Genomic DNA, 57,671 nt, shown 5'->3' with positions numbered 1-57,671 from the left:
GGGCGTTTTTTGGAGAAAGTTACCGTTTTGGTGAAGGGAACTTCAACGGGTACAGTAACAGATAGCTACGGTCGCTTTAGTTTAAAATTGCAGCAAAGTACTGCTAAGGTTACTTTAAGTTTTACCCATACGGGATACTCGTCCAAAGAACTTGAAGTAGAAGTGGGTAAGGAAATAGAGATCACCCTTTCTGAATCTACTGAGAATCTAGATGAAGTCGTCGTTATTGGGTACGGAACTGCCAAACGTAAGGATGTGACAGGCGCAATTGTTTCGGTGCAGACCGAAAAGCTTGAAAAGGAGGCGCCCAGGTCTGTTCAGGATCTATTAAGGGGGAATGCCGCCGGATTGGTGATTGGACAGGGTAATTCGGCTAAGGGTGATGCCGATTTGCTTGTAAGGGGAAAGGGAACATTGAAAGCTGGCAGCAGTCCGCTAAATGTCGTGGATGGTGTTATTTTTGACGGAACATTTGCAGATATTAATCCCAATGATATTCAGTCAATCGATATTTTGAAAGATGCGAGTGCTACTGCTGTGTACGGTGCAAAAGCGGCCAATGGCGTTATCTTAATTACGACAAAAAAAGGTAAAAAAGGAAAGCCAACGATTACATTCAATGGTAATTTTGGAATGGTAGAAAATGGAGGGATGCCTGCAGTGATGAATGCTGATGAGTTTTTGAAATATCGCTATGACTTTGAAGTAGGTCGTAGGACAGCCGACTATCTTAAAGCACACCCCGAAATGTTTGTGGACCCAAGACTGCTCAATGGAACCAATCAGTTGGACTGGTATAATTACGATCAAAAGACCCCCGTTACAAATGTAACAGAGGATCAGTTGATCAGGTCTTGGCTTTCTCGATTGGAGCTAAAGACCCCGGAAATTGAAAATTACATGAACAATAAGATTACAGATTGGCAGGATTTGGTTTTTCAAAAGGGGATCCAGCAGGATTATGCTGTTGCTGTATCGAATAGTAATGAAGTGTCAAATTATTATTTGTCCTTGAATCATGTTGATAGAGAGGGGATTATATCGGGGAATAGATTTAGGAATTTTCGTACTAGATTAAATTTAGAAACAAAGATTACACCCTATTTAAAAGTTGGTGCTAATACTAATTTTGCGGTTCGAAATGAAGGTTTTTTACAGGCGGATTGGAAGCAGTCTGCGGTGATATCTCCTTATGGATCAAATAATATCGATGATCCTACAAGTATTTATCAAAGACTTCCTACTGGAGATGTTACACCGGTAAATCCTTTTTTTGATAATCAATTTAGAGATCGAAAAGATCATTACAATACATTGAATTCCAGTTTGTACGGTGTGATTACTTTGCCTTTTGGTATCGAATTACAATCCAATTTTACGCCTTCGTTTATCTGGCACGAGTATTATAACCACGATTCTTCTAAAAATCCCGAGTGGAAGGCAAAGGGTGGAAGTAGTGAACGCTCATTTGAAAAAACATATAATTGGCAGTTAGATAATGTATTGCGTTGGAAGCGGCGTTTTGATGTACATAATTTTGAAGTCACATTGCTTCAAAATGCAGAGAAAGGGCAGTATTGGCGAACCAAGGCCACAGCTTCTCAGTTTGTTCCTTCTGATGTTCTGGGCTGGCATCGTCTGCAGGCTGGGACAATTCCTTTGAACGATAGTGAGGATACTTATCGTACAGGCGACGCACTGATGGGGCGTCTGTTTTATTCCTTCAAAGATCGCTATATGTTGACAGCTTCTGTACGACGTGATGGCTATTCAGCCTTTGGCGCTCAAAATCCAAGAGCAACCTTTCCCGCCCTGGCTTTTGCCTGGGATTTTACAGCGGAGGATTTTATGAAAAATACCAAATCCTGGTTGGATTATGGTAAGCTACGGCTTTCTTGGGGAAGAAATGGAAACCGCGATATTGGAATGTATGAAGCTCTTTCCGACATGACCTCGGGGTTACATCCGTATATTGATGCGAGTGGAAACCTCTATCTTTCATCTCAGCTATACGTGAATAGAATGGCCAATTTGGGCTTGAAATGGGAGAATAAAAGTTCTTACAACGCTGGTTTGGACTTTTCGATCTTCCATGGTCGTCTGAGTGGCGCACTGGATTTTTATACAGCAACAACTCAGGATTTATTGGTAGATCGTGCATTGCCAGAAATTATCGGATTTAACAGTGTTGCCGCCAATCTTGGTGAGCTCTCAAATAAAGGTTTTGATATTACCTTAAATAGTAATATCATGAATAGGGGGGATTTTAGTTGGAATGCGACGGCAATCTTTATGTTGAATCGGAGAAAAATTGTGAAGTTGTATGGTGATATGGTGGATGTAAAAGATAGTGAGGGAAATATCGTCGGCCAAAAGGAAGCGGACGATGTTAAAAATAGATGGTTTATTGGACAGGATCCCGACAGGATATGGGCCTACAAACGAAATGGAATCTGGCAATTAGGGGAAGAAGAAACGGCTGCAAAATACGGCAACCAACCTGGAGATTTTAAATATGTAGATCAAAATGGAGACGGGGTACTAACGGATGCTGACCGCGTGTTTCAGGGGTATACAACACCGCGTTTTAGGTGGTCATTTCGAAATGAATTACGTTATAAAGAGCTGAGCTTTTCTTTCTTTATGTACTCCAATTGGGGACATTTCGCAGAATTCAATCGGGCCGCAAACAATAGTAATTTTGCAGATCGGAGTACGGATTATGCGCTACCGCGATGGACACCAGATAATCCGATCAATGATTATGCCCGAATTGGTTCCAAAAATAACGGGACTAACTACATTAACAAATCTTATATTAGACTGGAAAATATTGTATTATCATATTCCGTTCCTAAAACACTTTTACAGGCATTAAAAATCCAGCAGTTACGTGTGTCGGCATCTGTGAGAAATGTAGCCTATTTGACAAAAGATTGGAGATTCGGTGATCCTGAAGCTTCAGGTGACCCAACTCCTCGTACGTATAATCTTAGTTTAAACCTTACCCTTTAATTTTTAGATCATGAAATTGAAAAAAAATATAATATTTAGTTTATGTATTGGTTCAATGGCTGTTTTTACATTTTCTTGTAGTAAGGATTGGCTTAAACCGAAACCCCTATCTTTCTATGAACCTGATGTTGCACTAGCCGATGCGCAAGGTATGTACTCCGCTTTAACGGCCTGTGAAAGAAATATGCGGCATGAGTTTTTTGGCGATGCTGCACCAATTTTGACCGAGATTATTCAATCTGAAGTAGCCGTAGAGGGTACGACAGATAAAGCTGGTCCACAAATGGATATGGATATTGCACTGCTCCCCGATGCAGATCTCAATAACAACGATAGAACTAAAGTCGGTTGGTATTGGTACGAGGGATTTAAGGGGATAAAATACGCTAATCTTATTATTTCAAGAATAGATGCAGGAACTTTTAAAGATGAAAATGAAAAAAACGCGATTTTAGGAGCTGCTTATTTTCAACGTGCCTATCGTTATTTTAAATTGGTGCACCAGTTCGGTGATGTGCCCTTCATTGACAAAGAGATAAATGAACCGAAATATGATTTCTATAGTTACGATCGTTGGAGCATTCTCGAAAAATTACGGAAAGATATGGAGTTTGCCTACCAATGGGTACCCGAAAAAGTAGATCGTGGGCGTACCTCCAAATCTGCTTGTGGTATATTGTTGATGAAGGTATGCATGGCTTTGGCAGATTTTGATCGGGCAATCGCTATTGGAAAAGAAATTGTCGCTATTCATCCACTTATGAAAAGCAGATTTACGGTGAATAAAAGTAAACCAAATACCAATCTGATGTTTGATCTTCATAGTGTTGAGGCAAAATTAGATGGGGCCAATACCGAAGGTTTAATGTATGTGGTTTCTTATCCTGGAGTTGATGGTTCTGATCGTATCAGAACAATGCGTAATGGCGTTCCTTTCTGGAACAACGGCGGTATAAAAACACCGGACGGAAAAACGGGGACAGGCCTATCATTAGCAGCGGATGAAACTGATCTTTCATTGGATTTAAATAAGAACTATGGTCGTGGTATAGGACGATTGCGTCCAACTTGGTATTTTACAAATCAGATTTGGAGATCAGGGAAAGAAGATAATGATTTGCGGGGGATCTTTAATCGGGATAGTTGGAGAAAGATGGAAGATTTGAAATATAATGAGCCCAACTTAAAAAAGACCGGCAATCCCTGGTATGGAAAAAATCTGGTTAAACCGGCAGGGATGAGTGTTGAGGATTCAATTCGTCTATGGTTTTCTTGGCCGCATTATAAATTATTTGTACCGGATCCATTGCAAACCCAATGGGAGGGCGGGGAAACCCCGTGGTATATTTATCGTTCTGCGGAAGTCTATTTATTGTTGGCAGAAAGTTACTATTGGAAAAATGATCTTGGTCAGGCTGCCATTGCCATTAACGAAGTCCGTCAACGCGCCGGTGCATCCCAGCTGACGGCAGACGAAATCAATATCGGTGAGCTATTAGATGAGCGTGCGCGTGAGTTGTATTATGAAGAAAACAGACATATTGAGCTCGTAAGGATTGCCTATATCTACGCAAGAACCCGAAAACCATGTGAAATTTTTGGTGGTCGTGTTTATGATTTAAAACAGATTAGTGGTCCAGGAGGAACGAATGCGAATATTAAACAAGCTGGAGTTAATTTCTGGTACGATAGAGTTGTTGCTAAAAGTAATTTCTATAACAAAGGGGTCAAACATAAATGGGCCGAATATAAAATTAGTGTGCACCATATCTTATGGCCTGTGCCTGCCAATGCAATTAATACAAATATCAAAGGTGTTATCAATCAAAATATAGGTTATCCGGGAGCCGAGAAAAATAAAACGCCGTTATTGGTTGAAGATAAGTAACAAGTGTTTTCAAACGTTTTCGTAAATAAATCACATCATTTGATTCATTTCACTTATATTAATTAATATCTTGTTTTATTAAGTCAATTGAATCAATAGCCAATAAGTAAATGGGGGCCTATTTGGCTTGAAAGTGAAGTGTAGTATCGTCTCCTGGCTTTCGCTAGTATGGTCTCTAACTTATTATGATTGACGAACCAATGATGAATAAATAAACCGGGTCGATAGACTCAAGATCAAATTTTACAATGAAAAGAAATACACTATTTAAATCTGTTGTGATGGCAGCGATCGTTAGCAATGCTGTATTATCGTATGCCCAGACAGATAAAAGTAATGAGAAAGGTTGGACAAACCTTTTTGATGGAAAAACGCTGAATGGCTGGAAATCCGTCGGAGGAAAAGCTCCCTATTCTATTGAAGGTGATGCTATTGTCGGCAGAATGACAAAAGGTACGCCCAATTCTTTTTTGATCACTGAAAAAGAATATGGTGATTTCATATTGGAACTGGATGTTAAACTTGAAGGTAACGAAACAAACTCAGGTATTCAGACACGGAGCCATCTTGATCCAAAGGCTAACGATGGGCGCGGACGTGTATATGGAAGGCAAGTAGAAATAGACCCCTCTGCCCGTGCATGGACAGGTGGAATCTATGATGAGGCGCGTCGTGGATGGATTTATCCACTCGATTTAAATGAAAATGCTAAAAAAGCCTATAAAGTAGAGGAATTCAATCATATTCGAATTGAAGCCATTGGTGATGAGCTGCGCACTTGGATCAATGATATTCCTGTAGCTTATGTCGTTGACACGATCGATAGAACAGGTTTTATCGGATTACAGGTACATGGTATTCCACCGCAATTAGATGGAAAGAAAGTTTATTTTAAGAATATTAAAATAAAAACAACCGACCTCAAATCAAAAGGTTTTCCGAAAGACCTTTATATCGTTAATCTGAAGCCCAATGATTTGGCAGATGCCGAAAGGAAAAAAGGAGTTAAGCTCTTATTTGACGGTAAAACCAATAAGGGCTGGCGGAGCATACACGGCGATAAATTTCCAGAACGTGGTTGGGAAGTTAAAGATGGGCAAATGACTGTCCTAAAATCCGACGGAGGGGAGTCAACCAATGGCGGTGACATCGTCACAAAAGATAAATACGCCGTGTTTGATCTCTCATTTGAATTTAAGCTTAGTCCGGGAGCGAATAGCGGCGTTAAGTATTTTGTCACTTTAAAAGAAAAATCAAAAGGATCAGCTATTGGTTTGGAATATCAAGTACTGGACGATGCTTTACACCCTGATGCGAAGTTGGGACGAGACGGAAATCGTACATTGGCATCGCTTTACGATCTCATCACATCCAATCGTGACGAGCGTGCACGCAGACCCATCGGTGAGTGGAATAGAGGTAGAGTTGTGGTCACAGCAGATAACAAAGTGGAACATTATTTAAATGGAATTAAGATGTTGTCTTATGAGCGGGGCTCCAAAGCGTTTAAAGATTTGGTTCAGATCAGCAAATATAAAGATTGGGAAAATTTTGGTGAAGCGAAGGAAGGTTCTATTCTTCTCCAAGACCATGGCGATCGGGTTTCATTTCGCAGCATAAAAATCAATACACCCAATTAAGCTTATCTCTTATGAATCATTATTTATCGCGCAGAAGCTTTGTTAAACAGTCTGTTATCGCTGCAGGAGCGGTTATGCTGTCCAATAGTGTATTGGGAAATGTCAATTTGGCCAAACCAAATGAGCGTGTCAACTTAGCTTGTGTAGGCTTAGGAAATAGGGCCGCAGAAATCATTAAAGAGCTGTATAAAACAGGACTCTGTAATATTGTCGCGCTATGTGATGTAGATCTTGGCGCGAAACATACACAGGAAATTTTGGGCTTGTTTCCTGATGCACCTAAGTTTAAGGATTTTAGAGTGATGTTTGACAAAATGGGAAATCAGATCGATGCTGTAAGTGTCGGAACTCCCGATTTCTCGCACTTTGCCATAACAATGCTTGCACTGGACTTGGGTAAACATGTTTACGTGGAAAAACCCATGGCGAGAACATTCCTTGAAGTTGAACTGATGGCAAATAAAGCCCGGAAAAACCCTAAACTTGCTACCCAAATGGGAAATCAGGGGCACTCCGAGGCCAATTACTTTCAATTTAAAGCCTGGAAAGATGCCGGTATTATTAAGGATGTGACGCGCATCGATGCGCACATGAATATGCCGCGTAGATGGCATGGCTGGGATGTGAATATGAAGGGTTTTCCTGCCGCTGAAATGGTGCCCGAAACATTAGATTGGGATCTTTGGCAAATGCAGACCATAGGCCATAATTATAATAAGGATTTTGTGAACGGTCAATGGCGCTGTTGGTATGATTTTGGAATGGGCGCATTGGGTGATTGGGGTGCACATATATTGGATACAGCGCATGAATTTTTAGATTTGGGGCTGCCTACAGAAGTGTCCGCTGTGAAGCTCGATGGGTATAATTCCTATTTTTTCCCCATGTCTTCGACCTTGAAATTTCATTTCCCAAAAAGGAAAAAGATGCCAGCACTAGATATCAATTGGTATGATGGACTGGATAATTTGCCACCTATACCGGAAGGCTACGGTGTATCCGGACTGGATCCTAATATTCCTGCACCAAGTACAGGGAAATTGGAACCCGCCAAATTAAATCCTGGGAAAATTATCTATAGCAAGGATTTGATATTTAAAGGTGGCTCTCATGCTAGTACCTTACAGATTATTCCAGCAGCGAAAGCTAAGGAAATGGAGTCTCGGTTACCGGAAGTGCCAAAATCACCGTCAAACCACTTTGCTAATTTCTTAAAAGGTTGTAAAGGCGAAGAAAAGACCCGCTCGGCTTTTGAAATTGCAGGTCCTCTGAGCCAAGTATTTTGTTTGGGTGTAATTGCACAACGCTTAAACAGCAAGTTGATCTTGAATACACAGACAAAAGAAGTGACGAATGATATGTTTGCCAATGCACTCTTAGCTGGACCTCCACCTGCGAGAGGCTGGGAGCAGTATTATAAGATGTAATGGACCAGTAACTGGGCATAGAAAGTAAAGGGCAATGTGAACATTGCCCTTTTTTTTGAAATGAAAAGTCTTTCCTGAAATGTACGATTTGCTTGCTCTTTATATAAAAGAGCTGGAAAGTCGAAAAAAGCTGATAATCCCAAGCAAATTGAGACAAATCAGCGCTATTTTGATCAGTCCTAGTAGAAAGTAATTCTCCTCCCTTAGGTATATTTGTGATGCAGCAATTCAATTTTTAAACCTTAACGTCATGTATAAAGTATCCCTGCTCTTTATAGGCATTGTAGCATTTATCCTTAATGCCAATGGTCAAAATTTATCAACCCAATCTTTTCAGGCAACCCATCGGTATCTTAAAATTCCAATTAAAAATGGTGCTCCCAAACGTCATGTGGAGGTATGGCTGGGAAACGATAAAGTAAGGTGGTTTGATGTCGAACTGGCAGATAGTACCTATGATTGGATAGCCTATCTTGATATAGGGAAGTGGAAGGGACAGCAGCTTAAGGTGGTGGCAAATACATCAGACAAAGAAGTTCCTTTGTTTAATCCTATTGCACAGAGTGATACCGATGATAACGATAAGGTCTATGCTGAAGATCGAAGGGGACAATTTCATTTTTCGGCCAAGAGAGGTTGGTTGAACGATCCGAATGGTCTGGTCTTTTTTAATGGACAATATCACCTGTTTTTTCAACATAATCCCTATGGAACCAATTGGGGCAATATGCATTGGGGGCATGCCGTGTCCTCCGATCTGTTGCATTGGAAGGAATTGGGAGAGGCTTTATATCCAGACGAATCTGGCGTCATGTTTAGCGGTGGAGCTGTCGTGGATAGTAACAATACCGCTGGTTTTGGAAAAAATGGGGCAACAAGCCCTATGATCCTGTTTTATACCGCTGCGGAGAAATCATGGGGACAGGGATTGGCATACAGCTTGGATGGTCAGAAATTTGAGAAAATGCCAAACCATATTTTGGATAAAATAACAACAGGAAACCGAGATCCAAAAGTAATTTGGCATGCCCCCTCAAAGCAATGGGTTCTTGTACTTTATGTTGAAGAGGAACAGGAACAACACACGATGCAGATTTTTACCTCAAAGGATTTAAAAATATGGACATTTGCGAGCAAAATAAAAGGCGGGCGGGGTAATGACCGTTATTTATTTGAGTGTCCCGAATTCTTTGAATTGGCGGTAGACGGTAACCCGAACAATAAAAAATGGGTTTTGACGGGGGCTAATAGCCAATATGCGATCGGAGAGTTTGATGGAAAATCTTTTCATCCTGAGATCGAGCGCCTGTTTAGTCAATATGGCCGTGATTATTATGCCGCGCAAACTTTTAGCAATGAACCGAAGAAGCGACGCATTGAAATCGGCTGGTGGCGCACACATACAAATCAAGGGAACTCCGCTTTTAATCAATCGATGAGTATTCCAATGGAACTCAAATTGAAAAGTACGGAAAAGGGTATTCGCCTTTTTCGGGTGCCGGTGACAGAATTGCAAAAATTAAGAAAAGAAAAACTCAGCATCAGCCGAAAGAAAATTAGTTCGAACGATTCAAGTTTGTTTCAACATTTTAAGGCTGAGCTTGCTGAATTGGATTTGGTCATCGATCCACAACAAGCCAAAAATATTCAGATCAATGTGAGGGGCTTGGCAATTAATTATAACGTTTCGACGGAAGAGCTCCTTGTTGATAATGTAAGGGCTCAAGTACCGCTGCGAAATAAAAAACTCGCATTGAAGTTGCTTGTAGATCGGACAGGACTCGAGCTTTTTGCGCAAAATGGAGAAGTTTACATGCCCATAAATTATAATTTTGATCGGAATAATTTAACTTATGAACTCGTCACTTTTAATGGTGAAGCCGTATTGGAATCTGCTGACCTCTATGCGCTTGACAGTATATGGTTTAAATAAGACTTTTATGATATAGTGATAATGGAGAGACTGTTTTTGTCAATTCGTTAGGATGATAAAAATAGTGCTGGAAGACTATATTTTTTTGTTCATTTATAAAAAAAAAGGTTTTCAAACGGGGAGAATGAAAACCTTAAATAACCAATTATAAACCTAAATTATGATGATACAAAGGTAAGTGTATTTCCTACACTATGCAAATTTATTTTAAAAAATAATTTAATCTTCTTTAAACAAGCTATTGGAAGTACCTATTTTTATAGGAGTAAACTGTATTTTTTACCGAAAACGGACTGCCCGCTGTATTCTTTTTGCACGCTTTGGCTTGGTGGACTTTAAAAAGCATCAGTTGTAGACAATTAGCTATTTTAGAAACATGGAAAATTTAGAAGTATGGATGCGTGGACCTATTGAAGGGGTTCCTGCTCTTCTCCAACCTGTTGCTCATGCACTCTTGCAGGTTGAAGAAGATGTTTTAAAGTATACTGCACAACTATCTTCAGCACAACTTTGGACAAAACCGGGGGGTAATGCCAGTATAGGTTTTCACCTTCAGCATATTCGTGGGGTAATCGATCGCATGTTTACTTATGCCGAAAACAAATCCTTGTCGGATGAGCAATTTGACGACCTCCATAAGGAAGGTATAGAAAATAGCGATGTGAGCGTAACAGCGCTTGTAGAAAACTTACACCGACAGATTCAGCAATCTGTGCAAAAACTAGCGTTAATTGATCCGGAAACCTTGACGGAAGTGCGTTTTTTGGGTAGAAAACGGATCCCTACGACCTTGATTGGTTTGTTGTTCCACGCTGCCGAGCATGCACAGCGCCATGTTGGCCAATTACTGGTAACGGCACGATGTATCAATTAAAAACAAACTATATTTTTGTCCGCTAGAGGCTATTATTTTTGAACTTGTTGTAACTTTTCTCCCCATTTCCCAAGTTCTTGAATAATTGGTTTGAGTTCATAACCCAGCGCAGTTAGCTCATAGAGTACGCGTGCCGGTACCTCTGCATATACAGTACGTTTTATAATGTTATCCTCTTCCAGCTTTCGCAATTGTAGGGTGAGCATACGTTCAGTGATACCTGGTAAACATCTTTTGATTTCAGAATAACGTAGCGCGCCATTGATGAGATAACAACAAATGGCTAGCGCCCATTGACCGCCAATCACATTAGCGGCAAAGACTTCGGGGCAATTATGCTCAAGTTGCTTTTTATTTGAAAAGTTAGTGGAACTCGTCTTGATTTTAGTCATACGCACATTTTTTATAGTACCTAAATTGGGTTACAGATAGGCCAAAATAGGAATTATGTCGCTATTTTTAAATCACAGTCATGTCGTTTATTAAAATTGCCGCAATGAATTGGCTAGACCTGGTGACTTGTGCATAGATACATAAATAAAAATATGAAAACATTAATAGTCGTTATTCACCCTAATTTTGGGACCTCTCTCGTAAGTAAAAGTTGGGTCAGGGCCTTGGAAAACCACCCAGATTTGTATGAGATCCATCAGTTGCATCAAGTCTATGCTGACGGTAAAATTGATGTCGTGGCAGAACAGCAGATGATGGAGAAATATGATAAAATTGTATTTCAATTCCCCTTTTATTGGTTTAACTGCCCGCCTTTTTTTAAGCAGTGGTTGGATGAGGTGCTTACCTACGGGTGGGCTTACGGTAAAAAAAGTGGGTATAAACTGGAAGGAAAGAAAATCGCATTAGCGATTTCGGCTGGGATTGACGAGAAGGAGTATGGGGTTACGGGTAAGTATAAATATAGCATGGAGCAATTAACAAGTCCTTTTGAAATTACTTTTGACTATGTTAAAGCGAATTATAAAAAGCCTTTCGTCTTTTACGGAATAGAAAAAGAGTCATCCAAAGAATGGATAGCGCAAAGTGTTTCGCAGTATCTGAGTTTTCTGGAGCAGTTATAGTCAGTGAATTCATATGTCAACAAGGCTGCTCTCATGACTTCTTTTCCTGTTGGAGCGCAATACTGTGTTCATATTGATTCCTTGCCGAATTGTTAAGCTAAATATAAACAAATTATAGGATGTGCAATATTTTACACCTGAATTGGGTTGGCATTGGTCGTGATTTCGTAACCAAGCCGCTATGGGACACTGAGTGATTAAATTGTAAATTCGTATACTTGTAGAATTCCGGGAGGAATTCGCAATTTTTATAATCCCGCATAAAAATAAACAGCGTATAATATGCAGATACTTTTAGTAGAGGACGATCGCCGGATTAGCAGCTTTGTGGTGAAAGGTCTGGAAGAAATGGGGCACCAGGTCATTTTAGTTGAATCTGCGGAAGCTGCACGTGAATGGATCAATACAGATTCTTTGGATATTATTGTACTTGATATCATGCTGCCCGGAATTGATGGTATCCAGTTTACGAAGATGGTCAGGTATCGAAAAAATCATATTCCGATATTGATTTTGAGCGCCTTAGGGGAGATTGAAGATAAGGTCGAGGCCTTGGAAAGTGGTGCTGATGACTATCTCGTCAAGCCCTTTTCCTTTAAGGAATTGGTGAGCCGTATCAAAGCCCTTGTACGCCGGGACAATTATAAAAACGCGCCAAAGGACAGTAGCGTAGAAATTCGTGATTTAAAAGTGGATCTTGAACGTTATGAAGTTCATAAGAATGGTAAAAATGTCGATCTCTCTCCCAAAGAATTTAAACTATTTAAGTATCTGATCGAAAATCGGAATAAAACGGTTTCACGTACTGCAATCTTGCAGGCCGTTTGGGGAATCGATTTTGATAACAGCACCAATGTCGTCGATGTGTACGTTTCTTATCTAAGAGGCAAGGTTGATGAGGGGAGCGATACCTCCATTATCAAAACGGTGAAAGGAGTCGGTTATATGCTTACAACGGACTGACAATGAATTTAAAAATTCGGCTTACACTCTTTTCTACGCTGGTATTCACCATTATTTTTGGGCTTGCAACGCTAGTCATCTACTGGATATTTTATAATTCCTCGGAACGACATCTGATCAGTTCCCTCGAAAAAAATGCAAAAATAGCTGGTATTTATTACCTCGAGGCGGATGAGCAGAGCCCACTAAAGCATTTGGAATCTAAAAATCAATATGAAAGCCTGGTCAAACGTGCCATGGTAGCAGTTTATAACGCCGAAGGAAAAGTAAGTTATGGCGGTATGCGTTTTGATAGTCAAATTAATAAGGATTTGCTGAGCCAGCTGAAATCAGACAAAACGATTTATTTTAAAACAGAAGATAGCTTTTATTTTGGTTTGTATTATCCAGATAATCAGGGCGATTTTTTTGTGTTTGTCAAAGAGTCGAGCGCAGATTTTGATCATCAGTTGAATCGTTTGCTCATTACGCTTGTCTTTGTTTTTCTCGTTGCATTGATCAGTATTGCCTTGTTGTCGGTTTGGCTGAGTAAATATGCTTATCTCCCCATTCGTAAAGTGATCCAAGAAATTCAGCATAAGGATTTAAGCACGATTCAGGAGCCCCTGACGACTATAAAAACGAAGGATGAACTACAAGATCTTATTGAGAGTTATAATGCGCTCCTACGTCGGATCAGCGAAAATATGATTATTAGAAAGAATTTTGTCAGTTATGTTTCACACGAGTTTCGAACGCCTTTGGCGGGAATCCTGGGCTCAATGGAGGTCTTCGGTACAAAGGTCAGAAGTGAAGAAGAATATCATGAATTGGCCGAAACCATTACTGAGCATGTGAATTTTCTAAATCAGCTTATTGGTAATTTTCTATTGCTGACCGACGATCAGGCGCTGAAACGTTCACTGGAAACCTTTCGCATAGACGAGATCGTATGGGATCTTGTTCCTAAGTTTTCGAGATCATTTGCCGTGCCCTTGAAAGTCGATATACAGGTCGATGAACCGCGATACTTTAATTTTCGGGGCAATAAGATGCTCGTCAGTCTGTCTATTTCCAATTTAATCGAAAATGCACTGAAATATGCAAATGGGCAGGAAGTTCTTGTCCGAATGACAGGTGTAAATGGCAGGCTGTCTTTGCAAATCATGGACCATGGTATTGGTATCCCACAAGCCGAACTGGAGTCTGTGAAACAGACTTTTTATCGAGGATCAAATGTTGGTAAAGTTAAGGGCAGCGGCATCGGTCTCTCTTTTGCGCAGATTGTATTTAAGGATCAAGGGGTAGACTTTGATATTCGTTCAAATGATCTAGGTACAACGGTATCCCTATTATTTCCTCAATTCTAATCATTTTCTAATCCCTTCTAATCAAACTTTAATTTAACCTAAAGTTGCCTGTAATCCCTGTCATTTAGTTTTGTGGAAATTCAAAATTAAGTGAGAAAACTACGTATTACATTATTTTTACTTCTTGGCCTGAATAGCAAACTATTTTCGCAGGAGGCGGTTGAAAACCGTTTGCGAAAGGCGGAAATCGAGCAGGTATTCCTTGCCCATAACCTGACCTTAATGGCGCAGCGTTTTCATATGCAGCAAGCCGAAGCTGCCGTGCTTCAGGCAAAGTTGTGGCCCAATCCAACGATTTCCATCTCCGAAGTCAATCTTTGGAAAAACCCTTCCAGCGAATCCTTTCCGGCTCTGATCGGAAATTACGGTAAGTACCAGCAGGTGGCGATCGAACTGGAACAGACCATCGAAATGGCTGACAAACGAAAAAAAAGGGTGCAATTGCAGCTTCTCGAAAAAGAAAATGCCCAGCTCCAATTTGAGGAATTGCTGCGGAACCTAAAATATGATCTCCGGAGCCAATGTCTCGAATTGCAGATCCTGCAGGAAAAGGAGAAGTTATACAATAGTCAGGTGGATATCTTTCAGACGTTGGCAAAATCATACCAAAATCAGTGGAAAGAAGGCAATGTAAGTGAGATGGACTATCTCAGGATTCAAAGCGAGTCTATCGCATTTGGTAACAAACTGAATGAAATCCAACAGGAAAAAATCACAAAAATGAATGAGGTTGCGCGCTATCTCGGAGAGAAAGGGACCGCACTCACTATATCAGATACGATCGGCATGCCGCATTTTCTCCAGGGAAAAAAACAAGAATGGAAAATGATGGCGCTCGACAATCGCAGCGACTATAAGATCATCCATAACGAATTGAAGAAAAGTGATGCTCAGCTGAAAATAGAAAAGGCCGAACGTATACCAGATTTGCAGGTCTCCATGAATTACGACCGTGGCGGAAATATCATGCGCGATTTTATAGGGCTGGGGGTTGCTATGGATCTTCCTCTATTTAACCGGAACCAGGGGAATATCAAAATCGCTAAGCTGGAACTTGAGAAAAATAAAGTGGAAATCGAGCAATTTCGTATCGACATCGAACGGGAGATCGACTTCCTTTCGGAGCGGCTCAGCAACCTTGAAACGAGTTTGAAGACAACGGATATCGGCTTTGATGGTAAATTGGACGTAGCGCTAGAACGCTATGTGCGCAATTTCCAACAACGGAGACTGACCATCGTTGAATTTATAGATTTTATCAATAATTATATGGAAAACAAAGAATCAATATTGGAACGCAGGGCGAAATATCTTCAGTATAAGGAGGAACTGATGTACTTGATCGGAAAGGATATTGTCTCATGAAAAGTAATTTTTTATCGCCATTGACACTGCTGTCTATTTGTTTATTGTGGAGCTGTCAGCCGGCGAAAAATGATGAGCAGCCTATTCCAGCTACTAAAGGCTTTTGTCTTAGCGCCGACTTTAAAAACCAAATTAAAATTGATTCGATACAGAAGCGAACGGTATTTGAACAGATCGCTTTAAATGGGGTTATCCAATACGATCAGGATGAACTTGCTGCGTTAAAGAGCCCTATACCCGGTATCGTGCAGTCTGTTTCGGTCAAGATGGGCGATTATGTAGAAAAAGGACAGATTCTGGTATCGCTTAAAGGGACCTCGGTCAATGACTTAGGAAAGGAGCTGCGGGAGCTGGAAAATAGCAAGCGGCTGACGGAGAGTAAATTGCTTAGCCTGCGTAGCCTGCTGAAAGATGGTATGGCTTCCCAGCGGGAGCTGGAAGAGATGGAAAGTGAATTGAAAGCCGTGCAGATTGGAATCCGCCATGTGAAAGCGAACATGAGTTTGCTGAATGGTTCCTCGGAAAATGGTGTGTTTTACATCCGTGCACCCAAAGCTGGCTATATCGTAGATAAAAAGGTGAGTCCTGGTATGACTGTTGGCGATGACGCCGATTTGCTGTCGGTCAGTAAACTGAATGAGGTGTGGGTTTCGGTCAATATCTATGCAAATAATTTACCTTTTGTCAAAAACGGGGCTCCTGTCAAGATTACTACACTGGCTTATAAAGGTGAAACTTTTGACGGTTATATTGATCAGGTCGCCAACTTCTTTGATCCGGAAGAACGTGTGGTCAAAGCGCGCGTAAAGTTGTTGAACAAAGACCTGAGATTGAAGCCGGGCATGAGCGTGGATGTGCTGGTCGAAAAGGCTGTTTCGGGACAGGGAGAGCGTATGCTGGCAATTCCGAAAGATGCTATTATCCTCCATAACAATCAGAATTTCGTTGTACGCTACAAAAATGACTGCGACCTGTCGGTTAAAGCTGTTGATATTGTCGCTGAGAATGAAACATACGCTTTTGTCAAATCTGGTGTAGCCGAGGGAGATCAGGTGCTGACGGAGAATGAGCTGATCGTATTCGATGAACTGATAAATAGATAGGATGAAGAAAGTTGTACAAAATATTGTTTCATTCTCATTGAAACATTCCTTGGTCGTCCTGTTTTTTACGCTGGCATTATTGTTCGGCGGAATATATGCCTACCTCCATACACCGATCGAGGCTTTCCCCGACGTGACCAACACACGGGTCAGGATTATCACACAGTGGCCCGGGCGCAGTGCTGAAGAAATAGAAAAGTTCGTTACACTGCCTGTTACCAAAGAAATGAATACCATTCCAAAGAAAACGGATGTTCGTTCCATCTCCTTGTTTGGGTTATCTGTTGTAACGATTCAATTTGAGGATGGGGTAGCGGATTTTTATGCCCAACAGTATGCGGGTAATAAGATGCGTTCCATTGATTTACCAGAAGGGGCCGAGAGTTCCATCGAACCACCATCTGGTGCTACCGGAGAAATTTTTCGCTATGTAGTGAAAAGTAATCTTCCGATCAAGGAAGTCTCCGCCATTCAGGATTGGGTGATTGAAAGGGAGCTTGTCGGTGTGCCCGGTGTGGCGGATGTCGTCAGCTTTGGGGGAGAGGAAAAGATCTATGAAATAAAGATCAATCCAACAGAGTTGGCCAATTATAACCTGTCGCCACTGGATGTTTATGAAGCCGTATCGCGTTCGAATATCAATGTTGGCGGCGATGTGATCCAAAAAGGAAATCAGGCTTATGTTGTGCGTGGTGTAGGCCTATTGGATAAAATCGATGATATTGGTAATATTTTGATCAAGGTGGTCGGCAATACACCGATTTTAGTCAAGCATGTAGCCGAAATCGAACTGGGGGCAAAGCCACGGCTTGGACAGGTGGGACTCAACCAGGAAGATGATCTTGTCCAGGGAATTGTCATTATGCTCAGGGGAGAAAATCCATCTGCAGTTGTGACAAAGTTAAAAGAAAAAATAGCGGAGCTGAATCAACGTATTTTACCTGCAAATGTCAAGATTGAACCAGTTATTGATCGCACAAAACTGGTAAATAATACCGTGCATACGGTTTCCAAAAACCTGATAGAAGGTGTTCTTCTGGTTTCGATTATTGTCTTTATCTTTTTAAACAATTGGAAGACAACCTTTATCGTTGCATCGGTTATCCCATTGGCCTTCCTATTTGCGATTATTTGTTTGAAAATACAGGGGCTCCCTGCAAATTTGATTTCCATGGGGGCATTGGACTTTGGATTGTTGCTCGAAGGAACGCTCGTCATCGTGGAGACTGTTTTTGTCTCCTTGGAAAAAGAGGCTCATCGGCTCGGGACGGAACGCTTTAATAAAATCTCCAAACTAGGGATCATTAAGAAAAGTGCCGGCTCTGTAGCAGGCTATATCTTTTTTGCCCTACTGATCTTGATTGTCGCATTGACGCCGATTTTCTCTTTTCAAAAGGTGGAAGGAAAGATGTTCTCACCATTGGCCTTTACGCTCGGTTATGCCTTGTTGGGTTCCTTGATCCTGAGTTTGACCTATGTGCCCGCGATGTGTAAATACTTGTTGAAAAAGAATATCAAAGAAGATGAGAATAAGATCACCAAGGTCAGCCGCAATGCCATTTTTAAAGGTTTTAGGAAAGCTTTCGACCATCCAAAATGGACATTGTCGATTTTTATTGCTGCTTTGCTCGTCTGTATTTTCCGGTTTAGCCATTATGGCTCAGAGTTTCTTCCGAAACTGAATGAAGGTGCAATTTATGTCCGCGCAACCTTACCCAATAGTGTCAACCTAGAAGAATCTGTGAAGCTGACCAAAACCATGAAAGCAAAATTGATGAAGCAGTTTGACGAGATTGATTTTATCATGACGCAAACAGGCCGCCCCAATGATGGTACAGATCCAACCGGTTTTTTCAATATTGAATTCAATATTGAATTGAAACCCGAAGGCGAGTGGAAAAGAAAGCTGTCAAAAGAGAAATTGATTGGTCAGATGCGGGATAGTCTACAGACTTTCCCGGGAATAAATTTTGGTTTTAGCCAGCCGATCCAGGATAATGTAGAGGAGTATGTAGCCGGAGTAAAAAGTCCGCTGGTCATCAAAATTTTTGGTGAGAATTTACAAGATTTAGAAAATAAAGCCAATAAGTTTGCCGAATCACTTAAAAAGGTGAACGGTATTACGGACATCAATGTTTTCAAAAATATCGGTTTGCCTGAACTAAGGATTCAGCTCCATGATTCGAAAATGGCCAAATATGGTGTTTCGACCAAGGATGTGCAATCTGTGATCGAGATGACTATTGGCGGGCAATCTGTGACACATTTCTATGAAAACGAGCGCATCTTTGATGTACGTCTCCGCTTCCAAAAATCGTATCGTGACAATCCTGAGAAGATCGGAAATATCATCATTCCCACGATGAATGATCAGAAAGTACCGCTTCGGGAGATCGCAACAATAGATTACCATACCGGTCCGGCATTTATTTACAGAGAGGGCAATTCCCGTTATATCGGTGTTGGCTTCAACATTGAAGGGCGGGATTTGGGAAGTACAATTACAGATGCAAAAAAACAAATAGAAAAAGATGTTAAATTGCCCAAATCTTATAAGGTCGTGTGGGCCGGAGAATTCGAAAGCAAAGAACGGGCTACAAAACAGCTGATGAATGTTGTGCCAATTTCTCTTATTTTGATTTTACTCTTGTTGTATGCCAATTTTGGCAACGTCAAAGATACGTTGATCTCTTCGCTGACACTGGCATTTGCTTTTATAGGCGGTTTTGTATCGCTGTGGGTTACTGGGACGACATTTGGAATTTCGGCGGGTATCGGATTTATTATTCTCTTTGGTGTAGCCACGATTGACGGCATTGTTTTAATAGGGATAATGAAAGAAAATCTGTTGAATAAAATGAGCTTGAAACCCGCTATTTATGAAGCTGTAAAAAGCCGGATCAGACCCATCCTAATGATTGCGTTAATGGGGGCAATGGGGTTATTGCCGGCTGCACTTTCAAACGGAATGGGATCTGAAATCCAAAAACCCTTGGCTATTATGATTGTCGGCGGATTGATTATTTGTATGATTCTATCGTTTTCCGTACTGCCAATCGTTTTTTACTTCTCTTATAAAAAGGAGAGCCGCGATTAGTTACCCATTTTTAATTATTATATACGATACAAAGGTTGCCTGTCAGACAGTGCAACCTTTGTTATTTCTAATCTGCAGCTATACATTCCATAATAGCTGTCAAAATTTTACGCCGATAAACATGTATATATCTTTTACATGCTATTTTTTGTAAATCTTGTTATAAATGTTGAACTTACATTTAAGTTGTTGAAATCAAATTTCAAATTACAAAGCACTAATCTGAAGTTTTGCTGAAATAAGTTATAAATCTGTATTTAAAATTAGAAAGCCATTCTTCCGCTTTTTCATGAGTTGTATTTACTAGAAAAGGTCAATATTAGGTCAGTGTTGATTAATTCATAAGAAGATTGACCTCGCTATTCCAAATAGATTTGTGATAAAGAAATATTAAAATAATACGCTATGGCACAATTTAAATGGGAAGGAATTTATCCTGCAATGTTATCACCATTTGATGAAAATGGAAATTTGGATTTTGATATGTTTGGTAAAAACATTGAAGCACAATTGGATGGAGGCGTTCACGGTTTGATTATCGCTGGATCATTGGGTGAAGCAAGTGTTTTGAGTACGGAAGAAAAGTATGATTTATTGACATATGCGTTGAAGGTTGTTGCTGGGCGTGTACCGGTGTTGTTGAATATTGCAGAAAATACAACTGCTGCAGCGATCAAAGTAGCTCAGACCAGTGAAGAATTAGGCGCAGATGGTTTGATGTTATTGCCACCGATGCGCTATAGAGCTGATGATAGAGAAGCGGTCGCTTATTTTCGTGCTGTTGCACAAAGCACCAAATTGCCAATCTTAATCTATAACAACCCTGTTGACTATAGTACTTATGTATCGCTTGATATGTTTGAGGAACTCTTATTGGAACCAAATATTCAGGCAGTGAAAGAGTCTACACGAGATTTAACAAATATCACGCGTTTGAAAAATCGTTTTGGTGATCGATTAAAGATTATGGCTGGCGTAGATACGTTGGGGCTTGAGTCTTTGATGTTAGGGGCTGATGGTTTAGTTGCTGGACTGGTCGACGCATTTCCAAGAGAAACTGTGGCCATGTACGATCTTGTAAAGGCTGGCGAGTACAGCAAGGCTGTAGAAATATACCGTTGGTTTATGCCTTTATTGGAATTGGATATTCATCCTAAATTGGTCCAATATATTAAATTGGCGGCGACAGCAGAAGGAATTTCAACACCTTATACACGCGCTCCCAGATTGCCATTGATCGGCGAGGAAGAACAACGTGTTAAAAAAATTATTGCAGATTCAATCGCAACTAGACCACAATTATAGGAATGCTTCTGAACTTTCTGGACGAAGGTTCAGAAAATTTCCTTTTTAGGACCGGGTAAAAATAGGCGAAAAGGACCTTCTTATTATATTTAAGGCCGCAAGGAATAAAGATATCAGGAAGGTTTTTATTGATTTTTGAAGATAGATACTTACAATAAAAACAAAAGGAATGGATAGAAACGAAAATGAGATTGATTACGTCGTAAAACAGGCGGAGGCTGGATTTCAGTTTCTTCAAAAAACTGATGTAATTGAACGGGCGGAATTGATGTATGCCATTGCCGCTGAAATTGAGGCATTGGGAGACATCCTGATTGAAACGGCCCATCTGGAAACGGCCCTTCCTTTGGGTAGACTGCAAGGTGAAAAAGCGAGAACGGTCAATCAATGGCGTCGATATGCCGATGCTGTGCGAACTGGTTTATACAGTGAAGCACGGATAGATCGTGACCCAAATGGTCAATTTGATTTACGGAAGTATAATAAAGGGCTTGGTCCTGTTGTGGTTTTTGGCGCAAGCAACTTTCCTTTTGCTTTTTCAACGGCAGGTGGGGATACAGCCAGTGCCATTGGTGCCGGCTGTTCGGTTATCGTAAAAGCACATCCCGCTCATCTTAAAACTTCGCAATTAATGGCTGACGCTATTGATCGGGCGATCTCAAAACAAGGAGCCCCAAGTGGCGTTTTTAATCATGTGCTGTCGGATTCATTTGCTGCTGGACAAGAATTGGTCCGCCACAGATTCGTAAAAGCAGTTGCATTTACAGGTTCTTTCCGTGGTGGGAAAGCTTTATTTGACCTGGGCCAGTCAAGACCTGATCCTATTCCTGTATTTGCCGAAATGGGGAGCGTAAATCCGGTTTTTCTTTTACCGGACTACTTAGGGAACAATCTGGAACCTTTTGCTAAGCAGTATATTGCCTCACTGCTTTTAGGTGTTGGCCAATTTTGTACCAATCCAGGTGTTTTAGTAAGTGTCGGCGGCGAACAACTAGATCGATTTAAAGCGGAGTTGAAGAAGGAACTTCAAGCTGCCGCTACCGGCAAAATGCTGCACGCAGGAATATTGGATAGTTACAACCGTTTAAAAGGGGAAATGGTTCAATACGATGGTGTCAGTATATTGGAAGAAGGGCAGGATAATACAGCGCAAGATTTTGCTCAGGCCCTGCTTGCTGAGGCGGAAGCAAGCCAAGTTTTGGCTAATCCTAAGTTATTGGAAGAGGTTTTTGGACCTTTTGGACTAATTATATCCTGTGCGGACCTCAATGAAATGAAAAATGTAATGGAGCAGCTCGAAGGACAGATAACCATCACTTTTGCGGCATCGGCGCAGGACATCCACGAATGCCAGGCACTCTTTTCAATTGCACAGGACAAATGCGGAAGGCTTTTGTTTCAGGGTATGCCAACTGGGGTTGAAGTACAGTATGCTATGCATCATGGCGGACCCTATCCGGCAACCACAGATGCGCGTTTTACTTCTGTAGGGCCCGATGCGGTAAAGCGCTTTCTTCGCCCCATTAGTTTTCAAAATTGGCCAAATGAATTTTTGCCTAAAGAACTACAAGACGGAAACCCATTACAAATTGACCGCTTGGTCAATCAGCAATGGACTAAAGCATAATAGAAACAAATGACCATATAAACAAGTGATCAGAAATGAAGAAGACTTTTTTTTGTATTGATTCGCATACCTGTGGTTGTCCCGTGCGATTGGTGGCAGGAGGAGCCCCATTATTACAGGGGAATTCCATGATGGAGCGCAGGTTGCATTTTATACGTGAGTACGATTGGATCCGTATGGGATTGATGTTTGAACCAAGAGGGCACGACATGATGAGCGGCAGTATGCTTTATCCGCCCTTTGATCCGCAAAATGATATTGGTGTCCTTTACATTGAAACCAGCGGCTGTCTGCCGATGTGTGGACATGGAACGATCGGTACGGTGACGATTGCCATTGAGGAGGGGCTCGTTCAACCTAAAGTTCCCGGAAAATTAAGGCTGGAAACTCCGGCTGGACTTGTACATATCGATTATGTTCAAGAGGGACCTAAGGTGAAAAGTGTAAAGCTTACGAACGTCAAGTCCTTTTTATATGCTGAAGCCTTAACGGTCGATTGCCCGGATCTAGGCAACATCAGCGTCGATGTTGCTTACGGTGGAAACTTCTACGGCATTATTGATCCGCAGACTAATTTTCAAGATATCAGTTCCTATTCAGCCAGCCAGCTCATTCATTACGGAAAAATAATCCGTCAGCTGCTGAACGAAAAATATTCTTTTGTTCATCCCGAAGATGCTAATATACATGGATTGACTCACATCCAATGGACAGGAGATCCTAAACTCCCCAACTCGTCGGGACGCAATGCGGTACTGGTTGGCGACAATGCATTGGACCGTTCACCATGTGGTACAGGTACATCAGCCCGTATGGCGCAATGGTATGCTAAAGGGAAACTTAAGAAAGGGATGGAGTTTATACATGAAAGTTATATCGGTTCACAATTTACTGGTAAAATTGAGGCTGAAACAACCGTGGATGGCAAACCGGCCATTGTCCCATCCATCGAAGGCTGGGCACGGATAACAGGCTATAATACCATTTTTTTGGATGATGAGGATCCTTATTTTGGCGGTTTTCAGGTGATTTAATAGTTCAGGTGATTTAAAAAATTAATAAGACAAGAGCAACGTGAAAGAAAATAATAGAGGTACGGTTGTCGTCGTTGGTGCAGGAATTGCAGGACTTGCTTCCGCCTATTACCTTGTAAGAGACGGATGGGATGTGAAAATCCTCGAAAAAAATACCTTGGACAATAACTGTTCTTATGGCAATGCAGGCATGATTGTCCCCAGTCATTTTACGCCCTTGGCTGCCCCCGGTATTGTAGCGCAGGGGATAAAGTGGATGTTCAATAGTAAAAGCCCTTTTTATGTACGGCCTTCGCTAAATCCACGAATGATCAATTGGGGATTGAAGTTTTTAAAACATGCTAATCGCTCACACGTAGAACAGCATGCGACTGCAATACGTGATTTGAATCTCTACAGCAGCAGATTATATGATGAATTGGCGCAGGAGGAGGGGTTTGATTTTGAACTGAAGCAGAACGGGATCCTGATGATGTATAAATCCAAGGAAATGCAGCATGAAGAAATTGAATTGGCTCATCGTGCCCAGGATCTTGGACTTGATGTCGATATTCTGGAGGGGAATGCCGTTCAAGAACTGGAGCCTAATCTGAAGCTAGATGTTTTAGGTGCTATACTTTATCGCTGTGACGGAAAATTATATCCACCAAAGTTAATGCGGCAATTGATTCAATATTTGAAAGCCGCAGGCGTAGCTTTTTTCGAAGAAACTGAAGTCAATAAATTTATAACGGTCGGAAGTAAGGTGAAAGAGGCGATCAGCAACAAAGGAAGTTTTCAGGCGGATGCTTTTGTCTTGACTGGTGGCGCTTATTTGCCGCAGCTGACATCAAAGTTGCACGTAAATACACCGCTTATGCCAGGAAAAGGGTATTCTTTTATGTATCAGCCCGAGAAAGAGAATACATTGAATCATGCGGCATTATTATTGGAGGCTCGTGTTGCTGTAACACCCATGAATGGCCAGATCCGATTCAGCGGTACGATGGAATTGGGACCAGCAAATGACAAAATTTATGAAAATCGTGTCCGCGGAATTGTGGAATCCATTCCTAAATATTATCCGGAATTGAAGGTTGATTACCCAAGCGAAAAAATATGGTATGGTTACAGACCCTGCTCGCCTGACGGATTGCCCTATCTGGGAAGATTGAAAAAATTTGATAATGTCCTAGTTGCCGGCGGGGGTGGTATGATGGGCTTGAGCTTGGGCCCTGCCTATGGGAAAGTTGTTGCAGATTTATTGGCAGGACAGAAAATAGAGTCTGAAATCGCTGGTTTTAGGCCTGATCGTTTCGACTGATAAAATTATGATATAAACCAACACCCGAATTATGAATCGTTCTTTTTCTTTTAAAGCTCCCAAAACATTGTTTTATGGACTGCTCTTTCTATTCCCGGTCTCCATGCATGCACAAAAGATGAAATTATACGACCATACAACACCTATAGAGCCTTATATTGTACAATATGGGCATGATGTTGAGGCGATCAACTATTTTTATGGCCCTATGCCCAAAGGCTGGGGCAACCAGCAGGCTGCCGCTTCGCCCGAACAGTTAGCACGTCTTCAACGTTTGGATAACGAATATTTGAACAAGCTGGACAAGTTCCCCTATGAAGAACTCGAAACATCGGGGCAGGTAGATTTTATCTTACTGAAGCGCAAACTAAAAAGTGATCTCCTTTCATTGAAAGAAGATGAGTCGAATTACAACCGGTTATCCGTGTATTTACCTTTCGCACAGCGAATTTTTGCACTTGAAAAGGAACGCCGTAGGGGGAAGCGTCTGGCAGGAGAAGATGTCGCAAAAGAGCTGACGCTGGTTGCCGGTGAAATCGATCGGTCAATAGCTGCGCTGCAGGAAAAGACCAATATTCCTTATTCAGATGTTAACTTTCTGGTTGCCTTATTAAATTCGCTCGACTTAAGGCTTACCAGCACCTTCGATTTCTATAATGGATATGACCCTGAATTTACCTGGTGGGTACCCTCCATATTTCAGCAAGTGAAAAGCAAGCTGTCGGATTATAAGGAGAAATTGGCTGCAAAAAGTGATTGGAAAGTGTTTGATGACGGTAGTCAGATTGCTGGTTGGCCTATCGGGGAAAAAGAGATAAACCGAAGACTCAAAGCAGAAATGATCAGCTATACCGCTGCCGATCTTTTAAAATTGGCTGATCAAGAGTTTAAATGGTGTGAGGCGGAGTTATTGAAAGCGAGCCGTGAAATGGGGTTCGGCGATGACTGGCGGGCTGCACAGGAAAAGGTTAAAAACTCCTACGTACCCATTGGAGAACAGCCGGAGCTCATCATGAGATTGTATAACGATGCACAGCAATTTATTGAACAAAATAAACTCATGACTATTCCTGAGCTGGCAGATGAGACTTGGGGCATGATTATGATGACACCTGAACGGCAGCGGGTCAACCCCTTTTTTACAGGCGGACGGGAAATTAGCATATCCTATCCGACAAACACGATGGATCAGCAGGCGAAACTGATGAGTATGCGTGGCAATAATCCTTATTTCTCCCGTGGCACAGTCCAACATGAATTGATTCCTGGTCATCATCTGCAATATTTTATGAATAGGCGTTACAAGCCTTACCGCGAAGAGGCATTTAACACGCCATTTTGGACGGAAGGATGGACATTGTACTGGGAATTGCTGCTGTATAGCAAGGGATTTGCAAAAACTCCGGAGGAGCGAATCGGGATGTTATTTTGGCGCATGCATCGCTGTGCAAGAATAACCTTTAGTATTAAATTTCATTTAGGTGAGTGGACGCCGCAGCAATGCATCGATTATCTGGTAAACCGCGTGGGATTTGAGTCGGCTAATGCGCACGGTGAAGTAAAGAGATCGTTTGAAGGTTCCTATGATCCTTTATATCAACTGGCCTATCTCGTAGGCGGCTTGCAATTGATGCGCATCAAAGAGGAGGTCGTAGATCAAGGGAAAATGTCATTTGCTGCATTCCACGACCGTGTGATCAAAGAAAATTATCTACCGATGGAAATGTTGAGAGCGATTATCAAGGGCGAAAGGTTAAAGCCCGATTACGAGACAAACTGGAAGTTTTATCATTTTAATAACTAGGTGTTTATGAGTGAGTCGAAACAAACTTTTCAAAAGTCTCTCGGGTTATTGGATGCCACTATGCTGGTGGTTGGAAGTATGATCGGTTCTGGGATTTTTATTGTATCTGCGGATATTGCGCGCAACACGGGGTCTGCAGGCTGGATGATGGTGGTATGGCTGATCTGTGGTTTTATGACATTGACTGCAGCGTTGAGCTATGGTGAATTGAGTGCGATGTTTCCAAAGGCAGGAGGACAATACATCTACCTTCGGGAGGCTTATGGGCCGGTATTGAGTTTTGTATTTGGCTGGACATTTTTTGCCGTTATACAAACTGCGACAATAGCTGCTGTGGGGGTAGCTTTTGCGAAATTTACAGCCTATCTTTTCCCTTTCATGGATGAAGATGTTTACCTGCTAGAATGGTCAGATTATCGGGTATCTGCAGCGCAACTGCTGGCAATTGCCGTCATTATTGTATTAACCTATATTAATTCAAGAGGCGTAAATAGCGGAAAGCGCGTACAGACATCCATCACATTGATCAAGATCGGGAGCCTGCTGCTCTTGTTACTCTTTGGCTTCCTTGCTTTGAAACATGAAGTTTGGACTTGGAACTGGGACAATATATCTCTTTGGTCAATGCGCCGTTTAAATACGGATGGAACGTATGCATCTTATGATGGATTTTCAGCAATGGGCGCTTTTTCTGCGGCTATGGTCGGTGCGCTCTTCAGCAGCGATTCCTGGCACTCATCTTCCGCAGTAGCCGGCGAAATTAAAAATCCACAACGTAATATCGGGTTGAGTCTTGCATTAGGGACTTTACTGGTTACCGTAATCTATCTCCTGACTAATTTGATGTACACCGGCATATTGCCTTTAGAAGCTATGGTCAATGCACCAAAAGATCGTGTAGCCATGAGTGTCGCACAAGAGGTTTTTGGTCCTTTTGGGATTACTATTATAGCTATTATGATCATGATAAGCACCTTTGGTTGTAATAATGGGATTATCCTGGCGGGAGCGAGGGTGTATTATTCTATGGCCAAAGATGGTTTGTTTTTTAAAAGGGCGGGTAAGCTCAATGCGCATGCGGTACCTGCCTGGGCACTCTGGATACAATGTGTCGCTGCGTCAATATGGTGTTTAAGCGGAAAATATGGTGATTTATTGGACATGATTACCTGTGTGGTCGTCATATTTTATGTACTCGCGATTGCGGGTATTATTCGTCTCCGTATCACACGTCCAGATTTGAACAGACCCTATAAGGCATTTGGGTATCCTTTTCTTCCCATTCTTTATATTCTGATGGGACTTGCCTTTATTGGGTTGATGGTTATTTTTAAACCCAACTATACCTGGCCAGGCATTATCATTGCACTATTGGGTATCCCGATCTATTATTTAATCAATCCTAAGCGAAGAAAGTATGAAGTTTCTTAGTACAGCGGTTTTGTTGTTGTCGGCACAGTTTCTGTTTGGTCAAGGAACTTTGGCAGATTATACACGTGCACAAAACCTAAAAAAACAATTGACCAACAAAATTGAAAATCAGCCCGGCCAATTTTATTGGAATGATAAGGGGGATCTCTTTTGGTATGATCGAAATACGTTGCAGGGAAAAGAGTATATTTTGGTCAATCCCCAGGCAAAAACAAAAGAACAGCTGTTTGATCTGACGAAAGTATTTTCGTTAGTGGATGAAAAATTGGGAAAGAAAATCGAAAATCGTGTTATTTCCAATGATCAGATAAAATTGCTGGACGAGGATCAAGTGTCGCTCGATATCGCGGGCTACCTGTGGATCTGGAACCGCCGTTCCTCGCAATTGAGCCAGGGCGCTGCAAGTGGAAAAAAAGATCGAAATACGCGATATTGGGGGCAGCGTGAACAGGGAAATGCCTATGGGGAAGTTGAGTCTCCAGATAAAAAATATGTGGCATTTATCCGCAATAATAATGTATTCCTGGCAAAAAAGGGAAACACAAACGAGGCGCGACAAATTACCTTTGATGGCAACACGGCAAATTATTATAGCAATGATATTCAATGGGCACCAGATAGCCGTAAGCTGGCTACAGTAAAAACTCAAAAAATAGAGACCAGGCAACTGACGCTTATTGAATCTTCTCCGAAAGATCAGCTGCAGCCTAAAATTCAGACACGCGATTACGTGAAGCCCGGAGATGAGCTGGCGCAAAAACTACCCATCTTATATGATCTTGAAAAAGACCGACTGTCGGTGTTTGATGCCGCGCTCATACCAAATCAATTTTACCTTTCGGATCTTTCCTGGCGTGATGACAGCAGAGCATTTACCTTCGAGTATAACAAACGGGGGCATCAAGTCTATGGCGTCATGCAAATGGATGCAAATAGTGGTACCTCGAGTTTTCTGATTCAGGAGCAGAATAAGACCTTTATTGATTATAGCGGCAAGAAATACCGGGAGGATCTGGCCGATGGAAAGGAGATTGTATGGACCTCTGAACGTGATGGTTGGAACCACCTGTATCTCTATGATGGAATTACTGGGAAAATAAAGAACCAGATAACGAAAGGCAACTGGGTTGTTCGGAAAGTTGTGCATGTTGATACTGAAAAACGAACGGTTATTTTCGAAGGCAGCGGAATGAATGCCGCAGAAGATCCCTATTTGGTCCACTATTACGCTATCGGTTTAGACGGAAAGGGCTTAAAACTGCTGACCGAAGAAAATGCAAATCATCAAGCTTTTTTCAATAAAGACTATTCGCAGTTTGTGGATACGTATTCCCGGGTCGATCAGCCGCCAATTTCAGTATTGCGCGACAAAAATGGCCGTCTTATCATGGAGTTGGAGAAAACAAACAGTAGTCTGCTCGAAACTACAGGGTGGCGTGCACCGGAAGTTTTTAAAGCCAGGGGACGTGATGGCGCAACGGATATCTGGGGGATTATTATTCGGCCGACGAATTTTGATCCTGCTAAAAGCTACCCTGTCATCGAATACATTTATGCGGGACCGCATAGTTCTTTCGTACCCAAATCATTTTATAGCAACCCGAGCGGGATGTACGAACTCGCCGAATTGGGCTTTATTGTGGTACAGATCGACGGCATGGGGACCTCAAATCGTTCAAAGGCTTTTCATGATGTCTGTTGGAAAAATCTGAAAGATGCGGGCTTTCCGGATCGAATTGCCTGGATGCAGGCTGCGTCAAAACAATATAAATACATGGATACCGGCAGGGTAGGGATCTATGGCACATCTGCCGGGGGCCAAAGTTCAACCGGCGCGCTGTTATTCCATCCCGAGTTTTACAAAGTTGGCGTTTCCTCCTGTGGCTGTCACGATAACCGAATGGATAAAATATGGTGGAACGAGCAATGGATGGGCTGGCCTGTAGGTCCTGAATATGCGGCTAGCTCCAATATTGAAAATGCTGCTAAGCTGGAAGGAAATCTTTTGCTGATTGTTGGAGAACTTGATGATAATGTGGATCCTTCATCCACTTTCCAATTGGTTGATGCTTTGATCAAAGCGCGTAAGAATCATGATTTTATTATGGTTCCTGGAATGGGGCATTCTTCCGGGGGAGATTATGGTGAACGAAAAAGAAGGGACTATTTTGTAAAACATCTTCTTGGCGTAGATCCGCCTGCCTGGAATCAGTATTGATCTTTCATCAGGACAATAATCCGCTAATGCAGGCCTATTTCCTGTTTTTTCTGAAAGTGTCTGGATCTTATTGGCCAGAAAGGACCTTCGGTATGCTTTTTATTGCTGTTGGTGTCTGCGAAGTCATGAAGGTTTTATTTCAATTGGGAATAGGTATGAAGCGATAAGAGTGGCTCAGAAATACAGCGCCCCGGAAAGTAGCTAACTTTCTGGGGCGCTGTGTTTATTTCATGTTGGTAACATTGAAGCTGTTTTTATTCGACCAATACGCCGACATAATAGTTAAACGTATCAATATCGATATTCTCTTTCGTTAAACCGGTCACTTTAATCGGTCTGAAACGTTGGTCCAACTGGATAAGTTCTCTTTTTTGACCTTTTACGCCAATATGTATGGGCATATGGAAGCCTTTGACTTCGCTGATCCAGCGGCCTAATATTCTGCCTGAAGGATCTTGTTTGATTTCTAGTGTAGGAATGGCAGCATGTTTTACATACTGTTCAAATACTTTTAAAAGGTCTAGACCGGACTGCTGGCTTACGCAGTTGACAACATCATTATAATCGACTTGTTGGTGATAAAACTTGCTGTTTAATCCCCGGAGAATATTCCGCCACTTTTCATCATTGTCGATCATCGTACGGATCATGTTAAGCATAACACCGCCTTTGGGATACATATCCCCAGATCCTTCTTTATTTACGTGGTAGGGGCCCTGGATGGGGCTATCATTTTGGATCCCGCTCCGGATACCATGGGCGTAAGCCTGGCTGGCTTCCTTACCATAGAAATAGTCGATAAATAAGCCTTCGGAATAATTAGTGAAGCTTTCGTGAATCCACATATCGGCCAGATCAGCTGAAGTAATATTGTTGCCAAACCATTCATGACCAGATTCGTGGACCACAATAAAATCCCATTTATGTCCCCAGCCGGTTCCCGACGCATCCCCGCCGCGATAGCCATTCTGGTAATGGTTACCATAGGCGATGGCACTCTGGTGTTCCATGCCGGTATGGTAGGTTTCAACAAGTTTATAGCCATCTTCATAGAAGGGATATGGACCAAACCAATGTTCAAAGGCTTCTAAGGTCTGGTTGGCGTTTTTTTGAAGATGGGCTTTTTTTTCTGCCGTATCGTTTTCGCGCAAAATATAATAGTCTATATCCAATGGTCCTTTTTCACCTTTGTATTTTTCCTTAAAATGAACGTAGTCGCCGATGTTGATGGCGACATTGTAGTTGTTGATTGGATTGGCAACTTTCCAGTGGTATTTGGTGTAACCATCCTTCATCTTTTCTACCTTGACCAAACGTCCATTGGATACATTCATCACCTCTTTTGGGACAGCGATGGAAATCAGCATACTATCCACTTCATCGGATTGATGGTCTTTGTTTGGCCACCAGACACTCGCGCCCATACCCTGGCATGCCGTGGCCACCCATGGCTTTCCATTGCTATCTTTTTTCCAGTCAAAGCCGCCGTCCCAGGGAGCTTTGAGGGCTTCTGTAGGATGGCCTTCGTAATATACCGTAAACTCTTCCTGTATTCCTTTCTTGATAGTCGCAGGAAATTCGACAAAGACAGCATTGTGTTCTCTGGTAAAGGAAAGTTCTTTCCCCTTATATACGACTTTGTCTACTTTGAGATTTGCAAAAAGATCAAATTGCAGGCGATTAAAATCAGTTGTGGCCTTGAAACGGAAAAGGTTTGAACCCGAAATAAACTTATTGTCTATATCTACCTTAACATCCAAATGATAGTATTGGATATCGTAGCAGGTTCGCAGCGGTGACAGGTATCCGCGCAGTGAATCCGCTCTTGTGAATTCATTTTTTTCTTTCATCAGCTGCGCTGCTGATTGCTGTATGCCTGCGGTCAGCAGACAGCAGGTTCCCAATGCATATAATAGTATTCTTTTCATCTGTAAATGATAACTATTCGGTTTATCTTCCACCCGGAGGGCAATGTAATTTTAGATAGTTTGTAAATAATGTTTTTAAATGCTCATGTGTACCTTGTCCCTCGCTGATCGAATGGCTGCGGTTGGGGTAAGACATCAACTGGAACTGCACGTTATTTTTGATCAGTTCATTGATCAGGACTTCTGCATTTTGATAATGCACATTGTCGTCTCCGGTTCCATGGATATAGAGTAAATTACCTTTGATGTTTTTTGCATATTTCAGGGGAGAGCCGTTTTCAAAGTCTGCAAGATTTTCTTGGGGGAGGCCCATGTAGCGTTCTTGGTATACGTTGTCGTAAAGTAACTGATTTGCTACAGCTGCAATAGCAATACCCGTTTTATAGATTTGAGGATATTGTCCCAGTAGGTTAAGCGTGCTTGATCCGCCACCGCTCCAGCCCCAGACGGCCACACGTGAATTGTCGACAAAAGGCCATTTCAGGATTTCTTGTGTTGCTGAAGCCTGGTCGCGAATATTGAGCTGTCCGATATTGCGGTAGATGCTTTTTCGCCACAAGCTGCCTTTAGGAGCAGGGGTTCCGCGATTATCCAAAGAAATATAAATGTAGCCATCCTGCGCCATATTTCCTTTATATAAACTGTTATAACCTGCACCAAAATTGTCTAATACAGTTTGTGATGCTGGTTCGCCGTAGACCATAAAGACGACAGGATACTTTTTATTGGGATCGAAATCAAGTGGTTTTACCATCCAGCCGTCTAACTCAATACCGTCGGTTGTTTTAACTTTAAAAAACTCGGCAATACCATCGCTGACTTTCTTTTCACGCTTAAAATCAAAGTCTACGAGTACTTTGTGTGTCGGTAACTCAATAACGGCATTGTGCTTTAATGTTGCCCGGTTGCTAAAGCTGAAGATGGCAATTTTACCGTCTTTTGAAATATCATAATCGCAGGTGCCTTCGTATGAGGCCGGGGTCAGTCTTTTTGGAATTCCGCCTTTTGTCGATACACTATACAGATACTTCTGCGTTGCATTGCTTGGAGAGGCGGTAAAATAAATCGTTTCATTTTTCGGATCGAAAAAATCAAGATTGATCATATCGTAGTCCGCTTTCATAACCAGCTTCTCGTTGCCCGATAAATCAATCTGATAGATTTTGCGCCAGCCGTCCTTTTCCGAGACCCAGATGAAGGCCTTGCCACCTTGAACCCAGTCCCATCCCGAAGGATCGTTATTGTTCCATCGTGCTTTGATATCAATCCACGAGTCGCTTTGCTCCTGATGTATATTTTGCGCTTTATTATCGGAGAGAGCGACGGTATAGATTTTGCTCTCATTTTGTTTTCTGTTGAGCTGCTCTAGGATAACCTGCTTGCTATCAAGACACCATTCCATGCGGGGAATATAGTGCTGGTTGGGATCTCCCGGGATATTCAGCATGGTATTTTTTCCAGTGGCGATTTCATAGGTCCATATCGAACAGACACTCGGCGATTGTCCAACTTTAGGATACTCCACGGGAATGGTATAGGAGTAGAGGCTATCCGTATTGTTGATCATCAGAAAATTACGGATGTTGCGGGCATCAAGCTTCCAATAAGCAATGGAAGCACCGTCCGGCGACCAGCGGAAACCATCTTTACAGCCAAATTCTTCCTCGTATACCCAGTCGAAAGTACCATTGATTAAACGGTCTGTTCCATCTTTGGTAACGGAAACGATGCTGCCATTAGCGAGATCTTCCACGTAAACATTATGGTCGGCTTTATTAACGTAGGCGACTTTATCTGCTTGTGGGTTAAATTTCGCAAACATCAGTTGTGAGGCCGGGAATTTTTGGCCTAGTTGTTGCAACTGATTGGTCTTCTTGTTGTAAACCCAATAATCGCCTCTTGTATTCTCGCGCCATACTCTTTTACTATTGGTATAGATCAATATAAGCACCTTGTTTTTGGAAATGGAAAAATTTTCGACTTTCAAGGCTGCTGTTGCGCCTTTCGGAATAAGCGATTGCTGTGAAAGGAAGATGGAGCGCACCCCATTTTTGGGGTTGACCATTTCTATTCCTTTGTCGGAAAATTCATAATATTGATCACCATGATCTGTCCAGAGTCGCTGCGCAAAAAGGGAAGCTGGAACCTGAAAAATCAGTATTAGAATAATAAAGATCGACTGTTTAATGCTGTTCATTTGTTTATCTGTTTGAGTTGACCCCAAAAGAATTTAAGTTTACTTTTTGGGTTTATCATTATGTTAGTTGTTCGTTAATTAATCAATCAATTGGATTGTCTTTTAGCTGATAGATCTCCTGGATTTCACGTTCAAGGTATTTTCCTAAACGACGGTATCCATCTGTTTCAATAAGATAATTATCTTCAATACGGACCCCGCCGAAATCGAGATGTTTTTTTAAGAAATCATAATTGATAAAGTCCTTGTGTAAATTTTGCTGTTCCCAAAGCTGCGTTAATTCCGGGATAATATAGATGCCGGGTTCAACGGTAAGCACATTGCCAGCCTCCAATTTCTTACCTAGCCGCAGCGATTTGATTCCAAAAGTCTTGGTATCTTTTGGCTCAGCTTCGGTATAGCCTACATATTGTTCCCCAAGATCTTCCATATCATGCACATCAAGACCGAGCATATGGCCTAGTCCACATTGAAAGAAAAGCGCATGCGCGTGATTCATGACCGCATCTTGTGCGTTGCCTTTCATGAAGCCGGTTTGTATAAGTCCATCTACAAGCGCTTCACAGGCTTTTAAATGTATTTCTTTAAAACGTATTCCGGATGTCAGCAGCTGCTCTGCAGATTTAAACGCATGTAAGACAATCTGGTAAATTTCCTCTTGTAAAGCCGTAAAACGTTTTCCTACGGGAAAGGTTCTGGTCAGATCCGAAGCATAGCCCATGGCCGTTTCTACGCCCGAATCATTGAGCAGGAGATCACCTTCATAAAGTTGGTGAAATTGCATATGATTGTGCAGAATTTCACCTCGTTTTGTGACTATCGGAGGATAGGAGAAGGACGTTCCCTGATCTTGCGCAAAATGTTGCATGGCATTGCTGATCTGATATTCGTAAAGATCAGGTTTTGTCATTCGCATAGCAATGCGGTGCATATCAACAGCAATATCGACGGCTTTCTCTAATTCGATAATTTCTTCGGCCGATTTGATGTTCCGTTGCGCAACGACAGCTTTAATCAAAGCCGCAGAGGGCTGAAGCTGATTTGCGGGACGGCCGGTTAGCTGCTCAAGTAATAATTTATTATGCGACTGATAAGGAGGAAGGTAGTGAATATCTTCCTGTTTTCCTTTGCTAAGGTAGTCGAAGAGTTGATTGAAAGGAAGGACCTTGCTGATACCAGAAAGATCTGCTTTTTCAGCTAAAGTCTGTTGTTGGCCCATCCACACAATATCGTCAATGGTCATTTCATCGCCGAATAGGATGGTCTCGTTTTTCTCAGTGTCAAGTACAGCCGCCAAACGTGGACTTTTGACACCGATATAATATAAAAAGCTACTGTCTTGACGGAAGGGATAGGTATTGTGCTCAAAATTGATTGGATTTTCAATGTTGCCTAACAAAAGAATTTTGCCAGTTGTAAACTTTGATAACAGATTATTTCGGCGATTAAGATATATTTCTTTTTTGAACATAAGTTTGGAAATTAAAGGAAGTACTGTTTTTGTTGTGCTAGAATCATGAATTGTTTGTAATCTGCTTCGGCTTGAAGTAGAATTGTCTACCTAGCGGGTTATTGTCTAATACGAATATCGTAAAATTTATGCATGTCAAAATCATTTATTTAAAGGTCTATCTTTGATAGTGTGGTGTTTGCTGTTGTTACAAATGAATATGCTCGCCATTTTGTCTCTAAAAAGGTCAAACAACGAAATTAAATAAAGTTCAGCCTTTCTGTTGAATAATAATTTGCACAATTTATCAAAGTCTAATTGTATTTTAACCCATTTTTTTACTGCTGGTGAATTTTTATTGTAAATTCTTTGTTTTGGTTTGCATATTTCTTAGGGATTATTAAATATTGTCGAATTCTAAACATATTTTGGTATAGTATTTTTATGTTTTGTTTGCAAGAAGTAATCTTCCATTGTAGTTGTTATATTTATATTACTAAACAGTAAACATAAAACTAAATAAACTATGAAAACGCTTCAATTTAACGTGCCGACAACCCGAGGGCAAAGTTTAACTGTGCAAGAAGATGTTTTGGAAACTTTCTATCCTTATTTTCACCGTCATCAGGAAGCTCAGTTAATGTGGATAAAAAAAGGTAGTGGAATTTTGATTGTTGAAGATACGCTACATCCCTTTAAGGAAAATGATATATTCTTTTTAGGTGCGAATCAACCTCACGTTTTTAAGTCAGCGTCCCAAGACGGTCTTTCCAATGAATCACGTTCTGTTTCTATCTTTTTTGATCCCAATGGTAAGCTGAAATCACTATTTTCTTTGGATGAATTTGAATCGCTGAATCAATTTATCTATAATAACTCCAGAGGATTTAAGGTACCGGAGAGGTATTTTGAGCAGATATCGGAACGGGTTTGTCAATTGAATTCCGCTGATCAGATGGAGAAGTTAATGCACTTTTTCTATTTACTAAGAGCATTGGCAAATATTTCACGGGAGGCAGATGCGCTATGTAACGAGCGGGTAGAAGTGGCCTTTGATACAATGCATGGATCAAACCGCATTAATTTCATTTGTAATTATATTAAGGAGCACTATAAAGACGAAATTACGCTGGAAGATGTTGCTGATCATGCAAATCTTACTCCGCAGGCATTTTGTCGATATTTTAAAAAGCATTGCGGTGTTACTTTTGTGACCTATCTTAACCGGATAAGAGTCAAAGAAGTTTGTAATCAACTAAACGAAGAACACCTAGATAGTGTTTCGTTTATTGCATACAATAGTGGCTTCAATAGCATTACTAATTTTAATCGAGTTTTTAAGCAAATTGTGGGCTGCAATCCAAAGGAATATGTGCAGCAATATAAACAAACACTCTATTCTGTTATTTAGTTCAAGAAATTCCAATGGAGAATTAGATTGTACCGGAATAAGGAATACGAGTAAATAAGTCTAGATTTCTTAATTAATCTCGCTAGCGGCTCGGTTGGCTAGACTTTTAAACTATATGAATTCGGAAGTAAAATTCTGCTAAGAATGGAACGCATATGGCTATTCTTGGCAGAATTTTGCTCTTTTTTTATTTATATATTTTTTTCTTTCTCATCTACCTAAACTTCTTTAAAAGAGATTTATCTTAAGTTTTTTTTGAAGTATCTTGTGAAAAATGCAGATAATTCGCTTTTTTTTTGTCTTTATTTTTGATTCTTTTAAGTTATTGCCAATAAAATTCCAAAAAAATGTAGTAAAATAAATTAGATTAATATGTTTCTGTGGTTTTACTTGTAAATCGGTGTGTGGGGAGTGGATAGGTAGGTTATTGTTGTAAAGATGGGTTTATGTAAAATTTCTTTTTGTTGAGATTTGGATGTTGATTTCAATTATTTAACACTTAGGGTTAATAATTGGGCAATACTGGTCAAAATTCGGTTAACAATGAAAGCGTTGTGCTTATAACTTAGTTATTACAAAAAGCACTATAAACTAATACATCTGAAACTAAACTTATGAACAGAAAAAGTATTGCTATGCTAGCTGCTACCTTCTTGGTAAGCTCGGCAGTATACGCACAGACAGTTTTGAAGGGGAAGGTGGTCGACCAAGACGGGAAACCTATCCCTGGAGTTACAATCACGTTAAGAGATGGAACAGCAACCCAGAGTGGACAAAATGGTGAATTTACGATTAATTATAAGCAGGCAGGGACTTTAAGTGTGTCGGCAGTGGGTTATGACCGTAAAGTAGTAAATTTGACCAATCAGACTTCACTTCAGGTCACACTTTTATCGGATGAGACAAATTTGGACGAAGTTGTTGTAACGGCAATGGGAATCACGAGAGACAAAAAATCCCTAGGGTCAGCGGTTCAAGAGGTAAAAGCTAAGGAACTAACGGATGCTGGTCAATTGAGCTTAACAGGTGCACTTTCTGGAAAAGTTGCAGGGGTACAGGTTAATCAATTTGGTGGTGCTGTGGGGGCCTCCGCTAGGATATCGATTCGTGGTAATTCCTCACTTCTTTCAGATCAACAGCCCTTAATTGTTGTTGATGGTGTACCGATTTCCAATAATGCCGTTCGTTCAGGTGACAATACATATTCTGGTGTAGATTATGGATCCGGTTTAAATGATATTAATCCAGAAGATATCGAAAGTGTTGTTACCTTGAAAGGAGGTTCAGCAGCCCTGTATGGTATGCGAGCTGGTAAAGGTGTTATTTTAATTACGACAAAATCTGGGAAAAGAGCCAAGGATGGTGTTCTTTTGTCGTATGATGGGAATTTTTCAATAGATCGAGCGTCCACTATTCCAAAATACCAGAATCTCTATGGGCAAGGAACCAGGGGTGACGAGTATCATTATAATTCTTTAGGTAGTGGTTTAACCTATCAACAATATGCACAGCAAAACTCTTTCAGTTATAAGGATGGAGCTGGCGGAGGTGTTAATGATGGGTTTGATGAATCATGGGGACCTCGCTTAGACATAGGATTGCAATTACCTCAATTTAATAGCCCTGTGGTTAATGGCGTTCGACAAGCAACACCATGGATATCACATCCCAATAATGTGAGAGAGTTTTTCCAAACAGGTTACTCTCAAAATCATAATCTTTCTTTAATGGCTAAGACGGACAGATCTTCGACTCGTGCGTCTCTGTCTTTTCGTGATCAAAAAGGAACCGTGCCAAACACGGATCAAAAAAAGTATTCTGCTCAATTGAACAATGAGTACAAGATCAACGATAAGTTTTCATATGATATCATGTCCAATTTTACCAGAACAGAAAGTGGTAATTTGATTACACAAGGATATGATGGCGCAAACCCGATGAATGGTTTGATTTGGTTTGGTCGTCAGGTGGATATGCAAGATCTGAAGAAAAATTGGAATGAAAGGGATGCTCAAGGAAATTATACCTATTATAATTGGAATTCTAATTATCATATGAATCCTTTTTATACTATGCATAATTCTTTGAATTCATTGAAGACCAATCGGATTTTTGGAAAATCATCTTTGTATTATCAACCGTATGAATTTTTGAAATTTGAAGGTAGAGTAGGTTTGGATTATTATCATACAGATATCTTTGAAAGCAACTATTATAACTTTGATCATCCATTAGGAAGTTTCAATGAAATTAAAAGCAGTAATTCCGAGTTCAATGCGGACTTCTTGGCCAATTTTAATAAACAATTTGGTGATTTCAATATATTAGCGATAGTAGGTGCCAATTACCGAGATAATCAGTATGAATCAAATAGTTTAGGAGCCAGTGGATTAAATGTTTTAGGTGTTTATACGATTACCAACAAAATAGGAGATGCGGTAACAAATATGGACCATGCACATAATCGTTCCAATTCTATTTATAGTCAGGCTTCGATTGGATGGAAAGACCAGCTTTATCTTGATGCGACGGCACGTAATGATTGGTCTTCAACAATTACAAAATCGTTTTTCTATCCTTCAGCAAGTTTAAGTTGGATTCCAACAACGTCCTTTTCTAATTTAAAGGGAAGCGCGTTATCTTTCTGGAAACTTAGATTGAATGTCGCTAAAGTTGGAAATGCAACAACTCCGTATAGAAATGGGAATTACTACTATGCGCAAGCAAATGCTTTTAACGGTATTGCGCAGATGTATAAAAGTATGACCTATGCAATTAATAATTTGGAGCCTGAGGCAATTTATTCTTGGGAAACTGGTACTGAGATCGGATTTTTAAATGACCGTATTCATGCTGATTTCACTTATTACCATAAGAATGCGAAGAAGCAAATACTTCCTGTAACAACGTCCAATGTGGTCGGGTTTAGTAGTATGGTATTAAATGCTGGTAACATCGAAAGTAAGGGGGTCGAACTGCAATTGAGAGGGGATATCTTAAAAAATGAAAATGGCCTGAATTGGACAACAACCATAAACTATTCAAGAGATCGCAATAAAATTTTGGAATTATATCCGCAATTAAATTTAACAACCTATCAGTTAGGTTGGACTTGGGGTATAGCAAATACTGCAACTGTTGGAGAGGCTTGGGGAGCATTAAGAAGCACTGGATATGACCGTGTGGAAGATGGGGCTATGAAAGGTGCCATTAAGGTTAATGAAAGTGGGTTAGTGATGTCTAAACCGAATCAAATTATTGGTAATGTAACACCAGATTATCTGGCAAGTATGCGTAATGATTTCAGATATAAAGACTTTAGTTTTGGTTTTATGCTAGATTTCCGTAAAGGAGGTGATATCTGGTCACAAACGATGAGCCATGCATATACAACCGGGGTTGCTGAAATCACGGCCGCCAACGGAATACGTGAACGGGCTATTGTCGCTGGAAAAGACGTCATGAGTAATGAGCGGTTTGCAATGTCCGATGGTAAAGGTGGGTGGATTGCCAATACCATTGAAACCAATGCCCAAGATTGGTTCGAATCTGGAGGTATTGCAGAAAGCTACGTGTTTGATGGGTCTTTCCTCAAATTGCGCGAAGCCTATTTGACCTATACGATTCCTTCACATCTTTACAGCAAAATTAAAGGAATTAAACGGGCAAATGTCTCCTTGATTGGATCGAATTTGGCATTGTTATGGGTTCACAAATCAAATACAATGCGTTTAGATCCTGAAACCAGTGGTGTGTCAAGCGATAGCCGCGGTGTTGGTTTCGAACAGGCTACAGTGCCTTCTTCAAGAAGTATTGGATTTAAATTAGGATTTTCATTTTAGTGTAATTAAAAAGTAACTCGTATAGAATTACTCTGGATAAGATAGAAACTATGAAAAGTTTATTTATAAAATTAAGTATACCTGCCTTGGCATCAATGATGTTTTTTTCGGGGTGTACCAAGAGTTTTGATGAGATCAATGTTGATCCAGACGCATTGCCAAATGTACCCCCAGGAAATATGTTGACCAATGTATTAAGAAATACTGCGGAATCCTTTGGAGGGGATGTGGACGGTTATGGAACGTTTGCGGGCTATATTGTGAAAATTCAATATATGGATTATATGTCCGGCTTGATTCCAACGAATAACACCTACGGGAATCGTTGGTATAATTGTTATTATAACAATACCCAGATCAAAGATTTGCTAGCCAAAACCGAAGATAAGGCCGAGGCATTTAAAAACGTGCGGACCATTGGCAGAATTTGGCAGAATTACATGTGGTTTTTATTAACCGAAGGATGGCGTGACGTTCCTTATTCAGAGGCGCTTAAGGGGCTTCCAAGTGAAGGAAGTATTTTGCTCGCAAAATATGATAAACAAGAAGATATCTATCCTGCTATCATGGCTGACCTGAAAAAGATTTCGGATGAAATGGCCGCAGGAATAGGGACTGACGACGTTGGCAATTTCGACGTTATTTATGGCGGGGATATGGCGATGTGGAAAAAATTCTGTAATTCATTGCGATTGAGAATGGCAATCCGTATCTCTGGGGTTTCTTCCAGTTTAGCTAAATCTACAGTAGAAGAAATTGCAGGTAATCCAACTAAATATCCATTAATCGTGAGTAACGATGAAAATTGTTATGTTGATTTTCCTGGTGCATTACCGTATTTTGAACCATGGTATAATTCTGGTATCTATGGAAAGCGAATTGATAACTGGGCATTGTCAGATATTTTTATAGATCATATGGTTGCCACAAATGATCCGCGGATAGCTGCCATCGCTCAGAAGACAGATGCAGATACTTATAAAGGATATCCAAATGGGGCGAAATCGGGACCAGCTGTATTGCGGTCTGTTTCATGGATTGGAGAGAAATATATGGGTGATCCTGCCGGATTTATTCCCTTTTATAAATCTTGTGAAACTTATTATAGTTTGGCTGAGGCAGCAATGTTAGGTTATAATGTGGGTATCACAGCAAAAGATGCTTATGAAAAAGCTGTAAATCTTTCTATGAAGGAAAATGGCGTCTCCCAGACGGGTATAGATGCCTACCTAGCCGGTGCTGGAAAATGGAATAATACGAAAGAACGTATTTGGTGGGATGAATGGGTAGCACTTTTTAAGGAGAATTCTGAAGCTTGGAGTTTGTATCGAAGAACTGGTGTGCCTACAACAAATTACCCTTCGTTGAATTCGGTATATGGTTCAGCGCATAATGACCAACCTTGGCGAGCTCCTTATCCTAATAGCGAATATCAAAATAATAAAGTTAATGTGGAAGCTGCAGCCACTAAAGTGAAAGATTTTGTGTGGGGTGAACAAATGTGGTGGGATAAACGAACAGGAAAATTTTAGTTTCATATGTTTATTTTTATGCAGCGAGGCAACTTCAGTTGTCTCGCTGTTTTTTTTTACCCTTAAATCGTATCAGTAAATCGATATTTTGTTTACTACATTTTGAATTTAAATGTGGGTGTAAGGCAGTTAAAATGTCTTCTTTTTGATACTGATCAATAGTGGATCCCGTTCTATACACTGCAGACCTTTTGCGGAGAACTAACTGGGATTTAACTCCACGACCAAGCTTAAGAATACCAAAGGGATTCTGTAACATGCAAGAATGGGTAGGACTGAAGTAATACGATTTTTCGAAGCGACTATGGATCAAGTAGGTACTAACTTATCTCTTTTAACAGTACTTGTTCAGTGCTCGTTCAGTGCTTGCTCAGTGATGACTCAGTAGAGACTGAATAATTAGTGACTAATTACTGTCTAAACATTGATTGAAAATTGTGATTAGCTATAAGTTGGTATGTGGATGTGACGCTAATTGTATACCCATTCGACTTCTGGAAATAAACTTAAAGACCTTCGGACATGGAAAAAAATAGGCAAAAAAAAAAAGGTTTTCAAACGGGGAGAATGAAAACCTTAAATAACCAATTATAAACCTAAATTATGATACAGCAAAGATAGTGTGTTTATTACACTTTGTCAAGAGTTATTTCAAAAAAAATTAAATCTTTTTGAAAACGATACTTGAATTGTGCCCTCCAAAGCCAAAGGCATTGCTCATTGCGGTTTGAACAACTTTTTCTAAGGGCTGATTGATCACAATGTGAATTCCCTCGGGAATTTCGGGATCGATATTTTCGATATTAATCGTTGCCGGAATTATATTATTGTTGATGGATTTTATGGCAATGATTGCTTCGATAGCGCCTGCTGCCCCAAGTAAATGTCCAGTCATTGATTTTGTAGAACTGACCCATAGATTATTTAAGTTTCCAAAAGCCCGTTGTACGGCTTTAAGTTCGGCGATATCTCCAACTGGCGTTGAAGTCGCGTGGAGATTTAAATAGTCAAGCTCACTGGTATTAATTTTAGCCTCCTCCAAAGCCAGAGACATGGCTTTTGCTGCCGCTATCCCTTCGGGATGGGGTGAGGTCATATGGTAAGCGTCTGCGGTCATCGAAGCTCCGACAAGCTCTGCGTAAATTTTTGCACCTCTTTGCTTGGCATGTTCGTATTCTTCCAAGATGAGAGCTCCGGCTCCCTCACCCATAACAAAACCATCACGATCCCGATCAAAGGGTCTGCTTGCAGTCTGTGGGCTATCATGCCGGCTTGACATGGCTTTCATGGCAGAAAAACCGCCAACGGAAGCCGGGGTAATGGGGGCTTCGGAACCGCCGCTTATAAAGACTTTGGCTTTGCCGAGCCTAATGTAATTAAAAGCATCCATAAAGGCCGTATTGGATGTGGCGCAAGCCGATACGGTAGTGTAATTGATTCCTTTTAAGCCATACTTCATTGAAATCATGCCTGAAGCCATATTGACGATAAGTCTAGGAACAAAGAAAGGGCTGAATCGTGGTTTGTAATCTCCTGTCACGTAGCCTTCTACTTCTTTTTCGAAAGTTTCCATGCCGCCCTGACCAACACCCCAGATGACACCGATATCAAATGGATCTATGGCATCGAGATCTAGTCCCGAATCTTCCATTGCCTGCGCTGCACTGTATAAAGCATATTGCGTAAAGAGATCACTCCGTTTAATCTCATTTCTATCTAAGTATTTTTCAGGTTGAAAGTGTTTAATTTCACTTGCAATCTGTGTTCGAAACAACGAAGCATCAAAACGGCTAATAAGCGTTGTGTGGTTTTCGCCTCGCAAAATGTTATCCCAAAATATGTCTATGTTTTCTCCCAGCGGGTTAATTGTTCCCATGCCAGTTATTACAACTCTTTTCATCTCTTTTTATTTTAATATAAACTTATAAATATACCAATTGGTATTTGTTTTTGTAAAAAAATTAAGCCTTGATCTCCCGATCCACCATTTCCTTCATTTTATCCAATACAATGGCAAGATCTTTTCCTCGGCCGGAAATCTTGGAAAGCAAGATTCCGCCTTCGACCATCGCCATAAAGGTGATGGCATAATTTTCAGCAGAAATATGCTGTTTAAATTCACCGCTGGCAACTCCTTCTTCAAGAATTAGAATTAGCCGCTGTCTCCAAAGGTCAAAAGAACGTCTGACTTTTGGGGTTAAAAAAGATAGCGAATCATCGGCCTCCACGGCCGCATTCATCATGGGACAGCCTCCTGAAGCTGCGATATTTTTGAAATTGTCCTTATAGAAATCTAGAAAAGACAAAAGCTTCTTCAGCGATGTTTTTTGCTGTATAATCTGCTGATTAACAGCTTCTGAAATTTTTCTGCTCTGATAGGTATAGACATGGGTAGCCAGGTCATCCTTGTCCTTGAAATTACCGTAGATACTTCCTTTTGTTAAACCTGTCGCTGTCGTAATGTCCGAGAGTGAAGTTGCAAAGTAGCCTTTTTTATTAAAGATGGGCGCAGTCTTTTCAATGATATATTGTCGTGTCTGTTCTGCTTTTGACATGTAATTCCTGTTCTTTTAATGCAAATATAAAAAATACTTTTTGGTATATTAATAATTTGTGCAGGAATGCCTTAGAAATTGGTTTTATTTCGCCTTTGAAATACGATAGGTACAGCGGGGGGCATTTTCGATGATGTATTCTGTTCTGCAGATACGATATGCTGGACCGATGAGTTGCTGAAAATTATTCAGTTCTGAACGGCAGAATCCCTGACATTCGGTTGCAGCTGCACATATGGGACAATGATTTTCAATGAGCAGATAATCGTCAGCCTCTTTTTTCCATTCTGCCATATAACCTTCCGCCGTTCTTTTTGCGGCAATAACTTCAAGTTTTTTTTCGATGGATTCAATATCCGATAGCGCGTCAGTATATTTTTGATATACTTTAGACTCCCGATCACTGATAAGTAGATCCAAAGCATTCTCGCCAAGCACTTGTTTAATCGACTGCAACAGTTGTACTGTAATGTCGGCGTGACTATCTGGAAATCTTGCCATGCCCTGCGGTGACAGACTGTAATAAGTCGAGGGGCGGCCAATACCTTCACTCCGGGCATTGGAGACAATCAGGTTTTGATTCGCCAGGTTCAATAAATGTTTACGGGCCCCTTCTTTTGTTATAGCCAACTCTGTTGCAATCAAAGCTGCAGTGGCTTCTCGGCGCATTTTTAATAACATTAATATTCGATCAGCTGGATTTTTCTGCATTTGACAATAAAAAAGTTGTTTTATATAACATCAGCAAAGATAGTGTTTTTATTTTTTGTTCTAAAATGTGTTTAAAACACAGGTTTATTCTTTTTAATTTATTTTTATGACTTTAATAAAACAACTATTTGGTTGTTTTATTAAATTTGATTCTCTAGTTTTGACTTATCATAAAAACAATAAAACTATGCACAAATTTCAATTACCCCAGTTAGGATATGCCTATGCGGCGTTTGAGCCATATTTTGATCGCGAGACCATGACGATTCATCATCAAAAGCATCATCAAGCTTATGTTGACAATCTAAATAAGGCATTAGAAGGAACAGCAGGCGAAGCTGACAATCTATTGGATATATTAACAAGCGTAAGTAAATATAGCCCAGCAGTCCGCAATAACGGCGGTGGTCACTTTAACCATACGCTATTTTGGGAAATTTTATCGCCCAATCCAAAAACGGTACCCACAGGGAAGTTAGCCGATGAGATAAACGCTGCCTTTGGTTCTTTGGAAGAGCTCAAAGCCCAGATCAAAAATGCTGGACTAGGGCAGTTTGGTTCGGGCTGGTCTTGGCTGTATGTAAAACATTCCGGCGCCTTAGCTATCGTAGCTACTCCCAATCAGGATAATCCGCTGATGGATACACAATCGATCGGCAGAGGTTTCCCTATTTTGGGGGTCGATGTTTGGGAGCATGCATATTATTTGAAATATCAAAATAAAAGAGCCGATTATTTGGATGCATTTTGGTCGCTTTTGGATTGGTCTATTGTTGAACAAAAATACGATACTGTGATTGCAGGCTTGGTTTGATATGTTTATCAATAAAGTTGAAAACACGGGTATATTGGCTTTAGATCTAATTGATTTTAAGGCCAATCTTGCTATCCTAAGTTTTGATATCAAAACATTGTTGTATCAGGAAGCAATCGTTAAAGAAAAAGAATTCAGAGAATCTTTGGCGGCGGTGGACTGGTCTGCTTTTCGAAATAAGGCGGTTGCCATTAGCTGTTCTGTGGACGCAATTATCCCGCCTTGGGTCTATATGGCCCTGGCGGAAAAACTTCATCCTGTTGCAGCGTATTACGATTTTAAGGCGATGGAGGATTTGGAAATAGACCTATGGATGCAGGCTTTGCAGGCGATGGATTTGTCGAATTTTCAGCAGCAAAAAGTTGTCATACGGGCCCGTCCTAATATTCCGGCGTCACTTTATATGTTAGCGACAGAACGTTTGCTTCCTATTGTCCAGACGTTAATGTATGGTGAGGTTGGTATGCCAAAAGTTATTTTTAAAAAAGGGAAAGTATAATGAAAGCATTAATATTTAATGGCGCCTTAGAAAGAAGGCAAGAATCTACATCGGGAAAATTGTCACACTATTTTTCCGACCAACTGAACCAAAAGGGCGTTGAAAATACTATTTTTAATTTGGCTGATAGCGGAATACCCTTATTTGATTTGAGTCTCAATCGGGTGCCCAATGCGGTCAAGATTATGAATAACTTATTTCTTGAGGCAGATATACATTTTTGGTTGTCTCCGCTTTATCATGGAAGTATTCCCGGTGTCATGAAAAACTGTTTGGATTGGCTTGAAGTCAGTGCTAAAAATAAACCGGCTTACCTGACGGATAAACATATCGGACTGGTTTGTTGGGCCGATGGTGTGCATGCACTACAGGGCATTAATGCAATGGATGCTATCGCGAAGTCGCTCCGCGCCTGGACATTGCCCTTTAGTGTGCCCATCATGAAATCTGCGCTTTTTGAGTCCGACAATCCAAATGTGCTGTCTTCGGCTTACCAATGTAAGCTGGACTTGTTGATCGATATAGCTACGAAAAAGAGTAGTGAATCTCGTTGATAAAAAAGCCTCTCGGTAATTCGAGAGGCTTTTTTATCAACGAGAGATGTTTTAGCCTATATTTAAATAGATTAGCCAAACCCTATATGGAAAATTAATTTCAAAAAAGTAGAAGAATATCTTTAGCAATTCATCGCGGAGATATATCTTTGTTTTTTGGACCCGCCATTTGATTACGCGGTTTTCCGATCTATATTTTCTATTGTCGACTTTGAAGAAGCCTCATCGACGGCAAATTTAGAGGTAGAGAGAAGTCTTTAACCACCATAAGACTTTCTTATTACATATTATGAAACCATTGGCTGAAAAGGCCCCATTTAGTTTAATTGTTTAAATGATTAAGATATTGGATTAATGATGTTTCAGTTGAGAGAGTTAACGAAGATAATTGCCTTTTTTATAGTATACTTTACTGTACATGCTGTAGTTGCACAGAGTTTTTTGCCATTGGATGAAAATAAATATCGATCTGACGCGGAACAATTATTGCTGTCGAGTTCGGAGGACAGTGTGAAAGCAATGCAGCATTTTTATTTGGCAGATTACTATAGATTTAGAGATACAACCAAATTTTGGGATCATATGCAACAGGGGGAGCGGTTAGCCAAACCGTTCCGGAGCTTACAGGCGATGGGGGCACTTTACAAAAGCTTTTATTACGGGCAATTTCTGGATAGTAAAAATGCAGGAGTTGAAGCCCAACGATGTGTAGACCTCCTTGGAAATGCACAAAAGCCTTTTCAGCAGGGGCTTTTGGCCAAAGCTTGGTATAATTTGGGCTTAATTCGATTTCCTAAAAAAGGATTTGCTGATTTTCTGGATATCCTTAACGGGAAGTGTCTGCCTTATGCGAAGGCACATGATCCCATCATGGAAGGTAGTATAAATACGATGATCGGCATGACGTTTATGTCGTCCAATCAGCTTGCAAAAGCCGATGAATACCATCAATTGGCCATAAAACAGCTCGAGCAGCAACCGCCGAGTGCTGCGCTTGTGGTGGCTTATCTCAATACAGTCAGTAATTATTGTTATCAGGTGAAATCCAAAGAAGCAAGAGTACTGTTGGACAAAGTCAAACAGCTCCTGAACGATTACCCGAATTCTTCTCAATTACCCAATTACTATTACAATGAAGCGCTTTATTTTACCACAAAGCAACAAACTGATGAAGCCCTTCGCCTGTTGGATATCGGTTTGGATTGGTCGGTGAAAATGAACAATTGGAAATTATTTCAGATGATGCGGTTCAGAAAGTTTAATGTATATCTCTTGCAGAAAAAGTATGCTGATGCTAAACTGCAGTTGGAGGAAATCGTGAAAAATGGATTATTAACGCGAGATCTCTACAACAGTAAAATTGTGTACAGTCAACTGGCGGGTGTGAATGAGCTTATGGGGAATTATCAGGATGCGCTGAAGATGTCCAATATGGCAAATAAACTATCCGATAGCATTCAGAAGGTCCAATTGCTGGAAAAAATGAATGAGATGGAGACGAAATATAAGACCGTTGAAAAAGAAAAAGAAATTTTGAATCTACGCGCAGAAAAGGACCGTAACCAATTTCGGATTTTTCTCGTTTTGGGTATTGCCGTTTTGCTTTTTTGTATTGTGCTTTTTGTTGCTTTTTTCTATCGAAAACAACGGAAGCTCAATACACAGATTCAGCTCAACCACGAAATTGTGTTGGACAAATTGGAAAAGGAAAAACAGTTGCAAATTTCGGAATCTATGCTCAAGGGGGAGCAGCAGGAGCGTCAGCGTATAGCCCAAGATCTGCATGATAGCATAGGAGGTATGTTAACAGGTCTAAAATTTAAGATTGCCGGCGATGTAGCAAGTGGTACACTCTTGACTGATGAAGTGCCGCAGAAGTTGAACGACATCTTAGGCGAAGTAAGACGGATATCCCATAATCTAATGCCCGAATCGTTGCGTCAGTTTGGATTAATAGCAGCATTGGAGCAATTGTGTATAGCAATGAAAAATAGTCATGTTTCGATCCAATTTGAAAACTATGAACCTGAATTGAATGTGGATTTTCAAAAAGGATTGGCCATATATCGAATTGTTCAAGAGGCTATTTCAAATGCATTAAAGTATGCAAACGCAGATGCAATTATCGTTCAGGTAAGTAAATCGGACGAAGTACTGCATATCCTCGTTGAGGATAATGGCAAAGGCTTTGATTCCGCTGTGTTAAATTATGGATTGGGTTTAAATAATATGGTCAATAGAGTTAAATGGATCAATGGATCAATTGATATTCAGAGTAAGCTTGGATCCGGAACTCAAATCGAAATTGGTGTAACTGTTTAAATAGGCTGAGTCATGAAGATAATTGCAGTGTTAGACGATCATCCTTTATTGTTGGAAGGTGTTGCCTCTTTTCTCAATAATCAGGATGGGTATCTTGTATATCCCTTTTTGGAAGAGATTACGTTAATTGAATTTTTAAAGGTCACGAAAGCGGATCTCCTACTTATGGATATGCAACTGTTGAAGACAAATGGAGTAGATGTCTGTACTCAGGTGAGGAAGCTGTTTCCTATGATTCCTATTGTTGCATTGAGCAATTTGGCCGATGGCAATCTTATTTTTCAGTTTATGCAGGCTGGTGGAAATGGCTATATCTTAAAGGATGTTAGCAACGAAGAATTCCTAGGCTGTGTACAGCTCGGCCTGGACGGCAAAGAAGCAATTTGTGATCGAGCAAAAGAACTTTATCGTGGTGCAATTTCTACGATCAGCAGTCTGCCCAGATTTACACAGCGTGAAAAAGAGATTTTGATTTTGATCTCTAATGGACTTACCACGAACCAAATCGCCGAGCAGTTATTTTTAAGTCCAGTTACTGTTGAAACGCATCGGCGCAATCTCCTGACTAAATTTAAAGTTAAAAATATGATTGAACTTGTACAGCTTGCGATGAAACATAAGTTGTTGGGACTCGAATAGAGACCGCTCTTAGTGTTCACCGTAACCGACGTCATCAAGCTTACCTTTGAAGACCCTAAATTGGATAATAAAATAAGCAACCACCAGAATTGCTGCAAACATAAACCAGCCTAACCCTACTGAAAGACCATATTCATTTGCAGCAGCATTTTGAATCGTCAAGGAAGGATTGATGTCATTCGTTGAAGGCAATAATATAGGGAACATGGAAGCAACGGTCGTGGCAAAGCTCCCCAGTATAAACAGGGATGAAAATAGGAAGCCAATACCATCTTTCTTAAAGGTCTTGATCCAAAACTGTCCAAGTAATCCAACAGCAGCAATCAAAGGAAATATCCACAGCCAATAATGATTTTGAAGATTGTTTAAGGAGATGGGTTTCACATAATGCCATACATAGGCCGATAGTATGACGAGAATAAGTAAGACAAAGTTGAGTTTAAAAACAATATTTTTTAATCTGGTATTTAGTGTGCTGGAAGTTTTCAGAATGACCCAGCCCGCTCCATGGATTGTTAATGTAACGACGGCAACTAAACCTAATATGATGGTGAACCAGTCTATAATGCCTTGATGTTGGGCTAATGGGTCAAATGTCGGGTTCCAAAGTGCTAAGAAGAAATAATGTGGCTCTTGGGTCGATACACCATTTTCTACCATACCTAGGTTTACTCCGCGAACGACATTACCCAGTGCGGCACCGAAGAAAAGTGCCAGCAACAGGCTTGCTAGGCCGAAAGCTTTATCCCATAAAGCCTCCCAAAGACGATGGTGAACCTGCCCCCTGAGTTCAAGACTTATCGCTCTAAAAATAAGCAACCATAATACAAGCATGAGCGGCAAGTAAAATCCACTGAAAGAGGAGGCATAAAGTGTTGGGAAAGCAAAGAATAGGACACCGCCGGAAGCGATGAGCCAGACTTCATTGGCATCCCAAAACGGCCCAATCGCGTTAGTAACAGCTTTTTTCTCCTGTTCGGTTTTAGCAAAGAATAGATGGACAATTCCCGCCCCAAAATCGTACCCATCGAGTACGATATAAATTCCCAGCATGAAAGTTAATACGATAAACCAGAATATTTCCATAGCTAATTAGGTTAATGCAACTGTCGTTTCAGGACCTTTTCTAATGATCTTCAAGACTAACATCAGAAATAACAAACCCAAAAGAATGTATAAACCGACGAAGCCGAGAAAGGTAAATAATGTATTTCCAGAAGATACGGTAGGGGATACACCGTCTACCATGCGCATGAGATTATAAACTAGCCAAGGTTGTCGTCCCAGTTCCGCCGTATACCAGCCTGCAGTGTTCGCGATGTAGGGGAAAGGAATCATAAACATAATGATCCATAACAACCATTTCGTTTGATACAACCTGTTTCGCCAAAGCAGTAGCGCTCCAAGGACCATAATGCCAATGAATATGGTACCCAAACCTACCATGATGTGATAACTGTAATACAGTCCGGGCACGTTCGTTGGATGTAAAGATTGGTCAAATTCATTTAATCCTTTAATTTCTGCATCCCAACGCTGGTAAGTAAGGAAGCTCAATACATTCGGTACGGCTATCTTATTGTCCAATTTTTTGTTTTCCATGTCCGGTTGACCGATCAGAATAATCTCTGATCCGCCTTTCTCAGTTTTGAAAATTCCCTCCATGCCAGCAAAGGCTGCGGGCTGATATTTGACTACGTTTTTGGCTGCAAGATCTCCTGTAGGAAACGCCAGCATAACGGAGGAAATAGCGCCAAAAATAACACCGCTTTTAACGAATATCTTTCCAAATTTACTATGCCTGTCACTTAACAGATAGAAGGCTCCAATAGAAGCAACGAAAAACGAGCTGGTCACCAATGAAGCGGCTTGATTATGTAGATAAGATGGCCATAACCATGGATTACTGAATAATGCACTAAAATTGTTCAGTACAAATTTGCCATTTTCGAGAATCTCATACCCAACAGGATGCTGCATCCAGGAATGCGTGGCGATAATCAGGAAACCACTGGCCCAAGATCCAATAAAGACCATGAGTCCGGATAAAAAATGGAGCTTATGCCCCAGCAACTTTTCTCCAAAAAGAAACATCCCTAGAAATGAAGATTCCAGGAAAAAGGAAAACATACCTTCCATGGCTAAGGTCTGTCCGATAATACCACCGGTAAGTTCAGAAAATTTGGCCCAGTTGGTACCAAACTGAAATTCCATGGGAATGCCTGTTACAACGCCCATGGTGAAATTTAGCGCAAAGATTTTCATCCAAAACTTGGAAGCATGGTTGTAGTCTTCATTTTTTGTTTGCAGAAATTTCCATTTGAAATAGACGATCATTAAGGATAAACCCATGGTCAATTGAGGAAATAAATAATGGAATGTAATTGTAAATGCGAACTGAAGTCGATTATAGAGAATCATATCTTCCATGTAGCCGAAGTTTTGGTTAAAAGACAGTTAAATATAGCCATTTTATTTGCGTATATATCCATGAAACGGTTTTATTTTTTGATAAAATAACTGGTTTTTTATTGTTTTCTGTCTTAAGTGTAAAATCTGAAAATCAACACAAGGCATCCACCGCTGTAATCTCTTTTTTATCTTATCTTCGTCCGAATTTAAGATAATGACGGAAGGGTAGAAGAGCATTAGGGAAATGAAAAAAGTGCTAATTTTGATGGGTGTTTTATTGATCCCCATACTTTTTATTATACTGAATAATACGGGGCGGGGAACAGTCGCTAAAGATAATATTGTGTTTCGGGATAAATTATCTGATTACAATTTATTCAAGGGCAAAATTGCTGATCTTGTTCCAAACGACCAGGGGGTCTCTTATGAATTAGCTTCGGCCCTATTTACAGACTATACCGATAAAAAGCGTGTCATCTTTCTTCCTAAGGGAGGAAAAATGATCGCCTCAGACGATGGTTTGCCCAGCTTCCCCGATGGTACCATCATTGCCAAAACTTTTTTTTATCCCCCGAGAGATGTGGTAGGGGACTCGAGACAACGGCTGCTTGAAACGCGGCTTTTGATTCATAAAGACGGACAGTGGAACGCAGCTACCTATCAATGGAATGCGGCCCAAGATGAAGCTTTTCTGTTGATGGACAGTGCTTCCGTCCACGTCTCCTTTTTGGACAACAAAGGTGTCGAGCGACAAACAAATTATATTATTCCTTCCCGAAAGGATTGTATGGCATGCCATCGACAAGGAAATCAGCTGCTCCCGATAGGTCCGAAGATCAGAAATCTAAACCAGATAATCGTTCACGATCGTGACAGCATCCAGCAACTGGTCCGGTTGACCCAGATGGAGGCTCTTGATCTGAAATCGTTTAAAGTTTCCAATAGTTTACCTGGTTATGAGGATATTGATCAATCGACTGCAAATCGTGCCCGAGCTTATCTCGAGATCAATTGCGCCCATTGTCACAACCCTAAAGGAACGGCTTATATGACCATGCTGGATCTGAGGTATGAAAGCCCGTTGAATGAAACGGGGATTTGGTTAAAACAAGCTAAGATTATTGGACGGATGTCTACATTGGGAGAGATGCATATGCCTCAAAAGGGGACTACTGTACTTCATGATGAAGGAATACTGCTGATTAAAACTTATTTAAAAACACTACAATAGAAGCTTCTTGCTTATCCCTATCGACAATCTTTTAAGCCTGCCAGCTCGCTTTTATAGCCCCGCTGCATATCCTATTTATTTCTTTTAATAAAATCTATAGAATTAGTAGATTATATTAAAATTACTTCTATATTTGTGAGAAGATAACAGGTCGCGAATGAAAACATGTATTACTTTTCAGCGTGGCGAATTAACACATTATTATGGAACATATCAATATTAGTAAAAGCACATTTTTCGTAAGTATTACTGTAAAGTCTTTGAAGGCTAAATCCCCAGATGTAAGAAAGATGCGAATGTGCATATAGGATAATTTCCCTTATCTTTTCTCAAACTGACAGCAGGGGAAGCGCTCGCTTCCCCTGCTGTCTTCAAAATAAAAACAAGTTTTCGATTGGCGTTGGCACTTGTTCGTATTCACCATTAACACTTTATCTATGAAAAATCTTAGGGTACTCCGGTATTCTACCTTGTCGCTATGTTTACTATTATCTGGCGTTGGGCACCAGGTATACGCGCAAACAGATGTTAGACCGATTATCAATGCATCCTTATCAGGATATGTATATGATAGCCAGCTTAAACAACCTCTTGAAGGCGTAACCATTCAACTTGAAGTTGTAAATCACGTTGTTACAACAGATCAAAAAGGTTTTTTTCAAATTGTAACGGGACAGAAATTACCCTTTTCCATTACACTCTCGCGCATTGGTTATAAGAAAAAGACCGTGTTAGTTTCCGAATCTCCCACGAAAATTGAATTGGATCCAGTTACCCAGGACCTTGATGAGGTGGTCGTTGTTGGCTATGGAACACAGAAAAAAATCTCGTTGACCAATTCAATCGCCAGTATTGATGGCGATAAACTGACGAAAAGACCGGTTTCTAATACCCAGCAAGCTTTACAGGGCCTATTGCCGGGGGTAACTGTGCAGGACCTTGGTGGAAAACCAGGACAATCAGCTGCCAATATTCGAGTCAGAGGATTGACTACATTTAATACCAATTCGAGCAGCACCAGTGGATATGATCTCAGCAAGAATAATGCTTTGGTCATCGTGGATGGAATCGAACAACCCTGGTCCAAGTTAAACCCCAATGATATCGCCTCAATTTCAGTCCTGAAGGATGCGGCTTCCACGGCGATATATGGATCACGCGCGACCAACGGTGTAATTATTGTAACCACCAAAAGTGCAAAATCTGGACATGTTGTGATTGATTATAATGGCTATTACGCTTTGCAGAAATCAATTAATAAGCCCAAGCAAATGGATGCCGTATCCTACCTCCAATTGCAACAGGACGCCTACCGTAATGCGGGATTGGCGGTGCCAGCGCGATTTAGCGACGCATCCATTACGGCTTACCAAACGGCAACTGATCGTGAAAAATATCCTTTACCGAATACATGGTTTGACACGCTGTTGAAAACAGCTCCTCAACAAGACCATGCCTTGTCATTCGCTGGTGGAAATGAGATCCTGCGCTCTAGATTGGCGGTTCGTTATAACAAGCAGGATGGTATTATTGAGCATTATGGTGCTGAATTGGCGGATATCCGGCTAAACAACGATTACAAAGCAACCTCTTGGCTTAATTTTACGGGAAGTATAAACTACCGATATAGCAAAGCCGCCGAGCCCGGACGTGATCCGATCAATAACTTTCTCCATGGCTCGATGTGGGTGGTGCCTAAATATGATGATGGTACCTACGGATTAAGTACACAAGGAAATAATCCTTTAATGTTGATTGAAAAAAGTGGTTTTAAAAAGGTAAATGAAAACTACTTAAGCTCCATTGTTAAAACGGACATTCAATTAGTGAAAAATTTGTTGTTTACTTCCCAATTTGGTGTTAGGGTAAACTTCAACAACAGCAAAACCTTTTTGAACGCTTTTGACAATAAAGACCGAAATACAGGGATAGTAAAGAGCTTTCCGATCAATTCTTTAACCGAAATTCGTGATAATAGCAGCGAGTATACATGGAACAACCTGCTGACCTATCAGTTGACGACTGGGCCAAATCATATCAAGGCATTAGCTGGATATTCACAGATTCACAATTACCAAAATTATCTTACGGCCTATCGCGAACGATTCTACAACAATGACATTACCTCTATTGGGCAGGGCGCTGACGACGCTACAAAGAATAATAGCGGTTATGATGTGCAATATGGCTTGCGCTCTTTTTTTGGTCGGGTAAACTACGATTGGAAGGGCAAGTATCTGCTTGAAGTGAACGGTCGCTATGATGGTTCATCCCGTTTTACGGGAGACAAACAATATGGTTTTTTCCCTTCGGCATCAGCGGGATGGCTCTTATCAAAGGAAGGGTTTTGGGAACCTATCCGAAATTGGTTGAACGAATTCAAGTTGCGTGCTTCCTGGGGAAAGACGGGAAACCAATCTGTCGACTTGTATAGTTATTATTCGGCCTTAGTTGCAGCAGGATATGATTTTGGGGGTAAATCTGTACAGGGTTATCGGCTGGACAGTTATGCCAATCAGCAATTGGGTTGGGAGTCTACGACGCAGTATGACTTGGGTTTGGATGCCGCTTTCCTAAACAATCGCTTGACGTTTACCTTGGATTATTATAACAAGGTAACTGACGATATTTTACTGAATCTGGATATTCCCGCCGTTTTGGGATTAAAACCTTCGCCCCAAAATGCTGGAACGGTACTGAATCGTGGTTGGGAATTTAGTGCAAATTATCAGAAAAGACCAAGCGCTCCTGGGGCTTTTGCGTACCAATTAAATGCAAATTTTAGTATCAACCATAATGAAGTAACAGATCTAAAAGGTACAGGACCCTATATCGCAGGGTCGGATATTGACCCAAGGTATATCATTGCCAAAGGACTCCCTATCAATGCCCTTTGGGGATATAAGACCGACGGTATCTTCCAGTCTGCGGAGGAAATTAAAGCTTATGGTGCTACGTATGCCACCAATACGAAGCCCGGAGATGTGAAATATGTGGATTTGAATGGCGACGGTATAATCAATGCAAATGACATGGCAGCCATCGGGAATTCCTTTCCCAAATATACCTTCGGAATTAATGGGAGTTTCAGTTTTAAAAATTTTGATCTTGATCTCCTTTTT

The 57,671-nt window shown here is 40.8% G+C and carries 38 protein-coding genes (2 of these 38 only partly in view); 29 read left to right on the top strand and 9 right to left on the bottom strand.

Annotated features, from left to right (window positions below; genetic code table 11):
• From M2419_RS14120 to M2419_RS14095, 6 genes are all read left to right on the top strand, one after another.
• On the top strand, positions 1-3,015 hold the 3' portion of the coding sequence (locus M2419_RS14120; RefSeq protein WP_227550347.1) for a SusC/RagA family TonB-linked outer membrane protein. It extends 126 nt beyond the left edge of the window; only the last 3,015 of its 3,141 coding nucleotides appear in the window; the start codon falls outside the window, past its left edge; the stop codon is at positions 3,013-3,015.
• Between the two features lie 10 nt (positions 3,016-3,025).
• Positions 3,026-4,903, top strand: coding sequence for a RagB/SusD family nutrient uptake outer membrane protein (locus tag M2419_RS14115; protein WP_259255280.1), 1,878 nt, complete (start codon positions 3,026-3,028; stop codon positions 4,901-4,903).
• Positions 4,904-5,151: 248 nt separating this feature from the next.
• Positions 5,152-6,543: a DUF1080 domain-containing protein gene (locus M2419_RS14110; RefSeq protein ID WP_153848556.1), complete on the top strand. Its 1,392-nt coding sequence runs from the start codon at positions 5,152-5,154 to the stop codon at positions 6,541-6,543.
• Positions 6,544-6,554: 11 nt separating this feature from the next.
• Entirely contained in the window at positions 6,555-7,970 is a 1,416-nt protein-coding gene (locus M2419_RS14105) for a Gfo/Idh/MocA family protein (protein ID WP_153848557.1), read from the top strand.
• A gap of 250 nt (positions 7,971-8,220) precedes the next feature.
• On the top strand, positions 8,221-9,903 hold the full coding sequence (locus M2419_RS14100; protein ID WP_153848558.1) for a glycoside hydrolase family 32 protein: 1,683 nt from the start codon (positions 8,221-8,223) through the stop codon (positions 9,901-9,903).
• Between the two features lie 376 nt (positions 9,904-10,279).
• On the top strand, positions 10,280-10,777 hold the full coding sequence (locus tag M2419_RS14095) for a DinB family protein (protein ID WP_153848559.1): 498 nt from the start codon (positions 10,280-10,282) through the stop codon (positions 10,775-10,777).
• 32 nt (positions 10,778-10,809) lie between these two features.
• On the opposite strand, the gene M2419_RS14090 is transcribed toward M2419_RS14095, so the two are convergent.
• Entirely contained in the window at positions 10,810-11,169 is a 360-nt protein-coding gene (locus M2419_RS14090; protein ID WP_153848560.1) for a helix-turn-helix domain-containing protein, read from the bottom strand.
• Positions 11,170-11,322: 153 nt separating this feature from the next.
• On the opposite strand from M2419_RS14090, the gene M2419_RS14085 reads away from it, so the two are divergent.
• The 13 genes from M2419_RS14085 (at position 11,323) to M2419_RS14025 (ending at position 30,452) form a co-directional block, all read left to right on the top strand.
• Positions 11,323-11,853: an NAD(P)H-dependent oxidoreductase gene (locus M2419_RS14085; protein ID WP_153848561.1), complete on the top strand. Its 531-nt coding sequence runs from the start codon at positions 11,323-11,325 to the stop codon at positions 11,851-11,853.
• A 282-nt stretch (positions 11,854-12,135) separates the two neighbouring features.
• Entirely contained in the window at positions 12,136-12,816 is a 681-nt protein-coding gene (locus M2419_RS14080) for a response regulator transcription factor (protein ID WP_153848562.1), read from the top strand.
• 2 nt (positions 12,817-12,818) lie between these two features.
• Complete coding sequence (locus M2419_RS14075; RefSeq protein ID WP_153848563.1) at positions 12,819-14,165, top strand: HAMP domain-containing sensor histidine kinase; 1,347 nt, start codon at positions 12,819-12,821, stop codon at positions 14,163-14,165.
• 90 nt (positions 14,166-14,255) lie between these two features.
• Positions 14,256-15,530, top strand: a complete 1,275-nt coding sequence (locus M2419_RS14070; RefSeq protein WP_153848564.1) for a TolC family protein — start codon at positions 14,256-14,258, stop codon at positions 15,528-15,530.
• Positions 15,527-16,633 carry an efflux RND transporter periplasmic adaptor subunit gene (locus M2419_RS14065; protein ID WP_153848565.1) on the top strand — a complete coding sequence of 369 codons (1,107 nt, stop codon included), beginning with the start codon at positions 15,527-15,529 and terminating at the stop codon, positions 16,631-16,633. Before M2419_RS14070 ends, M2419_RS14065 begins: the two co-directional genes overlap by 4 nt.
• Position 16,634: 1 nt before the next feature.
• On the top strand, positions 16,635-19,730 hold the full coding sequence (locus M2419_RS14060) for an efflux RND transporter permease subunit (protein WP_153848566.1): 3,096 nt from the start codon (positions 16,635-16,637) through the stop codon (positions 19,728-19,730).
• Between the two features lie 405 nt (positions 19,731-20,135).
• Positions 20,136-21,035, top strand: a complete 900-nt coding sequence (locus M2419_RS14055; protein ID WP_075991855.1) for a dihydrodipicolinate synthase family protein — start codon at positions 20,136-20,138, stop codon at positions 21,033-21,035.
• Between the two features lie 169 nt (positions 21,036-21,204).
• A complete protein-coding gene (locus tag M2419_RS14050; RefSeq protein ID WP_182332806.1) occupies positions 21,205-22,662 on the top strand; it encodes an aldehyde dehydrogenase (NADP(+)) in 1,458 nt (485 codons plus the stop codon).
• Positions 22,663-22,697: 35 nt separating this feature from the next.
• Positions 22,698-23,696 (top strand): 4-hydroxyproline epimerase, encoded by a 999-nt coding sequence (locus M2419_RS14045; RefSeq protein WP_182332804.1) that lies wholly within the window; start codon positions 22,698-22,700, stop codon positions 23,694-23,696.
• A 40-nt stretch (positions 23,697-23,736) separates the two neighbouring features.
• Positions 23,737-24,999 carry an FAD-binding oxidoreductase gene (locus tag M2419_RS14040; RefSeq protein ID WP_259255279.1) on the top strand — a complete coding sequence of 421 codons (1,263 nt, stop codon included), beginning with the start codon at positions 23,737-23,739 and terminating at the stop codon, positions 24,997-24,999.
• 31 nt (positions 25,000-25,030) lie between these two features.
• Entirely contained in the window at positions 25,031-26,803 is a 1,773-nt protein-coding gene (locus M2419_RS14035; protein WP_200845601.1) for a DUF885 family protein, read from the top strand.
• A gap of 6 nt (positions 26,804-26,809) precedes the next feature.
• Positions 26,810-28,234, top strand: coding sequence for an APC family permease (locus M2419_RS14030; protein ID WP_153848571.1), 1,425 nt, complete (start codon positions 26,810-26,812; stop codon positions 28,232-28,234).
• A complete protein-coding gene (locus tag M2419_RS14025; RefSeq protein WP_259255278.1) occupies positions 28,221-30,452 on the top strand; it encodes a S9 family peptidase in 2,232 nt (743 codons plus the stop codon). Before M2419_RS14030 ends, M2419_RS14025 begins: the two co-directional genes overlap by 14 nt.
• A gap of 254 nt (positions 30,453-30,706) precedes the next feature.
• On the opposite strand, the gene M2419_RS14020 is transcribed toward M2419_RS14025, so the two are convergent.
• The 3 genes from M2419_RS14020 to M2419_RS14010 all read right to left on the bottom strand — a co-directional run bounded on the left by M2419_RS14020 (position 30,707) and on the right by M2419_RS14010 (position 36,048).
• A complete protein-coding gene (locus M2419_RS14020) occupies positions 30,707-32,380 on the bottom strand; it encodes a M1 family metallopeptidase (protein WP_259255277.1) in 1,674 nt (557 codons plus the stop codon).
• A gap of 22 nt (positions 32,381-32,402) precedes the next feature.
• Positions 32,403-34,577: a DPP IV N-terminal domain-containing protein gene (locus M2419_RS14015; RefSeq protein WP_153848573.1), complete on the bottom strand. Its 2,175-nt coding sequence runs from the start codon at positions 34,575-34,577 to the stop codon at positions 32,403-32,405.
• 82 nt (positions 34,578-34,659) lie between these two features.
• The gene (locus M2419_RS14010; protein ID WP_153848574.1) at positions 34,660-36,048 is read right to left on the bottom strand and encodes an aminopeptidase P family protein; all 1,389 of its coding nucleotides are present in this window, start codon (positions 36,046-36,048) and stop codon (positions 34,660-34,662) included.
• A gap of 505 nt (positions 36,049-36,553) precedes the next feature.
• Between M2419_RS14010 and M2419_RS14005 the strand changes: the two genes are divergently transcribed.
• From M2419_RS14005 to M2419_RS13995, 3 genes are all read left to right on the top strand, one after another.
• Positions 36,554-37,438 carry an AraC family transcriptional regulator gene (locus M2419_RS14005; RefSeq protein WP_153848575.1) on the top strand — a complete coding sequence of 295 codons (885 nt, stop codon included), beginning with the start codon at positions 36,554-36,556 and terminating at the stop codon, positions 37,436-37,438.
• Positions 37,439-38,052: 614 nt separating this feature from the next.
• A complete protein-coding gene (locus M2419_RS14000) occupies positions 38,053-41,280 on the top strand; it encodes a SusC/RagA family TonB-linked outer membrane protein (protein WP_153847982.1) in 3,228 nt (1,075 codons plus the stop codon).
• Between the two features lie 50 nt (positions 41,281-41,330).
• Positions 41,331-42,812, top strand: coding sequence for a SusD/RagB family nutrient-binding outer membrane lipoprotein (locus M2419_RS13995; protein WP_153847983.1), 1,482 nt, complete (start codon positions 41,331-41,333; stop codon positions 42,810-42,812).
• 661 nt (positions 42,813-43,473) lie between these two features.
• On the opposite strand, the gene fabF is transcribed toward M2419_RS13995, so the two are convergent.
• From fabF to M2419_RS13980, 3 genes are all read right to left on the bottom strand, one after another.
• A complete protein-coding gene (gene fabF, locus M2419_RS13990) occupies positions 43,474-44,712 on the bottom strand; it encodes a beta-ketoacyl-ACP synthase II (RefSeq protein ID WP_259255276.1) in 1,239 nt (412 codons plus the stop codon).
• A 61-nt stretch (positions 44,713-44,773) separates the two neighbouring features.
• On the bottom strand, positions 44,774-45,367 hold the full coding sequence (locus M2419_RS13985) for a TetR/AcrR family transcriptional regulator (protein WP_075991866.1): 594 nt from the start codon (positions 45,365-45,367) through the stop codon (positions 44,774-44,776).
• Positions 45,368-45,451: 84 nt separating this feature from the next.
• On the bottom strand, positions 45,452-46,036 hold the full coding sequence (locus tag M2419_RS13980) for a metalloregulator ArsR/SmtB family transcription factor (RefSeq protein WP_220801487.1): 585 nt from the start codon (positions 46,034-46,036) through the stop codon (positions 45,452-45,454).
• Between the two features lie 229 nt (positions 46,037-46,265).
• On the opposite strand from M2419_RS13980, the gene M2419_RS13975 reads away from it, so the two are divergent.
• The 5 genes from M2419_RS13975 to M2419_RS13955 all read left to right on the top strand — a co-directional run bounded on the left by M2419_RS13975 (position 46,266) and on the right by M2419_RS13955 (position 50,906).
• The gene (locus M2419_RS13975) at positions 46,266-46,892 is read left to right on the top strand and encodes a superoxide dismutase (protein WP_259255275.1); all 627 of its coding nucleotides are present in this window, start codon (positions 46,266-46,268) and stop codon (positions 46,890-46,892) included.
• Position 46,893: 1 nt separating this feature from the next.
• A complete protein-coding gene (locus M2419_RS13970; protein WP_259255274.1) occupies positions 46,894-47,391 on the top strand; it encodes a DUF2480 family protein in 498 nt (165 codons plus the stop codon).
• Positions 47,391-47,945 (top strand): NADPH-dependent FMN reductase, encoded by a 555-nt coding sequence (locus tag M2419_RS13965; RefSeq protein ID WP_182980993.1) that lies wholly within the window; start codon positions 47,391-47,393, stop codon positions 47,943-47,945. Before M2419_RS13970 ends, M2419_RS13965 begins: the two co-directional genes overlap by 1 nt.
• Positions 47,946-48,299: 354 nt before the next feature.
• The gene (locus M2419_RS13960; RefSeq protein WP_259255273.1) at positions 48,300-50,267 is read left to right on the top strand and encodes a sensor histidine kinase; all 1,968 of its coding nucleotides are present in this window, start codon (positions 48,300-48,302) and stop codon (positions 50,265-50,267) included.
• A gap of 12 nt (positions 50,268-50,279) precedes the next feature.
• Entirely contained in the window at positions 50,280-50,906 is a 627-nt protein-coding gene (locus M2419_RS13955; RefSeq protein ID WP_259255272.1) for a response regulator transcription factor, read from the top strand.
• A 9-nt stretch (positions 50,907-50,915) separates the two neighbouring features.
• On the opposite strand, the gene cydB is transcribed toward M2419_RS13955, so the two are convergent.
• Positions 50,916-51,992 (bottom strand): cytochrome d ubiquinol oxidase subunit II, encoded by a 1,077-nt coding sequence (cydB, locus tag M2419_RS13950; protein WP_259255271.1) that lies wholly within the window; start codon positions 51,990-51,992, stop codon positions 50,916-50,918.
• A gap of 6 nt (positions 51,993-51,998) precedes the next feature.
• On the bottom strand, positions 51,999-53,336 hold the full coding sequence (locus M2419_RS13945) for a cytochrome ubiquinol oxidase subunit I (RefSeq protein WP_075991874.1): 1,338 nt from the start codon (positions 53,334-53,336) through the stop codon (positions 51,999-52,001).
• 226 nt (positions 53,337-53,562) lie between these two features.
• On the opposite strand from M2419_RS13945, the gene M2419_RS13940 reads away from it, so the two are divergent.
• Positions 53,563-54,549 (top strand): hypothetical protein, encoded by a 987-nt coding sequence (locus tag M2419_RS13940; protein ID WP_153847992.1) that lies wholly within the window; start codon positions 53,563-53,565, stop codon positions 54,547-54,549.
• Positions 54,550-54,986: 437 nt separating this feature from the next.
• A protein-coding gene (locus M2419_RS13935; protein ID WP_153847993.1) for a TonB-dependent receptor crosses the window boundary here: on the top strand, positions 54,987-57,671 show its 5' portion. 411 nt of this gene lie beyond the right edge of the window; only the first 2,685 of its 3,096 coding nucleotides appear in the window; it begins with the start codon at positions 54,987-54,989; the stop codon falls past the right edge of the window.

Origin of the sequence: Sphingobacterium sp. BIGb0116 (assembly GCF_024808035.1) — a bacterium.
Classification (GTDB): domain Bacteria; phylum Bacteroidota; class Bacteroidia; order Sphingobacteriales; family Sphingobacteriaceae; genus Sphingobacterium; species Sphingobacterium paramultivorum.
This window is presented reverse-complemented; position numbering and strand designations above follow the sequence as displayed.

Bases quoted from the DNA above. Each gene is read 5' to 3' on its own strand.
- M2419_RS14115 (WP_259255280.1), top strand. From the start codon at position 3,026: ATGAAATTGAAAAAAAATATAATATTTAGTTTATGTATTGGTTCAATG.
- M2419_RS14110 (WP_153848556.1), top strand. From the start codon at position 5,152: ATGAAAAGAAATACACTATTTAAATCTGTTGTGATGGCAGCGATCGTT.
- M2419_RS14105 (WP_153848557.1), top strand. From the start codon at position 6,555: ATGAATCATTATTTATCGCGCAGAAGCTTTGTTAAACAGTCTGTTATC.
- M2419_RS14100 (WP_153848558.1), top strand. From the start codon at position 8,221: ATGTATAAAGTATCCCTGCTCTTTATAGGCATTGTAGCATTTATCCTT.
- M2419_RS14095 (WP_153848559.1), top strand. From the start codon at position 10,280: ATGGAAAATTTAGAAGTATGGATGCGTGGACCTATTGAAGGGGTTCCT.
- M2419_RS14090 (WP_153848560.1), bottom strand. From the start codon at position 11,169: ATGACTAAAATCAAGACGAGTTCCACTAACTTTTCAAATAAAAAGCAA.
- M2419_RS14085 (WP_153848561.1), top strand. From the start codon at position 11,323: ATGAAAACATTAATAGTCGTTATTCACCCTAATTTTGGGACCTCTCTC.
- M2419_RS14080 (WP_153848562.1), top strand. From the start codon at position 12,136: ATGCAGATACTTTTAGTAGAGGACGATCGCCGGATTAGCAGCTTTGTG.
- M2419_RS14075 (WP_153848563.1), top strand. From the start codon at position 12,819: ATGAATTTAAAAATTCGGCTTACACTCTTTTCTACGCTGGTATTCACC.
- M2419_RS14065 (WP_153848565.1), top strand. From the start codon at position 15,527: ATGAAAAGTAATTTTTTATCGCCATTGACACTGCTGTCTATTTGTTTA.
- M2419_RS14060 (WP_153848566.1), top strand. From the start codon at position 16,635: ATGAAGAAAGTTGTACAAAATATTGTTTCATTCTCATTGAAACATTCC.
- M2419_RS14055 (WP_075991855.1), top strand. From the start codon at position 20,136: ATGGCACAATTTAAATGGGAAGGAATTTATCCTGCAATGTTATCACCA.
- M2419_RS14050 (WP_182332806.1), top strand. From the start codon at position 21,205: ATGGATAGAAACGAAAATGAGATTGATTACGTCGTAAAACAGGCGGAG.
- M2419_RS14045 (WP_182332804.1), top strand. From the start codon at position 22,698: ATGAAGAAGACTTTTTTTTGTATTGATTCGCATACCTGTGGTTGTCCC.
- M2419_RS14035 (WP_200845601.1), top strand. From the start codon at position 25,031: ATGAATCGTTCTTTTTCTTTTAAAGCTCCCAAAACATTGTTTTATGGA.
- M2419_RS14030 (WP_153848571.1), top strand. From the start codon at position 26,810: ATGAGTGAGTCGAAACAAACTTTTCAAAAGTCTCTCGGGTTATTGGAT.
- M2419_RS14025 (WP_259255278.1), top strand. From the start codon at position 28,221: ATGAAGTTTCTTAGTACAGCGGTTTTGTTGTTGTCGGCACAGTTTCTG.
- M2419_RS14020 (WP_259255277.1), bottom strand. From the start codon at position 32,380: ATGAAAAGAATACTATTATATGCATTGGGAACCTGCTGTCTGCTGACC.
- M2419_RS14015 (WP_153848573.1), bottom strand. From the start codon at position 34,577: ATGAACAGCATTAAACAGTCGATCTTTATTATTCTAATACTGATTTTT.
- M2419_RS14010 (WP_153848574.1), bottom strand. From the start codon at position 36,048: ATGTTCAAAAAAGAAATATATCTTAATCGCCGAAATAATCTGTTATCA.
- M2419_RS14005 (WP_153848575.1), top strand. From the start codon at position 36,554: ATGAAAACGCTTCAATTTAACGTGCCGACAACCCGAGGGCAAAGTTTA.
- M2419_RS14000 (WP_153847982.1), top strand. From the start codon at position 38,053: ATGAACAGAAAAAGTATTGCTATGCTAGCTGCTACCTTCTTGGTAAGC.
- M2419_RS13995 (WP_153847983.1), top strand. From the start codon at position 41,331: ATGAAAAGTTTATTTATAAAATTAAGTATACCTGCCTTGGCATCAATG.
- fabF (WP_259255276.1), bottom strand. From the start codon at position 44,712: ATGAAAAGAGTTGTAATAACTGGCATGGGAACAATTAACCCGCTGGGA.
- M2419_RS13985 (WP_075991866.1), bottom strand. From the start codon at position 45,367: ATGTCAAAAGCAGAACAGACACGACAATATATCATTGAAAAGACTGCG.
- M2419_RS13980 (WP_220801487.1), bottom strand. From the start codon at position 46,036: ATGCGCCGAGAAGCCACTGCAGCTTTGATTGCAACAGAGTTGGCTATA.
- M2419_RS13975 (WP_259255275.1), top strand. From the start codon at position 46,266: ATGCACAAATTTCAATTACCCCAGTTAGGATATGCCTATGCGGCGTTT.
- M2419_RS13970 (WP_259255274.1), top strand. From the start codon at position 46,894: ATGTTTATCAATAAAGTTGAAAACACGGGTATATTGGCTTTAGATCTA.
- M2419_RS13965 (WP_182980993.1), top strand. From the start codon at position 47,391: ATGAAAGCATTAATATTTAATGGCGCCTTAGAAAGAAGGCAAGAATCT.
- M2419_RS13960 (WP_259255273.1), top strand. From the start codon at position 48,300: ATGATGTTTCAGTTGAGAGAGTTAACGAAGATAATTGCCTTTTTTATA.
- M2419_RS13955 (WP_259255272.1), top strand. From the start codon at position 50,280: ATGAAGATAATTGCAGTGTTAGACGATCATCCTTTATTGTTGGAAGGT.
- cydB (WP_259255271.1), bottom strand. From the start codon at position 51,992: ATGGAAATATTCTGGTTTATCGTATTAACTTTCATGCTGGGAATTTAT.
- M2419_RS13945 (WP_075991874.1), bottom strand. From the start codon at position 53,336: ATGGAAGATATGATTCTCTATAATCGACTTCAGTTCGCATTTACAATT.
- M2419_RS13940 (WP_153847992.1), top strand. From the start codon at position 53,563: ATGAAAAAAGTGCTAATTTTGATGGGTGTTTTATTGATCCCCATACTT.